This is a genomic window from Streptomyces sp. NPDC007157 (assembly GCF_040634235.1).
Taxonomy (GTDB): domain Bacteria; phylum Actinomycetota; class Actinomycetes; order Streptomycetales; family Streptomycetaceae; genus Streptomyces.
This window is the reverse complement of the sequence record NZ_JBEYFE010000013.1, coordinates 224,517-281,653: the sequence shown is the minus strand read 5'-3', so window position 1 is coordinate 281,653 and position 57,137 is coordinate 224,517. Positions and strand designations below refer to the sequence as shown.

The 57,137-nt window shown below is 70.4% G+C and carries 50 protein-coding genes and 2 pseudogenes (2 of these 52 cut by a window edge); 22 read left to right on the top strand and 30 right to left on the bottom strand.

All coding sequences use genetic code 11. The annotated features are described in order from the left end of the window. The 5 genes from ABZ642_RS24750 to ABZ642_RS24730 all read right to left on the bottom strand — a co-directional run. Positions 1-954, bottom strand: the 5' portion of a protein-coding gene (locus ABZ642_RS24750; RefSeq protein ID WP_360487960.1) for an ABC transporter permease. It extends 168 nt beyond the left edge of the window; 954 of the gene's 1,122 nt are visible here — the first part of the coding sequence; its start codon is at positions 952-954; its stop codon lies off the left edge, out of view. After that, positions 951-2,657 (bottom strand): ABC transporter ATP-binding protein, encoded by a 1,707-nt coding sequence (locus tag ABZ642_RS24745; protein ID WP_360488024.1) that lies wholly within the window; start codon positions 2,655-2,657, stop codon positions 951-953. Before ABZ642_RS24745 ends, ABZ642_RS24750 begins: the two co-directional genes overlap by 4 nt. 269 nt (positions 2,658-2,926) lie before the next feature. Beyond that, a complete protein-coding gene (locus tag ABZ642_RS24740) occupies positions 2,927-3,973 on the bottom strand; it encodes a BMP family ABC transporter substrate-binding protein (protein ID WP_360487957.1) in 1,047 nt (348 codons plus the stop codon). Positions 3,974-4,220: 247 nt separating this feature from the next. Further along, entirely contained in the window at positions 4,221-5,252 is a 1,032-nt protein-coding gene (locus ABZ642_RS24735) for a BMP family ABC transporter substrate-binding protein (protein WP_360487954.1), read from the bottom strand. A 333-nt stretch (positions 5,253-5,585) separates the two neighbouring features. After that, positions 5,586-6,803 carry a M20 family metallopeptidase gene (locus ABZ642_RS24730; RefSeq protein ID WP_360487951.1) on the bottom strand — a complete coding sequence of 406 codons (1,218 nt, stop codon included), beginning with the start codon at positions 6,801-6,803 and terminating at the stop codon, positions 5,586-5,588. Between the two features lie 261 nt (positions 6,804-7,064). On the opposite strand from ABZ642_RS24730, the gene ABZ642_RS24725 reads away from it, so the two are divergent. Beyond that, complete coding sequence (locus ABZ642_RS24725) at positions 7,065-7,718, top strand: class I SAM-dependent methyltransferase (RefSeq protein WP_360487949.1); 654 nt, start codon at positions 7,065-7,067, stop codon at positions 7,716-7,718. Positions 7,719-7,746: 28 nt separating this feature from the next. Here ABZ642_RS24725 and ABZ642_RS24720 read toward each other — a convergent pair whose 3' ends face one another. The 5 genes from ABZ642_RS24720 to ABZ642_RS24700 all read right to left on the bottom strand — a co-directional run bounded on the left by ABZ642_RS24720 (position 7,747) and on the right by ABZ642_RS24700 (position 13,879). Continuing rightward, positions 7,747-8,844 (bottom strand): glutamate--cysteine ligase, encoded by a 1,098-nt coding sequence (locus tag ABZ642_RS24720; protein ID WP_360487946.1) that lies wholly within the window; start codon positions 8,842-8,844, stop codon positions 7,747-7,749. A 215-nt stretch (positions 8,845-9,059) separates the two neighbouring features. Beyond that, positions 9,060-10,205, bottom strand: a complete 1,146-nt coding sequence (locus ABZ642_RS24715; RefSeq protein WP_360487943.1) for a hypothetical protein — start codon at positions 10,203-10,205, stop codon at positions 9,060-9,062. A 60-nt stretch (positions 10,206-10,265) separates the two neighbouring features. Next, on the bottom strand, positions 10,266-11,201 hold the full coding sequence (locus ABZ642_RS24710) for an N-acetylneuraminate synthase family protein (RefSeq protein WP_360487940.1): 936 nt from the start codon (positions 11,199-11,201) through the stop codon (positions 10,266-10,268). A gap of 15 nt (positions 11,202-11,216) precedes the next feature. Next, the gene (locus tag ABZ642_RS24705; protein ID WP_360487937.1) at positions 11,217-12,464 is read right to left on the bottom strand and encodes an N-acylneuraminate cytidylyltransferase; all 1,248 of its coding nucleotides are present in this window, start codon (positions 12,462-12,464) and stop codon (positions 11,217-11,219) included. 56 nt (positions 12,465-12,520) lie between these two features. Beyond that, a complete protein-coding gene (locus ABZ642_RS24700; protein ID WP_360487934.1) occupies positions 12,521-13,879 on the bottom strand; it encodes a DUF6716 putative glycosyltransferase in 1,359 nt (452 codons plus the stop codon). Positions 13,880-14,077: 198 nt separating this feature from the next. On the opposite strand from ABZ642_RS24700, the gene ABZ642_RS24695 reads away from it, so the two are divergent. Both ABZ642_RS24695 and ABZ642_RS24690 read left to right on the top strand, forming a co-directional pair. Then, positions 14,078-15,055, top strand: a complete 978-nt coding sequence (locus tag ABZ642_RS24695; protein WP_360487931.1) for a glycosyltransferase family 2 protein — start codon at positions 14,078-14,080, stop codon at positions 15,053-15,055. Continuing rightward, the gene (locus tag ABZ642_RS24690; RefSeq protein WP_360487928.1) at positions 15,052-16,386 is read left to right on the top strand and encodes an alpha-2,8-polysialyltransferase family protein; all 1,335 of its coding nucleotides are present in this window, start codon (positions 15,052-15,054) and stop codon (positions 16,384-16,386) included. Before ABZ642_RS24695 ends, ABZ642_RS24690 begins: the two co-directional genes overlap by 4 nt. A gap of 164 nt (positions 16,387-16,550) precedes the next feature. Here the strand turns inward: ABZ642_RS24690 and ABZ642_RS24685 are convergent, their stop codons facing one another. Beyond that, entirely contained in the window at positions 16,551-18,869 is a 2,319-nt protein-coding gene (locus ABZ642_RS24685) for a glycosyltransferase (RefSeq protein ID WP_360487925.1), read from the bottom strand. After that, positions 18,866-20,326, bottom strand: a complete 1,461-nt coding sequence (locus ABZ642_RS24680; protein WP_360487922.1) for a glycosyltransferase family 29 protein — start codon at positions 20,324-20,326, stop codon at positions 18,866-18,868. Before ABZ642_RS24680 ends, ABZ642_RS24685 begins: the two co-directional genes overlap by 4 nt. Positions 20,327-20,588: 262 nt before the next feature. Here ABZ642_RS24680 and ABZ642_RS24675 point away from each other — a divergent pair, with 262 nt between their 5' ends. After that, a complete protein-coding gene (locus ABZ642_RS24675; protein ID WP_360487919.1) occupies positions 20,589-21,719 on the top strand; it encodes an acyltransferase in 1,131 nt (376 codons plus the stop codon). A gap of 430 nt (positions 21,720-22,149) precedes the next feature. After that, a complete protein-coding gene (locus ABZ642_RS24670) occupies positions 22,150-22,557 on the top strand; it encodes a hypothetical protein (RefSeq protein WP_360487916.1) in 408 nt (135 codons plus the stop codon). Positions 22,558-22,691: 134 nt separating this feature from the next. Here ABZ642_RS24670 and ABZ642_RS24665 read toward each other — a convergent pair whose 3' ends face one another. Continuing rightward, positions 22,692-23,339: a TetR/AcrR family transcriptional regulator C-terminal domain-containing protein gene (locus ABZ642_RS24665; protein WP_360487913.1), complete on the bottom strand. Its 648-nt coding sequence runs from the start codon at positions 23,337-23,339 to the stop codon at positions 22,692-22,694. A 71-nt stretch (positions 23,340-23,410) separates the two neighbouring features. On the opposite strand from ABZ642_RS24665, the gene ABZ642_RS24660 reads away from it, so the two are divergent. Further along, positions 23,411-24,790 (top strand): FAD-dependent monooxygenase, encoded by a 1,380-nt coding sequence (locus ABZ642_RS24660; protein ID WP_360487909.1) that lies wholly within the window; start codon positions 23,411-23,413, stop codon positions 24,788-24,790. Positions 24,791-24,890: 100 nt separating this feature from the next. Here the strand turns inward: ABZ642_RS24660 and leuE are convergent, their stop codons facing one another. After that, the gene (gene leuE / locus ABZ642_RS24655) at positions 24,891-25,547 is read right to left on the bottom strand and encodes a leucine efflux protein LeuE (RefSeq protein WP_360487906.1); all 657 of its coding nucleotides are present in this window, start codon (positions 25,545-25,547) and stop codon (positions 24,891-24,893) included. Between the two features lie 68 nt (positions 25,548-25,615). Continuing rightward, positions 25,616-27,196 carry a methylmalonyl-CoA mutase family protein gene (locus ABZ642_RS24650; protein ID WP_360487903.1) on the bottom strand — a complete coding sequence of 527 codons (1,581 nt, stop codon included), beginning with the start codon at positions 27,194-27,196 and terminating at the stop codon, positions 25,616-25,618. A 97-nt stretch (positions 27,197-27,293) separates the two neighbouring features. Here ABZ642_RS24650 and ABZ642_RS24645 point away from each other — a divergent pair, with 97 nt between their 5' ends. Beyond that, positions 27,294-28,202, top strand: a complete 909-nt coding sequence (locus tag ABZ642_RS24645; RefSeq protein WP_360487900.1) for a L,D-transpeptidase family protein — start codon at positions 27,294-27,296, stop codon at positions 28,200-28,202. 218 nt (positions 28,203-28,420) lie between these two features. Here ABZ642_RS24645 and ABZ642_RS24640 read toward each other — a convergent pair whose 3' ends face one another. Then, the gene (locus ABZ642_RS24640; RefSeq protein WP_360487897.1) at positions 28,421-29,464 is read right to left on the bottom strand and encodes a hypothetical protein; all 1,044 of its coding nucleotides are present in this window, start codon (positions 29,462-29,464) and stop codon (positions 28,421-28,423) included. Further along, complete coding sequence (locus tag ABZ642_RS24635) at positions 29,464-30,129, bottom strand: RNA polymerase sigma factor (RefSeq protein WP_360487894.1); 666 nt, start codon at positions 30,127-30,129, stop codon at positions 29,464-29,466. Before ABZ642_RS24635 ends, ABZ642_RS24640 begins: the two co-directional genes overlap by 1 nt. Positions 30,130-30,858: 729 nt before the next feature. Between ABZ642_RS24635 and ABZ642_RS24630 the strand changes: the two genes are divergently transcribed. Continuing rightward, positions 30,859-33,129, top strand: coding sequence for a peptidoglycan recognition protein (locus ABZ642_RS24630; protein WP_360487892.1), 2,271 nt, complete (start codon positions 30,859-30,861; stop codon positions 33,127-33,129). 6 nt (positions 33,130-33,135) lie between these two features. Here ABZ642_RS24630 and ABZ642_RS24625 read toward each other — a convergent pair whose 3' ends face one another. From ABZ642_RS24625 to ABZ642_RS24605, 5 genes are all read right to left on the bottom strand, one after another. Continuing rightward, on the bottom strand, positions 33,136-34,608 hold the full coding sequence (locus ABZ642_RS24625) for an MFS transporter (protein ID WP_360487889.1): 1,473 nt from the start codon (positions 34,606-34,608) through the stop codon (positions 33,136-33,138). Positions 34,609-34,695: 87 nt separating this feature from the next. Beyond that, positions 34,696-35,076: a hypothetical protein gene (locus ABZ642_RS24620; protein WP_360487886.1), complete on the bottom strand. Its 381-nt coding sequence runs from the start codon at positions 35,074-35,076 to the stop codon at positions 34,696-34,698. A 156-nt stretch (positions 35,077-35,232) separates the two neighbouring features. Next, positions 35,233-35,772, bottom strand: coding sequence for a hypothetical protein (locus ABZ642_RS24615; RefSeq protein ID WP_360487883.1), 540 nt, complete (start codon positions 35,770-35,772; stop codon positions 35,233-35,235). A gap of 382 nt (positions 35,773-36,154) precedes the next feature. Then, on the bottom strand, positions 36,155-36,943 hold the full coding sequence (locus ABZ642_RS24610; RefSeq protein ID WP_360487880.1) for a DUF4328 domain-containing protein: 789 nt from the start codon (positions 36,941-36,943) through the stop codon (positions 36,155-36,157). A gap of 76 nt (positions 36,944-37,019) precedes the next feature. Beyond that, complete coding sequence (locus tag ABZ642_RS24605; RefSeq protein ID WP_360488022.1) at positions 37,020-38,648, bottom strand: glycoside hydrolase family 20 protein; 1,629 nt, start codon at positions 38,646-38,648, stop codon at positions 37,020-37,022. A 191-nt stretch (positions 38,649-38,839) separates the two neighbouring features. Between ABZ642_RS24605 and ABZ642_RS24600 the strand changes: the two genes are divergently transcribed. The 5 genes from ABZ642_RS24600 to ABZ642_RS24580 all read left to right on the top strand — a co-directional run bounded on the left by ABZ642_RS24600 (position 38,840) and on the right by ABZ642_RS24580 (position 43,022). Further along, the gene (locus ABZ642_RS24600; protein WP_360487877.1) at positions 38,840-39,412 is read left to right on the top strand and encodes a 2-oxo-4-hydroxy-4-carboxy-5-ureidoimidazoline decarboxylase; all 573 of its coding nucleotides are present in this window, start codon (positions 38,840-38,842) and stop codon (positions 39,410-39,412) included. Positions 39,413-39,600: 188 nt separating this feature from the next. Beyond that, complete coding sequence (sdhC, locus tag ABZ642_RS24595) at positions 39,601-39,981, top strand: succinate dehydrogenase, cytochrome b556 subunit (RefSeq protein ID WP_043406142.1); 381 nt, start codon at positions 39,601-39,603, stop codon at positions 39,979-39,981. Between the two features lie 5 nt (positions 39,982-39,986). After that, entirely contained in the window at positions 39,987-40,469 is a 483-nt protein-coding gene (locus ABZ642_RS24590; RefSeq protein ID WP_360487874.1) for a succinate dehydrogenase hydrophobic membrane anchor subunit, read from the top strand. Between the two features lie 19 nt (positions 40,470-40,488). Continuing rightward, positions 40,489-42,243 carry a succinate dehydrogenase flavoprotein subunit gene (sdhA, locus tag ABZ642_RS24585; RefSeq protein WP_360487871.1) on the top strand — a complete coding sequence of 585 codons (1,755 nt, stop codon included), beginning with the start codon at positions 40,489-40,491 and terminating at the stop codon, positions 42,241-42,243. Further along, a complete protein-coding gene (locus ABZ642_RS24580) occupies positions 42,243-43,022 on the top strand; it encodes a succinate dehydrogenase iron-sulfur subunit (RefSeq protein ID WP_360487868.1) in 780 nt (259 codons plus the stop codon). Before sdhA ends, ABZ642_RS24580 begins: the two co-directional genes overlap by 1 nt. Before the next feature lie 16 nt (positions 43,023-43,038). Here the strand turns inward: ABZ642_RS24580 and ABZ642_RS24575 are convergent, their stop codons facing one another. Further along, positions 43,039-43,515 carry a hypothetical protein gene (locus ABZ642_RS24575; RefSeq protein WP_360487865.1) on the bottom strand — a complete coding sequence of 159 codons (477 nt, stop codon included), beginning with the start codon at positions 43,513-43,515 and terminating at the stop codon, positions 43,039-43,041. A gap of 135 nt (positions 43,516-43,650) precedes the next feature. On the opposite strand from ABZ642_RS24575, the gene ABZ642_RS24570 reads away from it, so the two are divergent. The 4 genes from ABZ642_RS24570 to ABZ642_RS24555 all read left to right on the top strand — a co-directional run bounded on the left by ABZ642_RS24570 (position 43,651) and on the right by ABZ642_RS24555 (position 45,795). Next, positions 43,651-44,061: a VOC family protein gene (locus ABZ642_RS24570; RefSeq protein ID WP_360487862.1), complete on the top strand. Its 411-nt coding sequence runs from the start codon at positions 43,651-43,653 to the stop codon at positions 44,059-44,061. Between the two features lie 94 nt (positions 44,062-44,155). Next, positions 44,156-44,563, top strand: coding sequence for a hypothetical protein (locus tag ABZ642_RS24565; RefSeq protein ID WP_360487859.1), 408 nt, complete (start codon positions 44,156-44,158; stop codon positions 44,561-44,563). After that, on the top strand, positions 44,560-45,054 hold the full coding sequence (locus ABZ642_RS24560) for a DCC1-like thiol-disulfide oxidoreductase family protein (protein ID WP_360487857.1): 495 nt from the start codon (positions 44,560-44,562) through the stop codon (positions 45,052-45,054). The genes ABZ642_RS24565 and ABZ642_RS24560 overlap by 4 nt, the downstream gene beginning before the upstream one ends. Positions 45,055-45,063: 9 nt before the next feature. Next, the gene (locus ABZ642_RS24555) at positions 45,064-45,795 is read left to right on the top strand and encodes a TetR family transcriptional regulator (RefSeq protein ID WP_360487854.1); all 732 of its coding nucleotides are present in this window, start codon (positions 45,064-45,066) and stop codon (positions 45,793-45,795) included. Between the two features lie 21 nt (positions 45,796-45,816). Here the strand turns inward: ABZ642_RS24555 and ABZ642_RS24550 are convergent, their stop codons facing one another. Further along, a complete protein-coding gene (locus ABZ642_RS24550) occupies positions 45,817-48,225 on the bottom strand; it encodes an MMPL family transporter (protein WP_360488019.1) in 2,409 nt (802 codons plus the stop codon). A gap of 175 nt (positions 48,226-48,400) precedes the next feature. Here ABZ642_RS24550 and ABZ642_RS24545 point away from each other — a divergent pair, with 175 nt between their 5' ends. Together ABZ642_RS24545 and ABZ642_RS24540 are read left to right on the top strand one after the other, a co-directional pair. Then, positions 48,401-49,090, top strand: coding sequence for a response regulator transcription factor (locus ABZ642_RS24545; RefSeq protein WP_360487851.1), 690 nt, complete (start codon positions 48,401-48,403; stop codon positions 49,088-49,090). Then, on the top strand, positions 49,087-50,520 hold the full coding sequence (locus ABZ642_RS24540) for a HAMP domain-containing sensor histidine kinase (protein ID WP_360487848.1): 1,434 nt from the start codon (positions 49,087-49,089) through the stop codon (positions 50,518-50,520). Before ABZ642_RS24545 ends, ABZ642_RS24540 begins: the two co-directional genes overlap by 4 nt. 36 nt (positions 50,521-50,556) lie before the next feature. On the opposite strand, the gene ABZ642_RS24535 is transcribed toward ABZ642_RS24540, so the two are convergent. From ABZ642_RS24535 to ABZ642_RS24525, 3 genes are all read right to left on the bottom strand, one after another. Next, positions 50,557-50,958 (bottom strand): ATP-binding protein, encoded by a 402-nt coding sequence (locus tag ABZ642_RS24535; protein ID WP_360487845.1) that lies wholly within the window; start codon positions 50,956-50,958, stop codon positions 50,557-50,559. Between the two features lie 61 nt (positions 50,959-51,019). Then, complete coding sequence (locus ABZ642_RS24530; protein WP_360487842.1) at positions 51,020-52,576, bottom strand: ABC transporter substrate-binding protein; 1,557 nt, start codon at positions 52,574-52,576, stop codon at positions 51,020-51,022. Between the two features lie 519 nt (positions 52,577-53,095). Further along, a complete protein-coding gene (locus tag ABZ642_RS24525) occupies positions 53,096-53,545 on the bottom strand; it encodes a helix-turn-helix domain-containing protein (protein ID WP_360487839.1) in 450 nt (149 codons plus the stop codon). Positions 53,546-53,780: 235 nt separating this feature from the next. On the opposite strand from ABZ642_RS24525, the gene ABZ642_RS24520 reads away from it, so the two are divergent. Together ABZ642_RS24520 and ABZ642_RS24515 are read left to right on the top strand one after the other, a co-directional pair. Beyond that, a complete protein-coding gene (locus ABZ642_RS24520) occupies positions 53,781-54,551 on the top strand; it encodes an SDR family NAD(P)-dependent oxidoreductase (RefSeq protein ID WP_360487836.1) in 771 nt (256 codons plus the stop codon). A 62-nt stretch (positions 54,552-54,613) separates the two neighbouring features. Further along, positions 54,614-54,784: pseudogene (locus tag ABZ642_RS24515) on the top strand (FMN reductase); the annotation flags it as partial. A 54-nt stretch (positions 54,785-54,838) separates the two neighbouring features. On the opposite strand, the pseudogene ABZ642_RS24510 reads toward ABZ642_RS24515, so the two are convergent. Together ABZ642_RS24510 and ABZ642_RS24505 are read right to left on the bottom strand one after the other, a co-directional pair. Continuing rightward, positions 54,839-54,964: pseudogene (locus ABZ642_RS24510) on the bottom strand (metallophosphoesterase); the annotation flags it as partial. 82 nt (positions 54,965-55,046) lie between these two features. Beyond that, positions 55,047-55,286 (bottom strand): hypothetical protein, encoded by a 240-nt coding sequence (locus ABZ642_RS24505; protein ID WP_360487833.1) that lies wholly within the window; start codon positions 55,284-55,286, stop codon positions 55,047-55,049. Positions 55,287-55,377: 91 nt separating this feature from the next. Between ABZ642_RS24505 and ABZ642_RS24500 the strand changes: the two genes are divergently transcribed. After that, positions 55,378-56,664 (top strand): D-alanyl-D-alanine carboxypeptidase, encoded by a 1,287-nt coding sequence (locus tag ABZ642_RS24500; RefSeq protein ID WP_360487830.1) that lies wholly within the window; start codon positions 55,378-55,380, stop codon positions 56,662-56,664. On the opposite strand, the gene ABZ642_RS24495 is transcribed toward ABZ642_RS24500, so the two are convergent. Then, on the bottom strand, positions 56,612-57,137 hold the 3' portion of the coding sequence (locus ABZ642_RS24495; protein WP_360487827.1) for a YihY/virulence factor BrkB family protein. The gene runs 380 nt beyond the window's last position; the window shows 526 of its 906 coding nt (coding positions 381-906); its start codon lies beyond the right edge, outside the window; it ends in the stop codon at positions 56,612-56,614. The two genes, ABZ642_RS24500 and ABZ642_RS24495, sit on opposite strands and share 53 nt — an antisense overlap.

Sequence of the window (57,137 nt, the reverse complement as noted above, 5' to 3'; positions counted from 1 at the left end):
CACCGGGGTCGCGTAGTCGAGGGCGGGCGAGGCCTTGTCGAGGAAGGCCCAGAGCAGGGCGGCGAAGGCGACGCCACCGGGGTTGTTGCGGCCGAGCAGGGCGATGCCGATGGCGGTGAAGCCGAGGCCGGCCGGGAAGCTCAGGCTGTAGGTGTGGGTGTCGCCGAGCAGCAGCGGGAGGCCCGCGAGGCCGGAGACCGCGCCGGAGATCAGCATGGAGATCAGGACCATGCGCTTGGCGTCGACGCCGGAGGCGGCCGCGGCGGACTCGGAGGCGCCGGTGGCGCGCAGGTCGAAGCCGAAGCGGGTGCGGTTGAGGACCACCCAGTAGGCGATGCCGAGGGCGATGGCGACGAACACCATGCCGTAGATCTCGCCGACGTCCGAGCCCAGGTTGATGCCCGGGAACCAGCCGGACTTCTTCATGTCGCCGGTCGTCATGTTGTTGCCGACCTGGACGCCCCAGACGTTGGCCAGGGTGACGTAGCCGATGACGCTGGTGGCGATGGCGTTCAGCATGATCGTGGAGACGACCTCGCTGACGCCTCGGGTGACCTTGAGGACACCCGCGATGCCGGCCCAGAAGGCGCCGGTGAACATGGCGACCAGGAGCAGCATCGGGATCTGCAGGAAGGCGGGCAGGCCGATGTTGGCGCCGACCACGGCCGTCATCACGGCGGCCAGGCGGTACTGGCCGTCGACGCCGATGTTGAAGAGGTTCATGCGGAAACCGAGGGCGACCGCGATGGCCGCGATGTAGTACATCGCCGCCTGGTTGATGATCAGGACCTGGATGTCCGAGTACGGCAGCTGCTGAAGCATCAGCACGTACGGCTCGAACGGGTTGCGGTCCGAGGCGAGCAGCACGATCGACGTCAGTGCGATCGCGAGGACGAGCGCGATGACCGGGCCGGCCAGCGCGAGGAGCACCCGCTCCTTGTCGAACTTCTTCATCGGGCCTCGTCCTCCGGACCAGCGGCGCCTTCGTCGGTGGTTGCTTCGTGTTCCAGGTGGCCGGACGCGGCACCCGTCATGGCGGAGCCCAGCTCCTCCGGGGTGATGGTGGCCGGGTCGGCGTCCGCGACCAGCTTTCCGTCGAAGATCACCCGCAGGGTGTCCGACAGGCCGATCAGCTCGTCGAGGTCCGCGGAGATCAGCAGCACGGCCAGGCCCTTCCGGCGGGCCTCCCGGATGCGGTCCCAGATCTGCGCCTGGGCGCCGACGTCCACACCGCGGGTGGGGTGGGCGGCGATCAGGAACTTCGGGCTGTGGCTCATCTCGCGGCCGACGATCAGCTTCTGCTGGTTGCCGCCGGACAGGGAGGCGGCGGTGACGTCGATGCCGGGGGTGCGGACGTCGTACTCCTCGACGATCCGGCGGGTGTCGGCCTGGGCGCCCTTGATGTCCAGCCAGAAGCCCTTCGCGTTGGGCTTCTCGGTGACGTGACCGAGGATGCGGTTCTCCCAGAGCGGCGACTCCAGGAGCAGGCCCTGGCGGTGCCGGTCCTCGGGGATGTAGCCGACGCCCCGTTCGCGGCGCTTGCGGGTGGCCCAGGGGGTGATGTCCTCGCCGAGGAACTCGACGGTGCCGGAGTCGGCGTTGCGGGTGCCGATCAGCGCGTCGATCAGCTCGGTCTGGCCGTTGCCCTCGACACCGGCGATGCCCATGACCTCGCCGGCGTGGATGGTGAAGGTGACGTCGTCGAGGACGCGCTTGGCCTCGCCGGGGGTGGTGGCCTCGGTGAGCACGTCGGCACCGGCCGTGGCACCGGCGGAGCCGGGGGTCGCGGTCTCGGGCTGCGCGCCGAGCTCGCCGAGGGAGGCGCCGCCGCTGGCGTAGACGGTGAGGTTGCGGACGGTGATGACCGGCTTGTCGGTGACCGTGGACTCGGCGGTCTCCGGGGTGGGCAGCTCGCTGCCCACCATCAGCTCGGCGAGCTGACGCGGGGTGGTCTCGGAGGGGATCGCGGTCCCGACGGTCGTACCGCGGCGGATGACGGTGATGTCGTCGGCCACCGACAGCACCTCGCCGAGCTTGTGCGAGATGAAGATGACCGACAGGCCCTCGGACTTGAGCTCACGCAGGTTGTCGAAGAGTGCGTCGACCTCCTGCGGGACGAGGACGGCGGTGGGCTCGTCGAGGATCAGGGTCTTGGCGCCGCGGTAGAGGACCTTGAGGATCTCCACGCGCTGTCGGTCGGCGACACCGAGGTCCTCGACCAGGGCGTCGGGGCGGATGCCGAGGCCGTAGCGGTCGGAGATCTCGTGGATCTTCTTCCGGGCGTTGCCGCCGATGCCGTACAGCTTCTCGCTGCCGAGCACGACGTTCTCGAGGACGGTCAGGTTGTCCGCCAGCATGAAGTGCTGGTGGACCATGCCGATGCCGCGCGCGATGGCGTCGGCCGGGGACGAGAAGGTGACCTGCTCGCCGTCGATCGCGATGGTGCCCTCGTCCGGCTTCTGCATGCCGTAGAGGATCTTCATCAGGGTCGACTTGCCGGCGCCGTTCTCACCGACGAGGGCATGAACGGTGCCCTTGCGGACCGACAGGTGGATGTCGTGGTTGGCTACGACACCAGGGAATCGCTTGGTGATCCCCGCCAGCTCGACCGCGGCTGTCGTCTCTGCGGTGAGCGGAGGGCTGCTGGACGCGTCGATGGCGCACTCTCCTCGGGAAAGGGGCCGCTCTACGCGCGTAGCGCCCCTGCTTTAAATAGTGCCCGGACCTGACCGAGCTTTTTCGACTCTCGATCCGTTCCGAGCATTCTGCCGCGTGAACGAGGCGGGTCCCCGCCGTACCCCGTCGGGATCCGGGGCTACGGCAGGGGCGCGGGAGGAAGATCCTGCCCGCACCCCGTTCCGTGGCCGTAACGCTGCCATTACAGCGTCTTTTTGGCCATGCCTACGGCATGGTCATGACCGTCGGGTCAGGAGGTCTTGACCACGATCGAGCCGTCCTTGATACCGGCCTCGGCCTTCTTCAGCGCGGCCTGGATGTCGGCGTTGCTCTTGAAGGCCGGGTTGGAGTCGGACAGGCTCACGCCGCCGGTGGTCAGGCTGGCGCGGATCTCACCGGTCTCCGGCTTGCCGTCGTGGACGGACTTGGCCAGGTTGTAGACCGCGCCCGCGACGTCCTTCATGGCCGAGGTGAGGATGGAGTCCTTGTACTGGGCCAGCGCGTCCTGCTTGTACTGGTCCGAGTCGACGCCGATCGCCCACACCTTGTGCGCGGCGGCCGACTGGATGACACCCTGACCGGACAGACCGGCGGCGGCGTAGACGACGTCCGCACCGGCGTCGATCTGGCCGTCCGCGGCGGTCTTGCCCTTGTCCGGGCTGGAGAAGCCGCCCTCGGCCGCGGTCTCGGTCAGGTACTGCGACTTGACCTTGACGCCCTTCTTGGTGTCCGCGACGCCCTGCTCGAAGCCGGCCTCGAACTTGTGGATCAGCGGCACGTCCACACCGCCGACGAAGCCCACGGTGTTGGTCTTGGTGGCCTTGGCGGCGGCGACACCGGCCAGGTAGGACGCCTGCTCCTCGTGGAAGACGAGGTCGGCGACGTTGTCGGCCTTGATGGTGTTGTCGTCGATGATGCCGAAGGTGACCTTCGGGAACTTCGCCGCGACCTCCTTGACGGCCGGCGCGTAGGAGTAGCCGACGCCGACCACCGGGTTGTAGCCGGCCTTGGCCAGGGTCTCCAGGCGCTGCGCCTTGTCCGCGTCCGACTCGCCGTCCTGCGGCTCGACGGCGGCGGACTTGTAGCCGTACTGCTGGTCGGCCTTGTCCATGCCGGCGGTCGCGGCGTCGTTGAAGGACTGGTCGCCCTTGCCGCCGACGTCGTAGGCGAGAGCCAGACCGAGGTCCTTGCCCTTGCTCGCGGAGGACGAGGTGGAGGAGCTGCCACAGGCGGAGACTGTGACGGCGAGAGCTGCGGTTGCAACGCCTGCAACCGCGAAACGGGACACCCGGCGCATGGAACTTGACTCCTTTGTGCAAGCGCCCAAACCAGGCGCTGGTTCCGCGGCAGCGTAACGCGCGTAGACCAGACGGAAAACCCCCAATGTCCGGTCCGTTATCTAGCTGTGGCCACAGTCACCGTCCAAGGCTACGCACAGCAGTGCGCCCCTTGCAGGAGGCAAGGGGCGCAAGGACTGCAACGGCGGCGCTCAGCCGGCCGCGCCTTCGTACGGCGGGCTCACCCGGCCGTACATATATGTCGGATCACTTGGTGTTGACGGTGACCTTGCCGTCGATGATGTCCTGCTTGGCCTTCTCCACGGCCGCGACGACCTTGGTCTGCGCCTTGTACTTCGGGTTGGTGTCCGCGAAGCCGACCCCGCCGGTCTTCAGGGTGCCGTTGACGACACCGCTCTCCGGCTTGCCCTCGTAGACGGACTTCACCAGGTCGTACACCGCGCCACCGACGTTCTTCAGCGCGGAGCCGAGGATGTAGTCCTTGTACTTGGCGAGCGCGTCCTGCGCGTACTGGTCGGAGTCGACGCCGATCGCCCACACCTTGGCGGTGGCGGCGGCCTCGATCACGCCCTGCCCGGACAGGCCGGCCGCGTGGTAGATGACGTCGGCACCGGCGTCGATCTGCCCCTGGGCTGCCGTCTTGCCCTTGTCCGGGCTGGAGAAGCCGCCCTCGGCCGCGGTCTGGGTCAGGTACTGCGACTCGATCTTGATCTTCGGGTCGACCGACTTGGCACCCTGGTCGAACCCGGCCTCGAAGGTGTGGATCAGCGGAATGTCCACACCGCCGATGAAGCCGATGTGGTCCTTCTTGGTGGCCGAGGCGGCGGCCACACCCGCGAGGTACGACGACTGCTCGGCCGCGAAGACCATGTCGACGACGTTCTTCGCGTTGATCGTCGAGTCGTCGATCATGCCGAAGGTGATGTTCGGGTACTTGGCGGCGACCTCCTTGACGGCGGGCGCGTAGGAGTAGCCGACCCCGATGATCGGGTTGTAGCCGGACTTGGCGAGCGTGTCGAGGCGCTGCACCTTGTCGGCGTCGGACTCGCCGTCCTGCGGCTCGATGTCCCGGCCGCCGATGCCGAACTCCTTCTCGGCCTTCTGGAAGCCGGCGAAGGCGGCGTCGTTGAAGGACTGGTCGCCCTTGCCGCCGATGTCGTAGGCAAGGCCTATGCCCTTGCCGTTGTACTTGCCGGACGAGTTCGTGGCGGTGTCACCACTGTCCTGGCTGGACTTACCGCATCCCGCGGCGGCGAGGGCGATGACGGCGACGGTCACCGCGGCTTGGGAGACCCTCGTCCTGCGAGAGATTCCCCTAGAGACAAAACGCACAGCAAGCACCCCTTCGTCCCCACGGCACCGTCACCGGCCCGCTTCCCCAATCGGCCACCTGTGGTGGCGATTCCGGCGCACAGTAACGCGCGTAGAAGGGAAGGGGAACGGGGTTTCTCATTGCCGTTATCGAACCGTGCCGACCCCGGGTTACAGGGAGAGATCGCGGGTTACGCCGGGGTGACACAAGGGGACGAAGGGCAACCGATCGGGCGCCTTCGTCCCCTGGGGCCAGGTGACCGTTTCTCCAGCCTTTCGATACGACTGCCGCCGTTCCCGCTAGCGGGTCGCGTCGATGAGGGCGGCGGCCGTGAACAGCTCCACCCCGACCGTGATGGCCCGCTCGTCGGCGTCGAAGTCGCCCTGATGCAGGTCACGCACGGTCCGCTCGCCCGGCGTCCGCACCCCGAGCCGCGCCAGCGCGCCCGGCACGTGCTCCAGGTACCAGGAGAAGTCCTCGCCGCCGAGGCTCTGCTCGGTGGTCTCGATGGAGTCGGTGCCGCGCCGGGCGGTCATCGCGTCCCGCAGCAGTTCGGTGATCACCGGGTCGTTGACGACCGGCGGCACCCCGCGCACGTAGTTGATCTCGGACTTGGCCCGGTGCAGGGTCGCGACCTCGTCGATCGCCGCGTGCACCACGTCCGGCGCCTGCCGCCAGGCGGCCAGGTCCAGGCACCGCACGGTCCCGGAGAGCTCGGCGTGCTGCGGGATGACGTTGGGCGCGTGCCCGGACTCGATCCGCCCCCAGGTCACGGCGAGCCCGCTGCGGCTGTCCACGCGCCGCGCGATGAGCGCAGGCACGTCGACGGCGACCCGGGCGGCGGCGGTGACCATGTCGGTGGTCAGATGCGGCCGGGCGGTGTGCCCGCCGGGCCCGTCCAGTGCCACCTCGATACGGTCGCAGGCGCTGGTGATGGCGCCGGTCCTGAGCCCGATCCGCCCCGCGTCCACCCGCGGGTCGCAGTGCACGGCGATGATCCGCCCCACCCCGTCCAGCGCCCCGGACCCGATGGCGTCGGCGGCACCGCCGGGCAGCACCTCCTCGGCGGGCTGGAAGAGCAGCCGTACGGGCCGCGGCAGCAGCCCCCGCCCGTGCAGGTCGGCGAGGACGAGCCCGGCGCCCAGCACCACGGCGGTGTGCACGTCGTGCCCGCACGCGTGCGCCCGGTCCGGCACGGTGGACCGGTAGACGCACTCGGTCTTCATGTCCGGGATGGGCAGGGCGTCGATGTCGGCGCGCAGGGCGAGCACCGGCAGCCCGTCGGCCTCGGGCCCGATGTCACAGATGAGCCCGGTTCCCATGGAGAGCACCCGCGGCCTCAGACCGGCCTTTTCCAGCCGTTCCTTGATCGCGGCCGTGGTGCGGAACTCCTGGTTGCCTAGCTCGGGGTGCATGTGCAGGTCGCGCCGGAAGGCTACGAGTTCGGCGTGCAGCTCCTCGCTGAGCACACCGGGGAGCACATCCCCTGGGAGGTCGGCCTCGGACTCTAGGGACATCAATTGGTTCACCCTCTGAAGGGTAGGACGCCCGGGGGGTCAACTGCCCCGAGATCAACAAAAGTTCAGCCCGTTAGGGGAAGAAAATCTGACCGCGATGGCATGACCTCGGACGTGGCTGGGTAAAACCTATGTTTCCTCTTCCACGGATACCACGCCGCACGGCAATCACGCCGTTTCTGTCCACGTACCGAAACAGCACCGGGCCGGAACGGCGACTTCGCGACACGCGGGCACGCCCGCCCGGTAGCGTGCGCGACCGTGACGGACTCGGAGACGACCGACTTCATAGAAACCACCCGTACGTCCTACGACGCGATCGCCAAGGACTACTCCGCCGCCTACCCCGGGCTCCCCGACCTTCCGGTGGACATGTCCCTGATCGGCGCCTTCGCCCGGCTGGTGAAGGCGAACGGCACCGCCCCCGTGGCCGACCTGGGCAGCGGCCCCGGCCACATCACCGCCCACCTGAACGAGCTGGGGGTCCCGGCCTTCGGCATCGACCTCTCCCCCGCCATGGTCGCCCTGGCCCGCGAGGCCCACCCCGACCTGCGCTTCCACCGGGGCTCGATGACGTCCCTGGACCTGCCCGACGCGACCCTGGGCGGCATCGTCGCCCTCTACTCGATCATCCACGTCCCCGACGCCCACCTCCCGGCGACCTTCGCCGGCTTCCACCGCGTCCTGGTCCCCGGCGGCCATGTCCTGCTGGCCTTCCAGAAGGGCGAACAGCCCGGCCTCCACCTCACCGAACGCTTCGGCCACGAGATCGACCTCCACTACCACTGGCGCCCGGCGTACGCGGTGGGCGACATGCTCGCCAAGGCGGGCCTGGAGGTGGCGGCCACCCTGATCCGCGAGCCGCTGGACGGGGAGAAGCGGCCCAGGGCGTTCGTACTGGCCCGCAAGCCCTGACGTACCGGGGGTGCGGCGGCCGGAGGCATCAGACCTGAGCGACCTGAGTACGGCGCACACATTCGGTGACGACGTCCCGCAGGCTGCCGGTGTCCGCCAGCAGCCGCCGCTGCTCGTCGGCGCCGTTACCGTCCCGCAGCAGCCGCTGAACGGCCTCTTCCACCATCGCCAGGTCGCCGCTGTCGGCGAGGGCGTCCCGGGTGTGCGCCAGCAGCGCGCCCAGGACCGCCCGCGCCGACCGGGGCCGCAGGGTGACGGGGTCCAGCAGTTCCCCGCCGAGCCCCGAGCGGGCGGCGCGCCAGCCGGCCATCCGCGCCAGCCCCACGCCGCGGTCCACGGGCTCCCGCCCAGCCCGCCACTCCCGCCCCGCGGTCTCCACCAGGGCACGGGCCAGCGCGGCCACGAGCACGGCGGTCCCGGCGCGCAGGCACACGTCGGCGACCCGGATCTCCACGGTCGGATAGCGCCGGGCGAGCCGGGCGTCGAAGTAGACCATCCCCTCGTCCAGGATGACGCCGGTGGCCACCATGTCCGCGACCAGCCGGTGGTACCGCGCGGCGGACCGGAACAGCTCGGCCGGCCCGGCGGACGGCCAGCGCGCCCACACCCGGCTGCGATAACTGGCGTACCCGGAGTCCCGGCCCTGCCAGAAGGGTGAATTGGCGCTGACGGCGACGAGCACGGGCAGCCAGGGCCGCACCCGGTCCAGGACCCCGACCCCCTCCTCGTCCGACTCCACGGAAACATGCACATGACACCCGCAGACCAGTTGCTCCCGGGTGGCGATCCCGTACTGCTCGGCCATCCACTGGTAGCGCCGGTTGACGCTGACGGAGGGGCTGACCGGCAGCGGCGAGCTGGCCAGCGCGGCAACGGCGCACCCCAGCTCCCCGGCGAGCCGCGCGGCCTCCTCACGACACCGCACGATCTCTTCGCCGAGTTCCGCCATCTCCGCCTGCGGCCGGGTGGCGAACTCCAGCATCTGCCCGTAGAGCTCCTTCTCGAACACGTCCTGCCCCGGATCCGCCAGCGCGGCCCGGGCCAGCACCGCGGCCGCCGACGCCTTGGGCTCCCCCGTCTCCGGGTCCACGAGCAGAAGCTCTTCCTCCACTCCGACGGTACGCACCCGGGGCCGCCCTCCATCCGTGCCACCACCGACCGCGGCGGCCTCTGCACCCCCGACTTCCCACGACGGCCGGGGGGACACCTGCCGGACAGCGGGCGCCCCGACGCTCACCCCTCGGCGAACAGCTGACCGCCGCAGGGGGCGGCCGGGTCCCGCTGCCCGGCCGCGGTCATGCCGGCCTGGCACTGATCGAGGCGGCGTGAACGGGCCGCCGGCTACACCGGGCTCGTCACCGCCGTCAGCCGGTGCACGTCCTTCGCCGTGCCGGTGACACCGGAGAGGAACCCCTGGGCGCGCGGCGACGCGTTCTCCGTCAGCCAGGCCGGGTCGATGTCGCACACGGCCACCCGGACGCCCGTGCCGACCAGGGCCAGGGGGAGGGTGTGGACGACCGTCGAGGGGAAGCTCAGGATCGTACGGCCGATCGGGCCGCGGCGGGCGATCAGTTCGAGGGGGAGGTCCGGGCGGACTATCTCCAGTCCCGTCTCGCCCGCGAGGCGGTGGAGTTTCTCCGTGCTCTCCCTGCGGTGGGCGAAGTAGCGCCTCGCGCCGTGTGCCTTCGCCAGGGTCTGGACGGCCTCCAGATAGCGGTCGCCGTCCACGACGCCGGTCTCCACCAGGGAGGTGCCGACCATGTCCGCGCCCTTGGTGATGCGCGGCGGGCCGAAGCGGGCCCTGGTCCAGCCGAAGTCGTTGGCGGTGACCGTCACACCCGCCGGGGTCTCGGTCACCGGCATGGAGGAGAAGACCTCCACCCGGCGGCCGTCGCTGGGCGTGAGGCGGCGGCGCGCGGAGGAGGAGACGGGGGCGAAGAGCAGGTCCCGGGCGCCCGGGCGGCCGCCCTTGCGGTGCCAGCGGACCAGGCGTTCGCCGCGCGCCAGCTGGGCCACGAACTCCATCGTCGCCGTGCCGTCGTCGACGACGACCAGGTCACGGGCGCGGGTGATGGTCAGGAGCAGCTGCACGTAGCGGGAGAAGGGATCGCCCATCACGATGCGGTCGGCCCGGCGGAGCGAGCCCGCCAGGCCGCCGATCGTCTGGAAGGGGGCGGCGGTGCCGCCCCGGGCTTCCTCCCAGCGGACCCGGTAGCCCTCGTCACGGGCCAGGTCCGCCATACGGCGCAGCTGGCCCCGGGTCATGGGGTCCGTCGGGGACAGGACGACGATCGTGAGTTCCGCGCCGGGTGCCGCCGCCGATATGGCGACCGATGCGCGACGGACCTGCGAGGGCACCGTCGGCACCGGCTCCACCGCCCCGCGCAGGGCGTGGACATGCGCCCACTCCAGCACGTTCAGCAGCTGCACCGGACTCTCGACGAACGCGAGTGTGTGGGGGCCGGGGTTCCCGGCGCGGGGGCTCATCGACGTACGACCGTCCCGTCGTCGTAACACAACAGACGTATCTTCAGGATTCCAGCGGTGTCAGACCTGGACCGGCTCGCCGGCCGCCGCGGCGATCTCCGCCTCGGCGACGACACCGGTGACGCGGCGCAGCTTCTTCATCGGGCCGAGCTCGGAGTCGTAGACCTTCTTGACGCCGTCGCCCAGGGAGGCCGAGATGGTGCGGATGTCGCGGACCAGGCGGGTGAGGCCCTGCGGCTCGACGGAGGCGGCCTGGTCGGAGCCCCACATGGCGCGGTCCAGGGTGATGTGGCGCTCGACGAAGGTGGCGCCGAGGGCGACCGCGGCGAGGGTGGTCTGCAGGCCCGTCTCGTGGCCGGAGTAGCCGATCGGGACGTTCGGGTACTCCTTCTCCAGCGTGTTGATCACGCGGAGGTTGAGCTCCTCGGCCTTCGCCGGGTAGGTGGAGGTGGCGTGGCAGAGCAGGATGTTGTCCGAGCCGAGGACCTCGACCGCGTGGCGGATCTGCTTCGGGGTGGACATGCCGGTGGAGAGGATGACCGAGCGGCCGGTGGAGCGCAGCGCCTTCAGCAGCTCGTCGTCCGTCAGGGACGCGGAGGCGACCTTGTGGGCCGGGACGTCGAACTTCTCCAGGAAGGCGACGGCCTCGGTGTCCCACGGGGAGGCGAACCAGGCGATGTTCTTGCTCTTGCAGTACTCGTCGATCTGGCGGTACTCGTCCTCACCGAACTCCACGCGGTGGCGGTAGTCGATGTAGGTCATGCGACCCCAGGGGGTGTCACGCTCGATGTCCCACTGGTCGCGCGGGGTGCAGATCTCCGGGGTGCGCTTCTGGAACTTGACGGCGTCACAGCCGGCCTCGGCGGCGACGTCGATCAGCTTGAAGGCGTTCTCCAGCTCACCGTTGTGGTTGATGCCGATCTCGCCGCAGATGTAGACGGGCTTGCCGGGGCCGACCTCGCGGGAACCGAACGTGCGCAGACGGGAGTTGCTCATGACTGTGGGGTGTCCTTACTTCGGGAGGGAATCGAGAGAGGGGCCGAGGATCCAGCTGGCGATCTCTCGGATCGCGCCGTCGCCACCCGGGACGGTGGTGACCGCGCGTGCGGCGCCGCGTACGACGTCGTGGGCGCTCGCGACCGCCACGGGCCAGCCCACGAGGGCGAAGCACGGGAGGTCATTGACGTCGTTTCCGACGTAGAGCACGCGCTCGGGAGCGATGCCCTGCTCCTCGCACCACTGCTTGAGTGCGAGGTCCTTGCGGTCGATGCCGTGCAGGACCGGGATCTGTAGCTTCCGGGCCCGGGCGGCGACGACCGGGTTCTGCTCCGTGGAGAGGATCAGCATCCTGAGCCCGCTCTTTCGCAGGGCGGCGATGCCGAGTCCGTCGCCGCGGTGCACGGAGACGAACTCCTTTCCATCGGCGTCGATCAGCACCCGGTCGTCGGTCTGGGTGCCGTCGAAGTCCAGTACGACCGCGTCGATGTCGTCGGCGGTCGGCAGCGAACCGGGGCGGTCCGCGTCGAAGAGGGTGGCCAGCGCGCGGGCGCGGGCCAGGTCGTGCGGGTCGTCGATCTCCAGGACGCGGGCCGGGTCGGTGCGCACCAGCTCGGTGTTGCCGAAGAAGCGGTGCCGGTGCTCGCGGAAGCCGTCGGCGCGCATCGCGTAGGCGGCGCCGGTCTCCAGGAAGTCCTGGGGGCGGTCCTGGCGGCGGGGGCGGAAGGACTTGTCGTGGTTGACGCCGAAGCCGCCGCTCGCCGTGGCCGTGTCGGCGACGACCGGCACCGGGGCGTCCACCTCGTCGCGCCAGACGAAGCCGTGGAAGGGCGCCACGGTCAGGGCCGTGTCGGCGCCGTTCTCGACGATCGCGCCGGCCACCCCGTCGATGTCCTCGCGGATGATGAACGGGCTGGTGCACTGCACGAGCAGCACCACGTCGACCGGGGCGCCGTGCAGCGCCTCGTGGGCGTCCATGGCGTGCAGGACGGCGGCCTCGGAGGTGGCGGTGTCACCGGCGATGGCGGCGGGGCGCAGCACCACCTCGGCGCCGGCGGACCGGGCGGCCGCGGCGATCGCCTGGTCGTCGGTCGAGACGACGACGTCGGTCACCAGGCGGGAGGCACGGCACTCGCGGACGGCGCGGGCGACCAGCGGGACGCCGCCGACCGGGAGGAGGTTCTTCGCGGGCACGCCCTTGGAGCCGCCGCGCGCGGGGATCACGGCGAGTACCCGGGGTACGACCGTTTGGGGGTGGGACATCGGCTCTGTTCCTTCGGATGCGTGGAGCTGGGCTCCTTGGCGCGGGATCCGGTCGCTCACAGCTCTCCCATTCGTCGGATCACGGGGGCCACCCGCTGGACGCCGTGGCGGTAGGCGCCGCGCGCGGCCCGGCGCACGATCTGGCGGACGGGGCCCGGTGCCTTGTCGGCGGCGGGCGCGCCGGGCAGCGGTACGCCGTCGGGGCCGAGGTGGTGGCGGGCCAGGATGCCGGGCAGGTAACCGGGCGCGGTCTCGGGTGTGTAGTACGGGTTCAGGGGCGGCAGCCCGCCGGGCCGGCCGAGCAGCTTGGCGATCCGCTCACGGCCGGCGTCGAACGCGGTGGCGTACGAGCCGTCGGCGGCGACGCCCTGCCGTGACACCCACTCGGCGTCGGGCACCGGGCGGTGTCCGGCGTCGAGCTGGTCCCAGGAGGCGAGGCAGCCGGAGCCGACGAAGTGGTGGTTGCCGAACGTCTCGCGGACCCCGAGGTCGGTGAGGACCACGGTGGGGATGCGCCGGTGCAGGGCTTCCAGGGCGGCCGTCGAGCTGACGGTGACCAGGAGGTCCGTGCGGTCGAGTACCTCGCCCATGTGCCCGTACACCAGGCGGAAGTTGGCGGGCACGTCCATGCCCTGGACCAGCTTCTGGTACGGCAGTTCCTCGATGTGGGTGGTGTGCTCGCCGGGCTTGGAGCGCAGCTTGAGCAGCACCTCCCGCCCGGGGTGCTGACGGGCGTGCCGGATGAGGCGGTTGAGCAGGTACGTACGGTCCTTGCGGCTCTCGGGGACCGAGGGCTGGGCCGCGAACACCACGGTGTAGGGCTCGTGTTCACCTTCGTAGGGGTCCCCGCCGAGGAACGGCAGCGCGACCTCGGTCACCGAGGATGAGTCGGCGCCCACCCCGTCGTACACGGCCCGGAAACGGTCCGCGTCCTGACGGGAGTTGGCGAGGACCAGGTCCGCGCCGTGTCGCAGCAGCAGGCCGTCGGCGAGCTTCTCGTAGACGACGCCGACATAGCCGGTGACGACGACGGGCCGCTTCGCGCGGCCGGCGAAGACGCTGCGCAGCCCGTGCAGCATCGCCTGCACCCCGCCGCCGACGAGCGAGAGGACGAGGATGTCGTACGACTCCGTTCCCTCGGGGTCGGCCTCCGTGCCCGCGGGGCCGGCTTCCATGGCACGCAGGAACTCGACGGCCGTCACTTCGCGGAGCGAGTCCGCGTGGACGCCGACTTCCTGGAGCTGGCGGGCGGTCGGGGTGGCACGGCCGCGCAGGAGATAACCGTCGAGCCGGACGTCCGAATCGTCGCTTTCGTCGGGGATCAGGCGCTTCGCGGTGAGCGCCCCCCACTTCCACCGAGTATCGGAATCCGCCAGGACGGCCACCCGCAGGGACTTCGTTGCACTTGCTGGCACATCCAAGACGCTAGGAAGCGATTCCGAGGATCTCCCCAACCCGAATCCAACAAAGGGTTAACAACACATCGCCGAATGGCGAATCAGCCCAGGATAAGCCCTGAAAAAGCCCCGATTCATAGCTTCGACACATGTCGTTCACCTGGCGTCAAGACAACGGTCAGGACGGATGACGGGCGCCCCTCTAACGTCCCCCACGTGGTCAAGCTCTCCGTCATCGTGCCGTTCTACAACGTGCAGCAATACGCGCCCGACACCCTGAGGAGCCTGCGCTCGAACGCGCGTGAGGACTTCGAATTCATTCTCGTCGACGACTGCTCGACCGACGGGACACCAGAGATTCTCGCGCGAGCCGAGCGCGAGCTGCCAGGCGCGGTCCATGTCAGACACGAGCTGAACGGAGGGCTGGCCACCGCGCGCAACACCGGCATCGACAAAGCACGCGGCGAGTACGTCACCTTCCTGGACGGCGACGACTGGCTCGCGCCCGGCTACTACCCGGACCTGGTCACCGCGATCGAGTCGCTGGGCTGCGACTTCGTCCGTACCGACCATGTGCAGTGCACCGCGCGCGCCCGGGTCGTGCACCGGGTGCCGGTCGGCCGCCGCAACACCGTCATGAACCCGCGGGAGGCGATCCTGCCGACCGACCGGACGACCTCCGTCGACTACGCGTACGCGTGGGCGGGGGTCTACCACCGCCGGCTGGTGGACAAGGGGCTCGTCCACTTCACGGACGGCCTGCGCACGGCCGAGGACCGGCCGTGGATCTGGAAACTGCACCGGGAGGCCGAATCCTTCGCGGCGGTGAACCTGCTCGGCGTCTTCTATCGGCGTGGCGTAGCCTCGTCACTCACGCAGATCGGAGATGTCCGTCAGCTCGATTTCATTCGCGCGTTCGACCAGGTGATCGAGGAAACCGCACAGGACGCGGACGCGAAGGAACTCCTGCCGAAGGCCGTCCGTACCTACTGCGCCATCATTTCCCATCACCTGGGATCCATCGAAAGGTTCGAGCCCGCGGTGGCGAAAAAGCTGAAATCCATGAGTGCCGCCGCACTGCGGCGCATGCCGCAGGACGTGCTGGACGAGGCCCTGGACTCCATGGACCTCCAGCGCGCCACCAAGCTGCGCCGGCTGCGCCGCCGTCCCGCTCCCGCGGGGGCCGCCGCGTGACCACCCAGATCTTCCAGGCGTCCACCCTCTACGGCACGGCCACCCTCGCCGCCGCCCTGGACTCCGGCGTCTTCCGCCCGGCCGACCGGCGCATCCTGCTGGTCTGCAACAACGCGGCCACCCCGGAGACCACTCCGGGCCTGGACGTGGCACCGGGCTTCGAGCGGCTGCGCGACCGCTTCGACGACGTGATCTCGTACAACGAGACGATCTTCCCGTTCCACCCCGGCGGCTGGGCCCCGCGCCCCGAGGACCTCCCCCTGTGGGAACGCTTCCTGCGCCACGAGTGGCGGCTCGGCGACGACGACGTGGAGCTCGCCGTCGAGTCCATCCAGGTCAACCCCTCGCTGAGCCTGACCCAGATGTTCACCGGCGCCCCGGTCACGGTCTACGCCGACGGCCTGATGAGCTACGGCCCGACCCGCAACAAGATCGACCCGCTGATCGGCACCCGGGTGGACCGGGTCCTCCACCTCGACCTGGTGCCGGGCCTGAAGCCGATGCTGCTCACCGAGTTCGGTGTCCCCGGCGAGGTCGTGCCGACCCCGGCCTTCACCAAGGTGCTGGAGGAACTGGCGCCCAGCGGCGACGAGTTGCCGGTGATCGAGGAACCGGCCCTGCTGCTCGGCCAGTACCTCTCCGCGCTCGGCATCCTCTCCCCCGAGCAGGAGGAGAACCTGCACGTCCGGATGCTCAAGGGTGCCGTCGAACTCGGCCACACCAAGGTCGTGTTCAAGCCGCACCCCTCCGCCCCGGCCCGCTTCGTGCACACCCTGGAGCAGGAGGCCGAGAAGCTCGAGGTCGACCTCACCGTCCTGGACACCACGGTCCTCGCCGAGGTGCTGTACCAGAAGATGCGCCCCGCGCTGGTCGTCGGCTGCTTCTCCACCGCGCTGCTCACCGCGTCCGCGCTGTACGGCCTGCCGACCGCCCGGATCGGCACCGACACGCTCCTGGACAAGCTCACCCCGTACGAGAACAGCAACCGCGTCCCGGTCACCGTCGTCGACGCGCTGCTGCCCTCGCTCACCGACCGCAAGGCCGTCGAGGAGCAGCGCGCGCTGCTGACCGTCGGGGAGCTCACCGAGCTGCTCCGCGCGGTGGGCTTCGCGATGCAGCCGAAGATCCACCCGCAGCTGCGCCAGGAGACCGAGCGCTATCTCACCAAGCACCTCAACGACACGACCATCCGCTACTTCAAGCGCAAGCGCCTGACCTCGCTCGCGCTGCCCGGCGGGGTTCCGGCCCAGCTGGGCTTCCTGCCGCGCAACGCGACGGTGCGGCGGATGGCCCGCAAGGCACGCAACCTGCGGCGGGTCGTCCGCCGCTAGGCGTTCCGTCAAGCGCTCCAGGCGTTCCGCCAAGCGCTCCACTGGAAGCGACGTGTCATGCCGTCTGCGGCGCCGTTGTGGCTGGTCGCGCACTTCCCCGCGCCCCCAGGCGGCGGCTGCGCCGCCGATCAGGGGCGGGTCCATCCGGACCCGCCCCTTCGGTGTCACCGGCCCAGGATCTTCTTGATCGTGGCGCGGTTCTCCTCGGTGACCTTCCACAGCTGCTGCTGCCGGTCGTGCACGTCGGCGACCGTACGGCTGTGGTTGTCGAGGATGCCGATCGCGCGCTCGGTGAGGATCTCGCCGAGGTCCCGCTCGTGCACCGAGACGCCCCACTCGGGCCGCTCGATGTCGTTCAGGAAGTACGCCATCTTCGGGTGCGAGATCAGCGAGATGATCGGCGTGCCGACCCCGAACGGGATCATGCCGGCGTGCCCGCGCATGCCGATGACCAGGCGGGTCTTGGCGTAGGTCTCACGGATCTCGTCGTTGGAGAAGTCGTACATCGGGATCACCGGCAGCGAGATGCCGTGCTCGCGGCGCAGGTCGAAGGCGATCTTCTCGTCGTCCAGCGAGTGCGCGACACACTTGACCTCGGTGTGCTCGCCGATCTTGCGGACGGCCTTGGCCATCTCGGCCAGGAAGTGCCCGTAGTCGTGGCCGAAGCGCAGCCCCGCGCGGTCGTAGGCCGCGTTGAGCATGACCGTGTCCTCGCGGTACGCCGGGTCGCTCCAGCCGGCCACCAGCTGGCGCATGACCGTGGTGGGGCAGGGCTGGAAGACGACCTTGTCCTGGAGCTCCGGCGGGAGCATGCCGCGGACCTTGGCGATGGAACCGTGGTTGCGCAGGCCGAAGAAGGACGACTTCTCGACCAGCAGCCGCAGGCTCTCGTTGAACCGGTTGGCCCGGTAGGACTGGCCGTCGAAGGCGTTGAAGCCGACCGCGTAGACCATGATCGGGACGTCGATGGCGCGCAGGTGCTCGTCGGGGACGTTCCACTGCCAGGCGCTGTTGCCGTTGGGCATGGTGTCCGGGATGAACAGACCGCCGCCGCCGATGACCAGACCCCGGCGGGCGTTGACCCGCTCCAGGGCGGCCTGGTCGAAGTAGCGGTGGGCGTGCACCGAGTGCCAGCGCCGGGAGGAGGTGTCCGGGCCGAAGCCGAGCCGGACGGTCTCCGGGAGCAGCTTGTCGCCGGCGTTGCCCTGCCGGTCCATGTAGAACGCCACGTGCGCCAGCTGGTCCTCGGCGCTGCCCTGCTCCTGGGAGGGGACGGCGGCCGCGCGCTGCGCCCACAGGCGGCTGGGGCGGTGCGTGGGGTCGACGGTGAGGCCGGCGGTGGCGTACTTGAGGGCCTCGGTGTTGTCGCCGTGCACCCAGGCCATCTGGGCGAGCCGGGAGAAGGCGGTCGCGGCCCGGTTGGGGGCGGCGGACGCGAGCAGCAGCTGGGTCTTGGCCTCGTCGTAGCGGGAGACGCTCATCAGGGCGTGGCCGAGCACCTCGTGCGGCCAGGCCTCGTCCAGCGCGATGCGGACGCCGCTGAGGACGTCGACGGCGTCCTGGTAGTCACCGGCCCCGATGTGCGCGGCGGCCACCTTGCGGGCGATCTCCACGTCACCGGTGCGCTTGACGTGCGGGGTGCCGAAGTGGACGACCAGGTCGTGGTGGAGGCCGCCGGAGGAGGCGAAGTAGGCCGCGTGGAACTCGGCGTCGCTCATCTCGAACTCGCGCCAGCGGTCCTCGGCCTGCGCGTACCCGGACTCGCCGCCCTGCCAGGGCTTGTGCCGCCCGGTGAAGTGCAGGATCTTCGTCTCCTCCGGGACCGGGAGGTCGCCGGAGAGCCGCCGCTTGACGAAGTTGTACTTGGCGTCGAGGCGGACGAAGTCGCCGTCCAGGACGGCGTTCAGGATGCCCTGGTCGTGCTTGTCGAGCTCGTACTCGCCGCTGCGGCCGGTCTTGTCGATCTTCGCGCAGAACTCGTCGGACAGGTACTCCTTCTGGATCACCAGAAGACCGGAGTTCAGCTTGTGCTGCCCGTAGAAGAACTGCGGCACGGCCGCGAGGCCCTCGCGCAGCTCCAGGAGCTCGCCGAGACCACCGAGGACCACCATGTCGGTGTCCAGGGTGATGATCGTGTCGTAGTCCCGCAGCCGGAAGATGTCGAGGATGAAGTACGCCTTGCGGACCAGGTAGTTGTCCTGGTCGCCCTTGACGTACGAGTCGTAGTGCGTGTCGTTGACCCGCTGGAGCACGATGCGCGGGTGCAGGGCGCGGATCTTCGCGATGGAGGCCGGGCGCAGGTCGTCGTAGAGCACGACGAAGTCCTCGCAGACGCCCGGGTTGGACAGGGCGAGGCTGCGCAGCAAAACCAGGAAGCCGGGCAGGTAGTTCTCGTCCACGTAGGACGCGAACGCGATCCGGCGCTTCTTGGTGAGGGCGCTCGCGTCGGTGTTCGGTATCGCCGGGGTGAAGGTCGTCGTCATCGCAGGGAGATCCTCATGTCGCTCACGCTCTGGGCCCGCCGCATGACCCAATCCTTCTCGCTGGTGTATTCGTGCACCGAGGTGATGGCCAGCTTCATGGCCTCCTGCACGCGGTAGGCGCCGCTCTCGTAGAAGTCGAACCCGATCAGGTCCAGGGTCGGGCTGACGTCCAGGAAGTCCAGCAGCCAGAGCATGTTGAAGCCGGAGGTCGGGATGCCCGACCAGGCGTCGGCTCCGATCTGCCCGATGTTGCGCATCGGCCAGCGCAGCGACTCGTCGCCGAGGTACTTCTGGGCGCCGGGCACCAGCTTGTTGCGCAGCGAGTGCTTCCAGTCACCGGAGACGCCGCCGAAGATCAGCCGGGTGGTCACCGGCTTCTCCCAGTTGAAGGCGTGCTTGTGGATGCTGACGTGGATGTCGGTGCGCTCACCGGTGTGCTTCGGGTCGATCTTGTACGAGTTGAAGCGCACGACCAGGTCGTAGTCGTCGATCTCCTTGCCCATGCCGCTGGCGCCCACCCGGCCCGAGTTGGCGATCAGGCAGATCGACTTGCCGGCGATCTGGTTGCGGAACTCGCCGAGGGTGATCCACTGCACGCCGTCGAAGGTCGGGTTGCCGACCGGGCCGCGCATCCTGATCCGGCGCTGCTCGGCGTAGAGCGCGACGGCGTCGGTGAGACCGGCGTCACCGCCCTCGGCGAGGCGCAGGTCGAGGTACTGGCTGAGCAGCTCCTGCCGGTCGTTCACCGGCGCCTCGTCCTCGGCCAGCGCGAGCAGGGCGCCCACCAGGCGGGGCTCGGCGGCCTTCCAGTCGCCGATGGCCTGCAGGGCGAGGCCTTCGGCCCAGGTGGCCGTGGAGGGCTCGCGGACGTGGTCCGTGGCGGTGGGGACCTGGCGCCCCAGGAGGTCCAGGAGTTCGCGTTCGCGTTCGGCGGCGCGGCGCAGACCGGAGATCCGGTTGGCGACGCCGAAGCCGTCTTCCTTGGTGAGTTCGAGGTAGCGCTCGTAGGCCTCGACGGCCTCGCTCTCCTCGCCGAGTCCCTCCAGGATGCGGGCACGCAGCCGCCAGCCGGCGCGGGAGTTCTTACGCTGGGCGAGCACGGTGTCGCTGATCACCAGGGCGAGGTTCAGCTCGTCGTTGTAGCCGCACTCCAGGGCCTTGTTGGCGACCGCGAGCAGGGCGTCCAGCAGGTCGTTGTTGATACCGCCGGAGGGGCTCGCCGCGCCCTTGACGGCGCGCTTGAGAAGCGCCGTCGCGCCGCCGGCCGGGGCGGGCGCGGGCGTGGTGGTGCCTTCCGTGGCTACGACCACCAGCAGCTTGCGCAGCTGCTCCGCCAGCTCCGCGCGACGGCGGTCGAGGCTGCCGACCACTTTGCCGCTGTGCACAGCGCAGGCGTGCAGGCAGTCGTCCAGCTCCCCTCCGCGCGCAGGTGCCCGCCTGTTCTGGACCCTCGTCATAGCTCTCCTGATTTTGCCAAGCAAAGCTTGTGCAACTGCTGTGTGTGGTGGAGTGCCCCGCACAGGGGGGATGGATGGAGAAACTAGGAAGCCAAAACGACCATATGGTTAACGAACCCCGACGGGTAAGAGAATGGTTAGCAGGTTCACCGCACACTTTCTATGATTCCCCCAGGTGACGGTATTGGGCTTCCCACGTCCCGGGGACATGGTGAACAGATCGGATGATTAACCGCCCGGACCCGGGTAAGCGTCTCGGACCATGTCTCTCGCCACCCCCACAAAGACGCTCCCGCCTGCGAAGACTGCCGTCGCCCCGGCGTCACCCGGACGACCGCGCACCCGACTTCTGGCCCTCGACGGACTGCGGCTCGTGGCCGCGCTGATGGTCTGCCTCTACCACTACACAGGGCGCGGCGGAGTCGTCTCCGCGTCCTGGCACCAGAACCCCGCCCACGTCTTCCCGACCCTGTCCCGGGCGGCCGTCTACGGCTGTCTCGGCGTCGAGTTCTTCTTCGTCATCAGCGGCTTCGTGATCTGCATGAGCAGTTGGGGCCGCTCCCTCGGCGACTTCTTCCGCTCCCGCGTCGCCCGCCTCTACCCCGCCTACTGGGTCGCGCTGGTGCTGATCACCGGCGCTTCCCTGGTCCTGCCGGCCGTGGTGCACGCGGTCCGGTTCGACGAGTTCCTGGTCAACCTGACGATGCTGCAACAGCCGATGGGCGCGCCCCGCGTCCTCGGCGTCTGCTGGACGCTCTGGGTGGAGGTGCGCTTCTACGCGCTGTTCGCGCTGCTCGTCGTGCTGCCAGGCGTCACCTACCGCAGGGTGGTGCTGTTCTGCTCGGTGTGGACCCTGGCCGCCGTGCTCAGCACCTCGGCCGGCGGCCCCTGGACCGAGCTGGTCGTCATGCCGCAGTACGCCCCCTACTTCATCGGAGGGCTGGCCCTCTACCTCGTCCACCGCTTCGGCGGCGGGGTGCTGCCCTGGGGCATCGTGGCGCTCTCCTGGATCCTCGGGCTGCGCATGGCCACGGAGGGGCTGTGGCACGCCGGTTCGCCCCGGAACCCGTACGTGGTGATGCTCGTCGTCACGCTGGCCTACGCCGCGGTGGCGGCGGTCGCCGCGGGCTGGACGCGCTGGGCGGCCTGGCCCTGGCTGACCACGGCCGGGGCGCTGACGTACCCGTTCTACCTGGTGCACGAGCACCTGGGCTGGTTCGTGATCCGGGTGCTGCACCGGGGCTGGGGGCTGCCGCCGTGGCCCACGCTGGCGGTGACGGTGCCGGCCATGCTGGGCCTGGCCTGGCTGATCCACCGCTATGTGGAGCGGCCGTTCGGGCTCCGGCTGAAAACGGCGTTGAAGGGCGACGCCCGCACCCGGCGTCCGGTCTAGCCGACCCGGCCGGTATCGCGGAGACAGCGAATTCGGCGCCTTGCCGGCAGGCCGGCGTCCGTCGGCAGGGCGCCGTGCCGGAAAATGATTTGACTTGACGCCCTCCTTGCCTTCCTACGCCTTCTCGGCCACTCCGAATGCCTCCTTTGCCCGGCATTTCGGGACTCGGCGAACAAACAGGCCGACACTGTTCGCGGGCGTGCCCCTCTCCCGGTTCATTACCCTTTCCCCGCATTGGTCTGCAATGCGCTCCGCGGGCCGGGCACGAGGAACGAATTCGAGCTGAATTCCAATGCCTCTCTCCGTACCTGGAGGCCCTCCGTCCAATTGATGCAGGCGGCCGATAACCACGCTTGTGAGATCGACTCGTGCGCTCCTAGCGTGAGCCCGGAACAAGCCCGGCAAGATCGAACCGAACAGAGGAGAGCTCGTGAAGTCTCGTTTCCGCCTGTCGGCCGCTGCCGCTGTGGTGTCCCTGGCGGCGTTCGGCGCGGTGGGGGTCTCCACCTCGCCGGCGTCCGCCTCGACCGCCACCTGTTTCGGGTACACCGGAAACCTCAACGAATACGGCGCGGACTTCGTGGACTGGCAGTACGGGCCGGACGAATGCTTCGGCGTCGCCCCGTCCGGCACCATCTGGCACACCTGGTCGGGCGCGGGCAGCTGGAAGGAAATGCCGGGCGGCGGAAAGGCCGCGGCCACCGTCGGCTACTTCGAGTCCTCCGCCGGGAAGGCCATCAAGGTCGTGACGGCGGCCGGCAACTACTACTGCAACTACGACGACTACGCGACCAATACGTGGGGCGGCTGGTACCTGACGAACACCGACCACTGCTGAGCCAGGAAAACCCGTTCCCGGGCGGTCGCAAAACCGCCCGGGAACGGGTTTTTTCTGACTGGGACCGGTACCACGGCGCCGAGTTCCTGTCATTTTCTTTTTTCAGGGTGCCGCGGACGACACAGATTTCCCCGTCACACGCCGTACCGCGCCTCGACACCCGTGATGATGATCTCCAGGCCGGTCTCGAACTGGCTGTCGTAGTCGGTGAAGATCTCCCGGCCCGCCGCCGCCGACAGGGGGAAGTCGGCGAGCCGGCGGGCCCGTTCCTCCATGTCGTAGCCCTCTCGGCGTTCGCCGGGGAGGGGCTGGACGCCCTGCTCCTCCGTGACGAAGCCGATGGTGTAGGCGTTGACCGTCGCGCCGATCACGGCCGCCTGGGCGAGGGTGAAGCCGGCCTCTGTCATGACACGCAGGTAGGCCTCCTGTTCAGGAGCGTGGTCGATGCCCGTGAAGCGTGAGCCGCTGTAGACCTTGGCGCCGTCGCGATAGCCGAGCAGGGCCGCGCGCAGCGCGCCGCTCACCGTACGCAGCCCGTCCTGCCAGGTGCCGGAGGGGTCGAGTCGGGCGCCCGCGACCATCCGGCGGTACATCTCCGTCGCCATCTCGTCGAGCAGCGCCTGCTTGTCCTTGAAGTGCCAGTACAGAGCGGGCGCCTTGACGTCCAGCTCCTTGGCGATGGCCCGCAGGGTCAGCCCGTCCAGGCCGACCTCGTTCAGCAGGCGCAGGGCCGTGTCGGCGACCCGGCGGCGGTCGAGGGGTGCGCGTCGTTCCGTACTCACGCTTGACAGCTTAACAGCGTTAAGTGCAGCCTGGTCACCGACGGCACTTAACGACGTTAAGGAGATGTGTGATGGATGTCCTGATCGTGGGCGCGGGCCCCACCGGACTCACCCTCGGTATCGACCTCGCCCGGCGCGGGGTGGACGCGCTGGTCGTGGAGGCGGGCGAGAAGCTGTTCGCCGGCTCGCGCGGCAAGGGGATCCAGCCCCGCACCCAGGAGGTCTTCGACGACCTCGGGGTGCGCGAGGCGCTCCGCGCGGCCGGCGGCCCCTACCCGCCCCAGCTGTTCTGGAAGAACGGCGAGCGGCTGGAGACGCGGCCGATCTTCGACGAGGTGACCGCGGACGAGGGCGCGCCGTACACCGATCCGCTGATGGTCGCGCAGTGGCGGACGCAGGAGGTGCTGTACGCGCGGCTGCTGGAGCTGGGCGGCCGGGTCGGGTTCGGGCGGACCCTGACGGACCTGGAGCAGGACGCGGAGGGGGTGACCGCCCACTTCGCCGACGGTACGACCGCACGGGCGCGCTATGTGGTGGCGGCGGACGGGGGCCGGTCGGCGGTACGGCGTGCGGTGGGCGTCGGGATGACCGGCGAGTCGGTCGACCCGAACCCCTTCCTGGTGGCCGACCTGCGGGTGCGTGGCCTCGACCGCGACCACTGGCACGTCTTCGTCGGCGCCGACGGCAACGGCGTGGCACTGTGCCCGCTGGCCGGCACGGACGACTTCCAGCTGGGCGCGAAGCTGCCCGAGGGCACCGAGGCCGACCTGTCCCTGGAGGGCGTACGGCGCCTGGTGTCGACGTACAGCCACCTCGACGCGGCGGACGTCACCGAGCTGCGCTGGGCCTCCGACTTCCGCCCGCGCGCCGCCCTGGCCGACCACTTCCGGGTGGGCCGGGTCTTCCTGGCCGGAGACGCCGCCCATGTCCACTCCCCGGCCGGCGGCCAGGGCCTGAACACCAGCGTCCAGGACGCCTACAACCTGGGCTGGAAGCTGGCCGCGGTGCTGGCCGGCGACGCCCCGGACGCGCTCCTGGACACCTACGAGGAGGAGCGCCGCGCGAACGCCGCCGCCATGCTGAACCTCTCGACGGGCGTCCACCGCGGCGAGGTACGGCGCGGCGAGGCGACGGTCCAGCTGGGAATCGGCTACCGGGAGTCCTCGCTGAGCGCGGAGACCCGGGCGGACCCGGGGCCGGTGCGGGCGGGCGACCGCGCGCCCGACGGACGGAACGCGGACGGGGTGCGGATGTTCGACGCCTTCCGGGGACCGCACTGGACCCTGCTGACCCCGGAGCCGGTGGACGGCATCGGCGGTCTGCCGGCCCCGGAGGCGTACGGCCCCGGTGTGTTCCTGGTCCGCCCGGACGGCTACGTGGGCTGGGCGGGCGGGACGGCCGAGGGGCTGCGGGAGTACGCGGCGCGCACCGGGGCCTTCGGGGTCGCGTAGGGCGCGCAGGCCCGCGGTGCGTGGGCCGTCCGGTGGCTCAGGCGGGGCTCAGGTCGAGGTCTCAGGTCGGCGGCTCAGGTCGGGAGCTCAGGTCGGGGTCTCAGGCGCTCGCCAGCGTCAGCTTCAGCGCGAAGCCCAGGAACAGCGCCCCCGCCGCCGAGGTCGCCGTCGCCGCCAGACGCTTGCGGCGGCGGAAGGCGGCGGCCAGCCTGGTGCCGCTGAATATCAGGGCGGTCAGGTACAGGAAGCTGGCCAGCTGGGCGAAGGCGCCGAGTACGACGAAGGACAGCGCCGGGTAGGCGTACCCCGGGTCCACGAACTGCACGAAGAAGGCGACGAAGAACAGGATCGCCTTCGGGTTGAAGAGGCTGATCACCAGGGCGCGGCGGTAGGGCCGCTCCTGCGTGACGGCGGCCGGTGCCGGACCGCTCTCCTCGGCCGCGCGCTCCCGCCGGGTCCGCCACATCGACCGGGCCGCCCGCAGCATGCCGATCGCCAGCCAGGTCAGATAGCCGGCGCCCGCGTACTTCACGATCCCGAACAGCACGGCGTTGGCCTGGAGCAGCGAGGCGACCCCGGCCGCGGACAGCGTCATCAGCACGGTGTCCCCGCACCACACCCCGGCGGCGGCCGTGTAGCCCGCCCGTATCCCCTGCCGGGCGGCGACCGAGAGTACGTACAGCGAGTTGGGGCCGGGCAGCAGGACGATCAGGACGAGGCCTGCCAGATAGGTGGGGAGATCGATGACACCGAACATGCGAAGAAGTCTCGCACGGGGGTCTGACACCGCACCCGCCCGTGCGGGTCGGAAGGCATCCGCCGGAATCAGAAGGTGTCCACCGGGGTGTAGGTGCCCCACACCTCCCGCAGCGCGTCGCACACCTCGCCGACCGTCGCGCGGGCCCGCAGGGCCGCCTTCATCGGGTGCAGGACGTTGTCGTCGCCCTCGGCGGCCCTCTTCAGGGCGGTCAGGGCCGAGTCGACGGCCCGCCGGTCCCGTTCGGCGCGCAGGAGTGCGAGCCGTTCCGCCTGCCGGGCCTCGATGGCCGGGTCCACGCGCAGCGGCTCGTACGGTTCCTCCTCGTCGAGCCGGAAGCGGTTGACGCCGACCACCACCCGCTCCCCCGCGTCCGTCTCCCGCGCGATGCGGTAGGCGTTGCGTTCGATCTCGCCCTTCTGGAAGCCGGCCTCGATCGCCGCCACCGCGCCGCCCAGTTCCTCGACCCGGCGCATCAGACCGACGGCCGCGCCCTCCACGTCGTCGGTCATCCGCTCCACCGCGTAGGAACCGGCGAAGGGGTCCACCGTCGCCGTCACGTCGGTCTCGTGGGCCAGGACCTGCTGGGTGCGCAGGGCGAGCCGGGCGCTCCGGTCCGTCGGCAGGGCGATCGCCTCGTCGAAGGAGTTGGTGTGCAGCGACTGGGTGCCGCCGAGGACCGCGGCCAGGGCCTGGACGGCCACCCGGACCAGGTTCACCTCCGGCTGCTGGGCGGTCAGCTGGACGCCCGCCGTCTGGGTGTGGAAGCGGAGCATCAGCGACCTGGGGTTTCGGGCCCCGAACTCCTCCCGCATCACCCGCGCCCAGATCCGCCGCGCCGCACGGAACTTGGCGACTTCCTCCAGGAGCGTCGTACGGGCCACGAAGAAGAAGGACAGGCGGGGTGCGAAGTCGTCGACGTCCATGCCGGCCGCGACCGCGGTCCGCACGTACGCGATGCCGTCGGCGAGGGTGAAGGCGATCTCCTGCGCGGGGGAGGCCCCGGCCTCGGCCATGTGGTAGCCGGAGATCGAGATCGTGTTCCACTTCGGGATCTCGGTACGGCAGTACCGGAAGATGTCCGCGGTGAGCCGCAGGGACGGACCGGGCGGGTAGATGTACGTGCCCCGCGCGATGTACTCCTTGAGGACGTCGTTCTGGATCGTCCCGGTCAGCCGGTCGGCACTCACCCCCTGTTCCTCGGCCACCAGCTGGTACAGCAGCAACAGCACGGCCGCCGGGGCGTTGATCGTCATCGACGTCGACACCTGGTCCAGGGGGATACCGCCGAACAGCACCCGCATGTCGTCGACCGAGTCGATGGCCACGCCCACCTTGCCGACCTCGCCGTGCGCCAGGTGGGCGTCTGAGTCGTGGCCCATCTGGGTGGGCAGGTCGAAGGCGACGGACAGGCCGGTGGTGCCGTGCGCGATCAGCCGCCGGTAGCGGGCGTTGGACTCGGCCGCCGTACCGAAGCCGGCGTACTGGCGCATGGTCCAGGGGCGGCCGGTGTACATCGTCGGGTAGACGCCCCTGGTGAAGGGGTACGACCCCGGGTCGCCGAGTTCCTCGGCCGGGTCCCAGCCCGCGAGGGCCGACGGGCCGTAGACCGGCTCGACGGGCAGTCCGGACTCCGACTCACGGACCATGGTGGCCGACCTCCGCGGTGCGCCGGTGCGACGGTGCGTCGCACTTCCCACCATGCTCCCTTGTTCGGCGGCGGTCACGCGGGGAAGCATCATCGGCATGAAGGTCTCGGGGTACTCAGGGATCGTGGGGCGGCCCGCCGGCACGCTCGCCTCGGCCGCCGTACTCGCGGCACTCACCGCGCTCTGCGCCTGCACCGTGCAGCCGCCGGACGGCACGGACGGCACGGACGGCAAGGGGAACTCGCCCGTCCATATCGAGCTCCCGCACAGCCGGACACCCGGCGGAACAGCCGGCCCGGCACCCGGCACGGCATCGAGCCGGCCGCCCGGTGCGACCCCCGCCCCGACACCGTCCGCCGTCGAGACCACCCCGCCGCACATCGTCTTCACCCGCGGCGACACCGGTACCGGTGTGCGTGAGCTGCAGGCCCGGCTGCGCCAGGTCGCCTGGCTGTTCGACGGGCCGACCGGGACGTACGACGACCTCACCGCCGAGGCCGTCAAAGGCTTCCAGGGCAGGCGCGGGCTGCCGCAGACGGGCGAGACCGACGCCGTGACCTGGCAGCGGCTGCGGCGGATGACGCACACGCCGGGGAAGTGGGAGCTGTACCTGATGGGCGGTCAGCCGGCCGCCGCGCCCGACCCGCGGTGCCTGACCGGACGGGTGCTGTGCATCAGCAAGACCAGCCGGACGCTGCGCTGGATGATCGACGGGCGCACGGTGTCGACGATGTCGGTGCGGTTCGGAGCCCAGTACACCCCGACCCGTGAGGGCGTGTTCCACATCTACTGGAAGTCGCTCCACCATGTGTCGACGCTCTACCACTCGCCGATGCCGTACGCGATGTTCTTCAGCGGCGGCCAGGCGGTGCACTACTCGTACGACTTCGCGGCCCGGGGTTACGCGGGCGGCTCGCACGGCTGCGTCAACGTCCGGGACGAGGCGGCCGTCTCGGCTCTCTTCGCGCAGGTGCGCAACGGCGACAAGGTCGTCGTCTACTGGTGAGGAACGGGAGGTGTGTGGGGCGCGGGCGGGACCGGGGGAACGTGTCCCGCCCGCGCCGAGTGCACGAGCCACGGGTACGGGGGGAACCCCGGCTCTGTGCGACGGCCGATGACCAGTCGGCTCACTCTGTACTGCGCCGCCACCGCTGAAAACGTCACACCCTGCCGGAAAAAAGTTCAGCGGGTTTCAAAATCGCAGGTCACAGCGGTGCGTAAAGGTCAAAGCGCCCTGTATGTGGGGTCGGCCGAGGGGCCGGGCCGGTTCGGCAGCAGGGGTGCGAAGGCCGTCGGGGCGGGCGCTGCCACACCGTCCTGACGGTGGTCGTGGCCCCGGCCGTGGCCCCGGTCGTCACCGCCGCCTCGGCCGGGACGGCCGTCGTCGTCACCGCCCTGGCCGTTGCCGTTGCCGCCCGAGCCCGTGTTCTGATCGCCCTGGCCGTTGCCGTCGCCCTTGCCGTCGTCGGAGACGCCGCTCTGGCCGGCCGCGCCGGCGCCGAGGAGGACCTTGCAGAACCTGTCGACCCGTCGGGAGCCGCCCGCCATCCCCTCCAGGGCACGTCTGCGGTCGGTGCCCAGGGACTTGCCGTCCTGGATGTCACGGCAGAACCTCAGGGCACGGTGCCACCGGTTCCCGGGGGTGCCGGCCGAACCGGTGCTCCGGTCCTTCGGCCTGCCGGACGGGTCGGGCGAGGGCCGGACGGGGGCGCGGGGGGTGGCGTCCGCGGAGGGCGCGTCGGTCTCGCCGCCGAGCAGGGACTCGGTGGACGGCGAGTCCTGAGGGCGTGCGGGGGTGCCGGCCGCCGAGACGGAGGCTCCCGGCGCGGGGCGGTGGCCGTCGAACGGCGACGGCAGCACCCCGGTGCCGGCGGCCACCGCGACCCCGCCGAGCATGCCGACGGTCAGTACGGCGGCCAGGGCGAACCGCGCGGGGCGGGCCCAGCCCGGGACACGGGACGGCCGGAGACCTGCGCCGATACGGATGAGACCCGCGTCGGAGCCCCGGCCCGGCCCGTGCGGCTGCCGCGCCACGGACGTCCACGCGTCCCCGGCGGATTCGCGCGCTTTGCGGAAGGCAGCCAGCGCTCCTTCCTCACCAGGGAGTTCGGCGGTGGCCGGCGCGGTCCGCCCAGAGAGCGCGCCGAGCACGCCGGCGAGGCGTTCTGCCTGGTCACGGGCGGATTCATCGACGGCTTCCAGCGACTCACCGCGCAGCAGACGTTCCGCCGTCGCCCGGTTCAGCCACTTGTCCTGCTCGTCGGCCATCACATGTCCTTCTGCGTCCGCGAACGCGTATGCGTCACAGTGGCGGACGTCACCGCACGATCCTTCGGTTCTCGCTGGGGCGGAAGCGCGTCGAGGACGACGCCCGCCTGCTCCGGGTCGGCGCCGAGCAGTTCCGCGAGTTTCTTCAAGCCCCGGTGGGCCGCCGTACGCACCGCGCCGGCGCGTTTGCCGAGCGTCTCGGCCGCGGTCTTGGCGTCGAGCCCCATGACGACCCTGAGCACGACCGCCTCGGCCTGGTCCTGGGGCAGCCGGGCGATGAGGGAGAGGGTGGAGTCGGTGGTCAGCGCCTCGATGGCCTCGCCGGCGGTGTCCGACTCGGCGGCCCGGCCGGTCAGTTCCGTCTCGTCGCCGCCGATCGCGGGGCGGCGGCCGCGCATCCGTATGTGGTCGAGGGCGCGGTTGCGGGCGATCCGGGCGGCCCAGCCGCGGAACCGGTCCGCGTCGCCCTCGAACCGGTCGAGGTCGCGGGCTATCTGGAGCCAGGCCTCGGAGGCGACGTCCTCGGCGTCCGGATCGCCGACCAGCGTGCGGACGTATCCGAGCAGGCGAGGCTGCACCGCGCGATAGACGATGCGGAAGGCGGCTTCGTCCCCGTCCTGTGCCGCACGCACCGCGGCGGTCAACTCCGCGTCGTCCCCCAGCACCCGATCCCTCTTTGCGCCTAATCCGGCGCCGCTCTCGCGGACGTGGTCCTCGCCGTCGTGGTTCCTCAATTGATGGTTGCGGTAATCGGGACGCAGATGGTTGCGGTGGTCATGCGTCCTCCGCGGCTCCCGGCGCGAAAGGCACGTTACGACCTGAAACCGCTCGCCGTCCACGTCCGTACAAAGTGCAACTAACTCGTGACGCCCTGAGGTGTGACAGAAAACGCACTCAAGGCGCTGAAGAGGGTACGGGCCGCCGCGCGGTCCGTGCCGCGCGACGGCCGGGGCCTCTCCTGTGGGGGGTGGCGGCCCCGGCCGTTGCTTCGGTGCCTCGCGGATGCGCCAACGCCGAGTGGCCCAGGGCCTGTTGGCCGCCCCGGCGCCCGCTACGCGGGATCGGTCGCCTTATTCGAATTACCCGGAGTGTCGGGCTGTTCTGTATTGCTGGACTTGCCCTTCTTCTTTCCCTTTGTGCTGGTCTGCGGCAGTACCTGGGCGTAGTACGCGGTTACGTTCGTCTCACCGCCCGCGGCCCGCATCAACCGCTGCCAGGCCGTGTTCACATCGGCGGCCGTCGGCGGCCAGCGGCGAGTGACGTTTCGTCAAGACCGGACGCTGTGTCTAAGGGTCACCTGTACGACAGGTGGGCCAGGTGCGACAGCCGTGGTCTTCTTCTAGGGGTGGGAACGAGTGAGTTCACGCGGAAAGCGTGCGTACAGGCCGTTGAGCATGAAACGACGGGTGTGGCTGACGCTCGGCGCGGTGGTCCTGGGCGGCGGAGGTGTGGTGACGTACGCCGTCGCCAGCCCGTCCGCCGGCCACGACGCCCAGGGGCGGGCCAAGCGGCCGGTGAAGGTCTACGAACTGGCCCTGAAGGGCGCCGCGAGCGGCGAGCGGGAGCTGCCGCGTACGGACACCAAGCAGTTCTCGATGCTCGGCGTGTCCTGGACGGGGGCGACGAAGCGGCTGCACGGCACCGCCCAGGTACGCACCCGGAGTGTCGCCACCGGGGAGTGGACCGCCTGGCAGGACCTGGAGGCGGCCGACCCGCTGGAGGACCCGAAGGCCGAGCCCGACGCGCGCGGCGCGTCCGAGCCGCTGTGGGTCGGTCCCTCCGACGGCGTCCAGGTCCAGGTCGTCCACAGGGACGGCTCCACCAGCTCCGGTCTGCCCAAGGGGCTCCAGGTGAACCTGGTCGACCCCGGGGTGGCGACCAGCGCGGAGACGAAGGCCGAACCGGCCGCGTACGTGGCGGAGGGCACCCCGAGCGACAGCGCGTCGCCCGCCGGCACCGACAGCGCCTCGCCCGCCGACTCCGTCTCGCCCAGCGAGTCGGTGACGGCCTCCGACCCGGCTTCCCCGAGCGACAGCGCGTCGGCGTCACCGAGCGGCTCGGCCTCCGCGTCGGCGTCCCCCTCGGCGTCGGCTTCGCAGAGCGCGTCCGCGAGCCCGTCGGCCACCATCCCCACCGCGCCGCCGTCCACCGTCCCCGAGCCGCCGATCGTCTCGCGCGCCGGCTGGGGCGCCGACGAGTCGCTGAGCCCCGACCCGTCGGAGTACAACGCCGACGTGAAGGCCGTCTTCGTCCACCACACCGACGGGGCGAACGACTACTCCTGCTCCGACTCCGCGGCGATCGTGCGGGGCATCTACGCGTACCACACGCAGACCGAGCTCTGGAACGACATCGGCTACAACTTCCTCGTCGACAAGTGCGGCACGATCTTCGAGGGCCGCAAGGGCGGTGTCGACCGGCCGGTGCTCGGCGCGCACACCTACGGCTGGAACCGGGAGTCGACCGGTATCGCGGTGCTCGGTGACTACACCTCCACCGGCGCCACCGACGCGGCCCTCGCGTCGGTCGCCCGTATCGCGGCCTGGAAGCTCGGCCAGTACGGCGCCGACCCCGCCGGGACCGTGAAGCTCACGGCGGGCGCGACCCAGACGAACTACTTCGGCACCGGCTTCACCGCGGGTTCCGCGTACACCTTCAACCGGATCTCCGGTCACCGCGACGGCTACAACACCGAGTGCCCCGGCAACTCCCTCTACCCCCAGCTGCCGACGATCCGCGCCTGGGCGGCCGGCCCGGTGCAGGGCCTGAAGCTCACCTCGCTGTCCGGCGCGACCCTGTCCGGCTCGGCGTACTACAGCAAGGGCGCGATCACGGCGAAGTGGTCGACCACCACCCCCGGTTCGCTGATCTCGAAGTTCGAGCTGCTGGTGGACGGCAAGGTCACCGCCACCGCCTCCGGCACGGCCACCTCGGTGGGCGCCACGCTCGGCGCGGGCAGCCACACCGTCGCCGTACGGGCCGTGCACCAGTCGGGCAAGACCACGACCACGGCCGCCGTGACCGTCGTCACCGACACCACCGCGCCGACGTTCACCACCGCGCCGAAGCTCTCCCTGCGCACCGGCACCGTCAGCACCACGGCCGTCCCGGTCACCCTCGGCTGGAAGGCCACCGACAGCGCCGCGCTGAAGTCGGTGAGCCTGCTGACCCCGACGACGGCCACCTTCGGACCGACCACGACCAGTTCCAGCCGCACGGCCAAGTCCGGTACCGCGAGCACCTGGTCGATGAAGGCGTACGACTACGCGGGCAACACCCGCACCTCGTCGCCGTCCTTCACCCCGGTGATCCTGCAGGAGACCTCGGCCACCAAGTCCGGTACCTGGACGGCCCGTTCGTCCACCAGCTACCTGGGCGGCAAGTCGTACTCCAGCGGTTCCAAGGGTGCGAGCCTGACCTGGACCTTCACCGGACGGTCCGCGTCCTGGGTGGTCTCGCGGGCGTCCACCTCGGGCCAGGCGTACGTCTACGTCGACGGCACCAAGGTCGCGACCGTCGACCTGAAGTCCTCGACGACCTCCTACCGCCAGGCGATCTGGACGAAGACCTGGTCGTCCAGTGCCAAGCACACCGTGAAGATCGTCGTGGTCGGCACCAGCGGCCGTCCGACGATCACGACGGACGGCCTGGTCTACCTCAAGTAGCCGGGTTCACGTAGCCGAGTCGACCGGTTCGGGCGTCCGCTCCCGCGCAGTCAGCGGGGTGGGCGCCCGGTCCGCGTTCACGACCACTCCGGCGACCAGCGCGGCCAGCAGCAGCGCCGCCATCGCCCACCAGGTGGCGACGTTGAAGCCGTGCACCAGCGCCGTCGCCTGGAGCTGCCGCCGGTTCACGCCCGGCCCCGCGTGCGCCGTCAGATAGCGCGAGGTCACGCTCGCGGCGATGGTGTTCAGCAGCGCCGTCCCGATCGAGCCGCCCACCTGCTGGGCGGTGTTGAAGGTCGCCGAGGCCGCCCCCGAGTCGCGCGGCGCGACACTGCCCGTGGCCAGCGACACCGACGTCATCATGGCCGTACCCATGCCGAGGCCGAGCATCAGCATCGCGGGCAGGATGTGCGAGGCGTACGCGGGTTCGGTGCCCACCTGCGCGATGATCGCCAGCGCGCCGGCCGCGATGAGCAGCCCCGGGACCATCAGCACCCGCGGCGGCACCTTGTTCAGCAGCCGGGCCGCGACCTGCGTGGAGCCGGTGACCATGCCGACCGTGATGGGCAGATAGGCGACGCCCGTCCTGACCGGCGAGTACCCGAGGACGCCCTGCATGTAGTAGGTGAGGAACAGGAAGACGCCGAACATGCCGATCGTGACGAGCAGCACGGTCAGGAAGGCGCCCACCCGCTGACGGTCCTTCACCACCGACATCGGCAGCAGTGGCACCCGCGCCCGCGTCTGCCACAGCCCGAACACCCCGAGCAGGACGACCCCGGCGGCGAGCAGGGCCAGCACCAGGCCGTCGCTCCAACTCCGCGACTCCGCCTCGGAGAAGCCGTACACGAGGGAGAGCATCCCGGCCGACCCCAGCAGCGCGCCCGGTACGTCGAGGCGGGCGTCGGGGTGGCGCTCCTCCGGCGCGAGCAGGGTCAGCGCGCCGAAGAAGGCGATGAGGGCGATGGGCACGTTGACGTACAGGCACCAGCGCCAGTCCAGGTACTGGGTGAGGAAGCCGCCGGCGAGCAGCCCGACCGCGGCGCCCGCGCCGATGATCGCACCGAAGATGCCGAAGGCCTTGCCCCGGTCCTTCGGGTCGGTGAACGTCGTGGCGAGCAGGGACAGCGCGGACGGCGCGAGCAGCGCGGCGAACACACCCTGCAGGGCCCGCGCCCCGAACAGCATCCCGGAGTTGGCCGCGGCCCCGCCGAGCGCGGAGGCGGCGGCGAACCCGAGGAGTCCGATCGTGAACGTGTTCCGCCGCCCGGCCAGGTCGGCGATCCGGCCGCCGAGCAGCAGCAGTCCGCCGAAGGCGAGCGTGTAGGCGGTGATGACCCACTGCCGGTTGCCGTCGGACATGTGCAGGGCGGCTTGGGCGGAAGGGAGCGCGATATTGACGATGGTCATGTCCAGCACGACCATCAGCTGGGCCAGCGCGATGACGACCAGGGCCCACCAGCGTCGGTTGTCGGCCATGGGCCAATCGTGCTCCCGGCCAAGCCACTTGGGAACGCCCGCGTCTCTTATTACGGGGTTTTTGCCAAGTCCCCCGCCGACCCCCGCCTACCCCATGGCGTCCCGGCACAGCAGCCGCAGCGAGCCGTGGCCGCCGTAGCACCGCCGGGCCTCGTCGACAGGGTCCCAGAGCCGGCCGTCGGGGGTGCGGACCCAGTGGTCGCCGCCGGACGACCACCACTCGGCGCCGCTGTGACGGGCGATCACCTCGCCCGCGTAGCACCCGAGGCCGCGCAGCATCTCCCGTACCGCGTCGTACGGCGCGCCCTCGCGGCGTATCTCCTCGATCATCCGGTCGACCCGCCACAGACTCTGTGCGGAGTAGTCGAGCCGGACCCGCGCGCCCTCGCGCATCATGGCCACCGCGTCCGCCGCCCAGCGGGCCGGTTTCGTGGCGGCGTGCGGCCTGGTCTGCTGCTGTGCTGTCACGTAGTGAACTGTCACATAGGGAAAAGCGAGGTCAGCGACGGTTTCGTCACTCCGGTTCGAGCTGTTCCGGCAACCGGTGCAGGACCCCCGCAAGTCCGCCGCAGCTCCGTCGCACGGCACTCACAGGAACCTCTCGGGCGGGCCTGCGCGGCCGGTTCAGCCCTGCCCGCGGGCCCGGCGCGACACCACCGCGCGCAGCACCCGACGGCCCTCGGTGGAGACGTCCAGCGCGCGGCGCAGCCCGGCCGCGCCGTGACCGGCGAGCAGTTCGAGGACGGTGACCTGGCGGCGCAGTTCGGCGGCGACCAGCGGGGACATGTCCTCGGTGCCGCCCTCGCGGCGGGTGTCGACGGAGGGTGCCGGGTCCTCGGCGGGGTCGAGGAGCCGGTGGATGCGCAGCGAGGCGACGGAACAGGCGTCGGCCCACAGCCGCACCTCGTCGGGGGCGCGGTGCACGGGCGCGGCGTCGAGCATGCGGCGGGCGAGCAGCTCGGCCTCGGCCTCGCCGGTGTCGAGCGCGTCCCGGGCCTGCTCCAGGCCCGCACTCCATCCGGAGCCGTCTGCGAGGCTCGTCCACAGCGGCCGCAGCACCAGGTCGTCCCCGCCCAGCAGCGGCACGCACCGATCCAAACAAGCCAGTCCGCTGGCGGCCAGCCCGCGTTCATCGGCCTGCGCGATCAGCTCCACCAGGCTCATCCCACGACCCCAATCGGTATGTACCAAGGCGCCGACCTGTACGGAGCCCGCACTTTCCCTTACTGCGTGCAAGGGCCCGGTAGTGTCACAGCGGTACGACGCCCAGCAGATCGGGCAGCCTGAGAAAGGGTTTTCGGCCAACGGCGCCGACGGATCGGGGTCGGCGGCATCGTGGGGTTGCCGGGTGCTCGTCGGCGGGCGTGGGGTTGCCGGCTGCTCGTCGGCAGTCGTGGGGTTGCCGGCTGCTCGCCGGCAGGCGTAGATGCGGGCGGTTGACTCGATCGTGTGCTCGATCGTGTGATGGTCGGCTTCCGGGCTTGCGGCGTCCCGGGCCGAAGCACCCCAGGGGCAAGGGGGTCCGCCGGACGCGTGCGGCCGTGCGTCAGAGCGCGGCCGGGGCGGCGCCCGCCAGCGCCTTCTCGTGTTGCATCCGGGTCAGCCGTACCACGACGAGGATCGCGAGGACGGCGGCGGCGATGTCGAGGGCGTCCGAGACCAGCATCCCCAGCGCGTCGTCACGGGCCTGGGCGGCGCCCTCGGTGTCGCCGCTGCCGCCGGTCACGACACGGCCGGCCGACAGCGAGGCCAGCCAGAGCGTCCACCAGGCGTTGACCAGCGCGTGCGAACGGGTCGTCCCCCACGGGCTGCTGGCGTCCCAGATGTCGAGGGTGACCCGGCGCGGGAGCCAGAGGTTCGCGACCGGCACGAACCAGCCGCCGATCGCCCAGCCCGGCGACTTGCGGTGCCCGAACGGGTTGAAGACCTGGGCGTTGGCCCGCACCCGCTGGAACCAGCACAGGTACACCACCGCGCAGCTGACCAGCGACAGGGCCTGGGCACCGGCGGCGAGCCCGGAGAGCGCGTCGGCGCGGTCGGCCCGGCGGAACGCGGCGGCGCCGGTCTCCCCGTCGGCCAGGGCGCCCGTGGCGTCGTACTGGAACAGGTCCGCGCAGACGGCGAACAGGTCGGCGGCGACGACCGCACCGAGCAGCACGGCGGCGGCCCAGCCGAGCCCCACGGGCGAGCGCAGCCACCGCCCCGGCGCGCTGCCGAGGACCGGTACGGGCTCGGGCGTGGCACCCAGACATCTTTGGCACAGGGCGGCGCCGGGCGCGGCGGCGAAGTGGTGGCAGCGGGCGCAGATCAAGACGGTTCCCCCGGGGTAGGGCACGGGACCCTCCCCTGGTCCGCGCGCGGAAGCGGAACATACGGCCCGTCACGGCCGTACGTCCACCTCTCGGCGCAGGTCAGCCCAACTTGTCCGCCAGGGTCTTGAAGTCGGTCCAGGACATGGCCGGGGTGCCCGGGTCCCAGAGCTTCTGGATGGTGGCCCGCAGCGGCATCCGGATGCCGGCGGCGACCTGGTCCTGTGTCTGGGAGTTGGCCAGGTCGCACCAGACGGCGAAGGAGCCGCCGAGGATCTGGGGGTCGTACCGCGTGGCCACGGCACTGGTGCCGCGCAGCACGCGCGGGGTCCACTGCTGGTAGATCCGCTGCCCGGTCGGATAGACGAAGGTGTTGGGCTCCCCGAGGACGTAGTAGAGGAACTCGTCGTTGTAGTTGAGGACCTTCCGGCCCGCGCTCAGGTACTCCGCCGGCTGCCGGGCGCCGATCTCCTTGCCGGTCCAGTAGGCGACCTGGAGGTCCTCGGCGGGCTGCACGGAGGTGCCCCGGAAGAAGCCGTCGTTCCAGACCCGCAGGGTGCGGTCGTGGGCGCGGACGGTGTCGGCCCGGTCGTTGAGCCAGCCGGTGGTGAGGTCGGCGACGGTGCCCGAGGCGCCGTACGCCTGCTGGGCGTCGGCCGCCAGCTGCGGGTAGGAGGCCTGCGGGTCGGCGACGGCGAGCGCCTGGTACTCGTCGCCGCCGAGGTTCCAGTAGGAGCCCGGGAACAGGTCGGCGTACTCGTCGAGCAGGTCGTCGACGATCTTCGCCGAGTCGTCCTGGGAGATGTCGATGGCGCCCTTGGTCGCGACACCCCGCGCGTTGCGCAACTGGAGATCCGGGTGGGCGGCGAGGACGGCGCCGAGGTGACCGGGCGAGTCGATCTCGGGCACCACCTGGATGTGCCGGCCGGCGGCGAGGCCGACGATCTCCTTGACCTGTGCCTTGGTCAGGTGGTCCCGGGAGACGATCTCGGGGTGGGTGTCGGACTCGATCCGGAACCCCTGGTCGTCGGAGAAGTGCAGCCCGAGCTGGTTGAACTTCAGATCGCCGAGTTCCTTTATCCGGCTTTCGATCCAGGCCGCGGTGAACGGTTTGCGCGCGATGTCCAGCATGAACCCGCGCTGCGGCTTGGCCGGCTGGTCCTTGACGACCCCCTCCGGGGCGCTGCCGCCGCCGTGCACCTCCTGCTTGAGCGTCCGGGTGCCGTAGAAGACGCCCGCGTCACCGGGCCCGCTGATCCGCACCGACCCGCCGCGCACGGTCATCGTGTACGACTCCGGGTCCCCCTTCCCGCCGAGGTCGAGCCGCAGGTCGCCCGCCCTGACGTCCTCGTTCGCCGCCTTCTGCCCGGCGTACGACAGCCCCAGCTCACCCGCTGTCAGCCGCCCCTCGTCGGCCAGTGCCGCGTCGCTCACCACGACCCGCTCGCCCTTCCGGGGGCGCCAGCCGGGGCCTCGGGCGGCGGTGTGGGACCGCACGGCGGGGATGGTGCGCGGGGCCTGGGACAGGGGGTAGCTGCGGGTCGGGGTGGGGGTCGGGGTCACGGCCCGCTCGGCGGACGAGGCGGCCGTGCCGGTGCCGGACGGTTGCCGGGCGGCCGATCCGGCCCGGTTCCCGCCGTCGCCCGAGGTGGCGGCCCACACGCCGATGCCGGTGCCGAGCGCGACGGTCCCCACGAAGGCCGCGGCGATCACCGCCCGTCTCCGTGTCACCTGCCGTGCCGAGGGCCTGCGCTTGTGCTGGCTCACCGGTCCAACCTATGACGCATCCACCGCTCAGTCGTCATCCAACCGCTCCGAAACTCTCCCCTTCGGGTGAAATTGAGGCAACCAACCGACACACCGTGAACGTCCTCGATAACGTCGACGACACATCTCTCACAGCATCCCCTGCCACACCGCATGTGACGCGAGGACCCACGCTGCCCGCCCACCGCCCGCCCCACCTCCCCACTCCGCTGGACGCGTTCAACGCCGCCCCGGACGACGAGGTCGGCGCCCTGCTCCTGGACTGCCTGCGCAGCCTGCGCTGGTCCCGGCGACTCGCCGACCACCGCCCCTACCCGGACGTGGAGTCCCTGCTGGCGGCGGCGGACGAGGCGGCCTACGACCTGTCCCCGGCAGACCTCACCGAGGCCCTGGCGGGCGAGTGCCTGCCCGAGCTGCCCGAGGACACCTACTCGGCGGCCCACACGGCCCTGACCGCGGCCCACGCCGCCTACGAGGCCAAGTTCGGACACGTCTTCGTCATCTACCTGGGCGCCACACCCCCCGGCGAGTCCCTGGACCGCGTCCTGGAAGGCATCCGATCACGTTTGACAAACGATCCGGAGGAGGAACGGGTGCTGGCCGCGGAGGAACTGCGGCGACTGGCGAGTGAGCGGCTCGCGCACCTCCTCAGGGGCGCGGGGCAGTGCTCATCAGCGGCTCCGCCGCGGGGCGCGACCAGCCAGAAGCAACCCGCACCCGGCACATAGCCGAACACGCCGCCCCGGATGCCGCCCGGCTAACCCATACGCGTGCCACTTTGATCACACCGGTAGGCCCGGCGTAAGCCCAGCGGCAGCGCATCGCTACGATGCTGGGGGCCGGTGGACCGTACCCGGCCGGGCCCGACCGACACCAAGCCGGCGCGGCCCCAATCCCCGCTCCCGGAGGGACTTCCGTGCCGGCTGGAACGCTGTACCGCGGCCGGGAAGGAATGTGGTCCTGGGTGGCTCACCGAGTCACCGGCGTCCTCATTTTCTTCTTCCTGTTCGTTCACGTGCTGGACACCGCTCTCGTCCGTGTCTCCCCCGAGGACTACGACAAGGTCGTAGCCACGTACAAGACGCCGATCGTCGCGCTGCTGGAGTACGGCCTCGTGGCCGCCATCCTCTTCCACGCGCTCAACGGCCTGCGCGTCATCGCCGTCGACTTCTGGTCGAAGGGCCCGCGCTACCAGAAGCAGATGCTCTGGACGGTCGTCGGTGTCTGGGTCGTCCTGATGGCCGGGGCCATTTACCCCGTTCTCGGCCACGCCGCTCGTGTCCTGTTCGGGAGCTGACGCAGATGTCGACCACTGAATCCACCACAGCCGGCGTCGGCCCCGTCGAGGGCGCCCCCCTCTTCAACGTCGACAACCCGGCCCCCCTGATCGAGGCCCCGCGCCAACGCACCAAGAAGTCCCCGAAGTCCACCCGGGGCAACTTCGAGATGGCCGCCTGGCTGTTCATGCGCCTGTCCGGCGTCGTGCTGGTCGTCCTGGTCCTCGGCCACCTGCTGATCCAGCTGGTGCTCGACGGCGGCGTGTCGAAGATCGGCTTCGCGTTCGTGGCCGGCCGCTGGGCGAGCCCCTTCTGGCAGGTCTGGGACCTGCTGATGCTGTGGCTGGCGATGCTGCACGGCGCCAACGGCCTGCGCACGGTCATCAACGACTACGCGGAGCGCGCGAACACCCGGCTGTGGCTCAAGGGCCTGCTCTACACGGCCACGGTGTTCACCATCCTGCTGGGCTCGCTGGTGATCTTCACCTTCGACCCGAACATCCGCTAGGCACGGGGCTGCGAGAATCATGAAGATCCACAAGTACGACACCGTCATCGTCGGCGCCGGTGGCGCGGGCATGCGCGCGGCCATCGAGTCGACCAAGCGCAGCCGCACCGCGGTCCTGACCAAGCTCTACCCCACCCGCTCCCACACGGGCGCCGCGCAGGGCGGCATGGCCGCCGCGCTGGCCAACGTGGAGGAGGACAACTGGGAGTGGCACACCTTCGACACGATCAAGGGCGGTGACTACCTGGTCGACCAGGACGCCGCCGAGATCCTGGCGAAGGAGGCCATCGACGCCGTCCTCGACCTGGAGAAGATGGGCCTGCCGTTCAACCGGACGCCCAACGGCACGATCGACCAGCGCCGGTTCGGCGGTCACTCCCGCAACCACGGCGAGGCGCCGGTCCGCCGGTCCTGCTACGCGGCCGACCGCACCGGCCACATGATCCTCCAGACGCTGTACCAGAACTGCGTCAAGGAGGGCGTGGAGTTCTTCAACGAGTTCTACGTCCTGGACCAGCTGATCACCGAGGTCGACGGCGTCAAGAAGTCGGCCGGTGTGGTCGCGTACGAGCTGGCCACCGGTGAGATCCACGTCTTCCAGGCGAAGGCCGTCATCTACGCCTCCGGCGGCACCGGCAAGTTCTTCAAGGTGACCTCGAACGCGCACACGCTGACGGGCGACGGCCAGGCCGCCGTGTACCGCCGGGGTCTGCCGCTGGAGGACATGGAGTTCTTCCAGTTCCACCCGACCGGCATCTGGCGCATGGGCATCCTGCTGACGGAGGGCGCCCGTGGTGAGGGCGGCATCCTCCGCAACAAGGACGGCGAGCGCTTCATGGAGAAGTACGCGCCGGTCATGAAGGACCTCGCGTCCCGTGACGTCGTCTCGCGCTCCATCTACACGGAGATCCGGGAGGGCCGCGGCTGCGGTCCCGAGGGCGACCACGTCTACCTCGACCTCACCCACCTCCCGCCGGAGCAGCTGGACGCCAAGCTCCCGGACATCACCGAGTTCGCGCGCACCTACCTCGGTATCGAGCCGTACACGGACCCGATCCCGATCCAGCCCACCGCGCACTACGCGATGGGCGGCATCCCGACCAACGTCGAGGGTGAGGTGCTGATCGACAACACCACGGTCGTCCCGGGCCTGTACGCGGCCGGCGAGGTCGCCTGCGTGTCGGTGCACGGCGCCAACCGGCTGGGCACGAACTCCCTGCTGGACATCAACGTGTTCGGCCGCCGGGCGGGCATCGCGGCGGCGGAGTACAGCGACACCGCGGACTACGTGGAGCTGCCGGAGAACCCGGCCGAGTTCGTCGTCGCGCAGATCGAGCGGCTGCGCACCTCGACGGGCAACGAGCGGGTCGCCACGCTCCGCAGGGAGCTGCAGGAGACCATGGACGCCAACGTCATGGTGTTCCGCACCGAGCAGACAATCAAGACGGCCGTGGAGAAGATCGCGGAGCTCCGCGAGCGCTACCGGAACGTCTCGATCCAGGACAAGGGCAGGCGGTTCAACACCGACCTGCTGGAGGCCATCGAGCTCGGCAACCTGCTGGACCTGGCCGAGGTCATGGCGGTCTCCGCGCTGGCCCGCAAGGAGTCGCGCGGCGGTCACTACCGCGAGGACTACCCCAACCGCGACGACGTCAACTTCATGCGCCACACCATGGCGTACCGCGAGGTGGGCGACGACGGCGCCGAGTCCATCCGTCTCGATTACAAGCCGGTCGTCCAGACCCGCTACCAGCCGATGGAGCGTAAGTACTGATGGCAACCCCCGTTCTGGACAAGGCGGACGCGGCCGGCCGGCCCGAGCCCGGTTTCGCCGACTCCCCGTACATCACGGTCACCTTCCGGATCCGCCGCTTCAACCCGGAGGTCTCCGCGGACGCCGTCTGGGAAGACTTCCAGCTGGAGATCGACCCGAAGGAGCGCGTCCTCGACGGCCTCCACAAGATCAAGTGGGACGTCGACGGCACGCTGACCTTCCGCCGCTCGTGCGCGCACGGCATCTGCGGCTCGGACGCGATGCGGATCAACGGCAAGAACCGCCTCGCCTGCAAGACGCTGATCAAGGACATCAACCCCGAGAAGCCGATCACGGTCGAGCCCATCAAGGGCCTGACGGTCCTGAAGGACCTGGTCGTCGACATGGAGCCGTTCTTCCAGGCGTACCGGGACGTGATGCCGTTCCTCATCACGAACGACACCAACGAGCCGACGCGCGAGCGTCTGCAGTCCGCCGAGGACCGCGAGCGCTTCGACGACACCACGAAGTGCATCCTGTGCGCCGCGTGCACCTCGTCGTGCCCGGTCTTCTGGAACGACGGCCAGTACTTCGGCCCGGCGGCGATCGTCAACGCGCACCGCTTCATCTTCGACTCGCGTGACGAGGCGGGCGAGCAGCGCCTGGAGATCCTGAACGACCGCGACGGCGTGTGGCGCTGCCGCACGACCTTCAACTGCACGGACGCCTGCCCGCGCGGCATCGAGGTCACCAAGGCGATCCAGGAGGTGAAGCGAGCGCTCATCACGCGCCGCTTCTGATCTCCACGCCCCTGCCTCAGGGCCCGGTTTCCGCTCGGGAAACCGGGCCCTGTGGCGTGTCGGCAGGCCGGTGCCACTCCCTGGCGCCCGCCGCGCGCATCAGGGCCAGGGCCGGGTCCGGGGCTCCGGAGACCAGGGGGTGGACGAGTTCGACGTAACGGATCTGGCCGGTGAGGGATCTGCGCAGCTGCCTCAGGCTGCGGGCGCCGAAGGAGACGCCGCGCCGGCGGTCCACGACACCCGCCGCCAGGGCCAGTCCCTCGATGCCGACCTTGCACACGGTCGACGCGGTCTCACGGCAGGCGTGGATCTCGATGTCGCCCTGCCACAGGCCGAGGACCACCTGGTAGGTCACTCCGGACCCGGTGTACGTGGCCACCGCGAGATGCCGGTCCGGCTCGCCCGCGCCCGGCCCGTCCAGCCCCAGTCGCTCCGCGACCTCGGCGAAGGCGGCCCGCACCTCGCCGAAGAAGGCCTCTGTCCCCGGAGTCATTTCCGCCCCCCTCTGCGCAGCCGCCGTACCGACGGCCGCCCAGCGTAGCGAGGCGGCGGGCGCCGTCTCGGCCCAATGAGTGACCCCGCGGTCAGCCCGCACCGCAAGTGTCATCTCCGCACCTAATCTGATCGCATGTCAGATGACGAGTCGTACGAACTGCTCGGGTTCGACAACGTCCTGTTCCCCGTCGGGGATCTCGCGGACGCCGTCGGCTTCTACGAACGGGCCGGGTTCACGGTCGGGTTCCGGTTCGACGAGGGCGGGATCGCCCTGCTGAAGGTCGGGGGCGAGACGCCCGGGATCCTGCTGCGGGCCGAGGCGGGGCTGGGGCGGCGGACGCCGGTGTGGGCCGTGCCGCGGCTGTGGCTGGAGGTGCCGGACGCCCGGGTGGCGGCGCGGCGGCTGGCCGAGGCCGGGATCGGCGTGCTCGACGCGCCGTTCTCCGTCGCCACCGGATGGACCGTCGAGATCGCCGACCCCTGGGGGAACGTCCTCGGGTTCACCGACTACAGCAAGCGGCCGGAGTTGGCGCGGCGGGCGTGAACGGGGTCACCCCACCCTTGAGTTGAACACGTTCAAAAGCAGGTCTACAGTCATCCCTGTCAGCGTTTTGAACGCGTTCAAGAAGGGGTGGGGCATGGACCGCACGGTCATCGCCTACGTCATCTACCTGCTCGTCAGCATCGGACTGACCATCTGGGTGGCCCGCACGCTCAGCCACAACGGGCGGATCTTCCTCTCCGACGTACTGCACGGGAACGAGCAGCTCGCCGACGCCGTCAACCGGCTTCTGGTCGTCGGCTTCTACCTCGTCAACCTCGGCTTCGTCGCGCTGTACCTGCACACCGGCGACACCATCGACGACACCCGGGGGATCTTCGAGGCCCTGTCGGCCAAGCTCGGCGTCGTGCTGCTGGTGCTCGGCGTGATGCACCTCGGCAACGTGTACGTCCTCAACCGGATACGGCGGCGCGGGGTCATGGAGAAGGAACAGCTCCCGCCCGTTGCGCCGCAGGGCTGGACCGCGCCGGCGGCCGGGGCGTGAGCACCGTGCCGGCCACCGAAGACCGGGGCGCCACGCGCGTCCCGGTCCACGGGCTCACCGTTCTCTACGACGCCGAGTGCACCCTCTGCACCCACCTGCGCGACTGGCTCGGACGCCAGCCCCAGTTGGTGCCGCTCACCCTGGTCCCGGCGGCGTCCGACGAGGCCCGCGCCCGCTTTCCCGGACTCGACCACTCCGCCACCCTCGACGAGGTCACCGTCGTCGGCGACTCCGGGCAGGTCTACCGGTCCACGGCCGCCTGGATCGTCGTCCTGTGGGCGCTCCGGGAGTACCGGCCGCTGGCCCACAAGCTGAGCACCCCGGCCGGAGCCAGGCTGGCCCGGGGCGCGGTGCTCGCCGCCGCCCGGTGGCGGGGCGCCCAGTGGGGCGGCAAGGTCTACCGGCGCGAGGACGGGTGGACGTACGACCCCGGACTCGGGTGGATCTACGACCCTCCGGGCTGTGCCGGCGACGTCTGCGCAACTCGTTAGGCTCTGTCCGTGTCCGCGAAGAACGACGGTCCTGTCGAGGCCGATACACCGAGCAAGTCCGAGCAGACCCGCGCGCTGATCCTGGAGACGGCGATGCGGCTGTTCCGGGAGCGCGGCTACGAGAAGACCACCATGCGGGCCATCGCCACGGAGGCCGGGGTCTCCGTCGGCAACGCGTACTACTACTTCGCCGGCAAGGAACACCTGATCCAGGGCTTCTACGACCAGCTCGCCGCCGAGCACCGGGTGGCGGTCCGCGAGGTCCTGGACCGGGAGACGGACCTGGAGGCGCGGCTCGCGGGGGTGCTGAAGGTGTGGCTGGACATCGCCCGGCCGTACCACGAGTTCGCGGTCCACTTCTTCAAGAACGCCGCCGACCCCGACAGCCCGCTCAGCCCGTTCTCCCCGGAGAGCGAGCACGCGCGCGTGGAGGCGATCAGCGTGCACCGCGAGGTGCTGGCGGGGGCGAAGACCAAGGTCGCGCCGGAACTGCGGGACGTCCTGCCCGAGTTGATGTGGCTCTCGCAGATGGGCCTGGTCCTGTACTGGATCTTCGACCGGACCGAGGGCCGGGAGCGCAGCTACCGGCTCGCCGAACGAGGAGCCCGGCTGACCGCGCGAGGCGTCTCCCTCGCGCGGTTCCGGGTGCTACGGCCGCTCGTGCTGGAGGTGCACGAACTCTTCACGGACTTCCTGCCGGGGATGACCCGGGTACTGCCGGATCCGTCGGCCAGGCCCTGACGTCGCCGAGAACCCCGGGGGCTAGTTGACCGCGTCCACCTCGTCCCCGGTGAGTTCCACGTCGTACACCAGCGGCCCCTCCGCCACCACCACGTGCCGGGCGCGGGAGCCGTACGTCGGCGACGTCACCGCCAGCAGGTAGGAACCCGGCGCCGGGACCGAGAGGATGTAGGAGCCGTCCGCCAGGGACGTCACGCGGTCCAGTTGGCGGCCGCCCTTCGACATCAGGGTCACCGACGCGTCCTCCACCGGGTCACCGTCCGCGGTACGGACGAAGCCGTGGATCGCCGTGGCCGGGCCGGTCGGCTCGGCGGGCTCCGGGGCGGCCTCCTCCGACGGCTCCACCGCCAGATGCGGCAGCCGCTTCTCCAGCCAGTCCGGCAGCCACCAGTTGGACGTGCCGAGCAGATGCATCGCCGCCGGGACCAGCGCCGTACGGAGAATGAACGCGTCCAGCGCCACCGCCGCGGCCAGGCCCACGCCCGCCATCGCCGCGCCCGAGTCGCCGCTCAGGACGAAGGCCAGGAAGACACAGACCATGATCAGGGCCGCGCTGTTGATGACCCGGCTGGTCTCGGCCAGGCCGACCCGGACCGCCCGCGCGTTGTCCCTCGTGTGCACCCACTCCTCGTGCATCCGGCTCACCAGGAACACCTGGTAGTCCATCGAGAGGCCGAAGAGCAGGGACAGCATGATGACGGGGAGGAACGCGTTGATCGGGCCCTCCTTGCCGAGGCCCAGCAGGTCCAGGCCCCAGCCCCACTGGAAGACCGCGACCAGGACGCCGAAGGAGGCGGCCGCCGCGATCAGGTTCATCACCGCCGCCGTCAGCGGGACCACCAGGGAGCGGAAGGCGACCAGGAGGAGCAGGAAGCCGAGGCCGATGATCGTGGCGATGAAGAGCGGCAGGCGGTCGCCGGTGACCGAGGCGAAGTCCTTGGAGACCGCCGTCACGCCGCCCACGTGGGCCTCCGCGCCCGCCTGCGGGATCACCCGGTCGCGGAGGGTGTCGATGAGGTCGTCGGTCTCCTTGGACTGGGGGGAGGTGGTCGGGATCACCTGGATGACGGTGACGCCCCGCGCGGGCGGCAGCGCGGCGGCCCGGGCGACTCCGGAGGTCGCCTCGATGCCCTGGACCAGCTTCGCCGTGTCACCGCCCGCGCTGACCACCTGGAGCGGGCCGTTGAAGCCGGGGCCGAAGCCCTCGGCGAGCAGGTCGTAGGCCTTCCTGGTGGTCGTGGACGCGTCGTCGTTGCCCTGGTCGGTGGCGCCGAGGCGCAGGGAGAGGACCGGGACGGCGAGGACCGCCATGACGACCACGGCGAGCGCGGCGATCCGCCTCGGGCGCTTCTCCACGTTCACCGACCAGCGGGCCGCGAGGCCGCTCGCCCTCTCCGGTTCGGGCCCCTCGGCGGCCAGCCGGCGGCGCTGGCGGCGGCTGAGGACGCGTGGGCCGAGGAAGCCGAGCAGGGCCGGCAGCAGGGTGGTCGCGGCCAGGACGCTGAGCACCACCGTCAGGGAGGTGCCGATGACCACGCCGTCCAGGAAGCGGAGCCTCGTGACCAGCATGCCGGCCAGCGCGATGCAGACCGTGCCGCCCGCGAACAGCACGGCCCGGCCGGAGGTGTTGAGGGCGGTGACCGCCGACTCCTCGGGATCCATGCCGCGCAGGATGCCCCGGCGGTGCCGGGTGACGATGAACAGGGCGTAGTCGATGCCGACGCCGAGGCCGATCAGGGAGGCGAGCAGCGGGGCGATGTCGGGGATGTTCGTGGTGTGGCTGAGGAGCTGGGTGGAGAACAGGCCCATGCCCACGCCGAAGACCGCGATCGCGATCGGAAGGGTCATCGCGAAGAACGAACCGAACGCCAGGAAGAGGACGACCGCGGCCGCGATGATGCCGACCATCTCGGAGAGGCCCTGTGGCGGCTCCTGGACGCGCTGGATGGCCTGGCCGCCCAACTCGACCTGCAGACCGCCGCGTTCGGCGCCCTGGGCGGTGTCGACGACCTTCTGGACGACGTCCTTGGGGATCTCGTTCGCCCGCTGGACGAAGGTCAGCTGGGCGTAGGCGATCTTGCCGTCCTGGCTGATCTGCGCGGCTCCCCGGGCACCTTCGTAGGGGCTGGTGACCGCGCCGACGCCTTTCAGCTTCGCGATCGTGTCGAGGGCCGGCTGGATGCGGCTGCGGACCGCCGGGTCCTTGACCGAGCCGTCGGTGACCTTCCAGACCACGGTGTCCGTGTCGCCCGAGGTGTTCGGGAAGGCCTTCTGCATCAGGTCGTACGCACTCTTGGAGTCCGTGTCGGGAAGGGAGAAGACGTTCGCGTAGTCCGTGCCCGCCGTCGAGGCCGAGAAGCCCACGCCGAACAGTGCCCCCACCCACAGCAACAGGACCACCAGCCGGTGCCGATAGCACCACCGTGCCAATGCCGTCACGCTCAACAGCTCCTTGAATCAAGTCGGTTCGGTCGGTCGGTCCCCCAGGTCCTGGGCACCAGGATTGGCGGCGACGGGCTCGCCCGGACACGGGGCGCGCATGACTCTCAAGGAACTCCAAAGCTGTGCGCCCCCGGCTGTCGGTGGTCGCGCCGATACTGGGGACATGACGGCTCCAGGCAGCACCGTGCTGATCGTGGAGGACGAGCCGAGCATCGCGGACGTCCTCGCCATCGCCCTGCGCTACCACCGGTTCGAGGTGATGACGGCCGGCACGGTCCGGGACGCCCTGGCCCTGGCCGAGCGCACCCGCCCCGACGCGGCCCTGCTGGACGTGATGCTGCCGGACGGCGATGGCCGGGCCCTGGCACGTGAACTGCGGGCCCGGCAGCCGGACCTGGCGCTGGTCTTCCTGACCGCGCGGGACGCCCCCGCCGAGATAGTCGGCGCGCTCGGCTACGGCGACGACTACATCACCAAGCCGTTCAACATCGACGAGGTCGTCGCCCGGATCGGGGCGGTGCTGCGCCGCACCCGCCCGGCCGACGTCATCCAGCAGCGCCCGCCGCTGCGCTACGGCGACCTGGAACTCGACGAGACGACGTACTCGGTGCACCGGGCCGGCCGCACGGTCGAGCTGACCCCGACCGAGTACGCGCTGCTGCGCTTCCTGGTGCGCAACGGCGGCCGGATCGTCCCCAAGGAGCAACTGCTGAGGCACGTCTGGCAGTACGAGCACGTGCCGTCCGAGTCGACCGTCGTGGAGACCTACATCAGCTATCTGCGGCGCAAGCTGGACGCCCTGGGCGCGCCGGTGATCACCACCCGGCGCGGCGTCGGATACGGCCTGGCATGAACGCCGGGAAACGCCGCCACCGGCACGGCACGCACTCCCTGCGCGGCAAGCTGACCCTCGCCAACGTCGGCCTGCTCGCCGTCGGCATCGTGGCGGCGACCACGGTCAGCATCATGGGCATGCGGCTGTACCTGCTCGACCAGGTGGACTCCTCGCTGCTCAAGATGCGTACCTCGCTGGGGAGTTCGGGGCTCACCCTGCGGCAGGTCGACTCGCTGGGCACGCTCGGCGTCATCCGCGACCGGGTCGTACCGGCGGAGTCCGACCCGGCACCGGGCTCGATCTTCGCCGTGGTCGACACCGAGGGCAACGCCGTCGAGGTCTTCGACATGGCGCCGACCGAGGCCCAGCGCGGACTGGCGGCCGCCGTGCACGACCCGCGCGCCCTCGCCGCCGCCCCCGACCCGGGCGACGTCACCGTGCACGGCGCGATGTACCGGGTGACGGCGACCCGGCTCGCCGACGGCCCCTACATCCTGCTGGCCACCTCGACCGAGCTGCTGCACGAGGGGATAGCCAAGGCGCTCCGGCTCGACTTCGCCGTCGGCGCGCTGCTGCTGGCGCTGCTGGCCTGTCTGACCATGTTCAGCGTGCGCCGCCGGATGCTGCCGCTGGAGGACATGGTGGAGACGTCGTCGGCGATCGCCGAGGGCGACCTGACCCGCCGGGTGCCGTCGAGCCAGCATCCGACGGAGGAGGTCGAGCAGCTGCGGCTGGCCCTCAACTCCATGCTGCACCAGGTGGAGACGGCGTACCGGACCCGCGAGCGCAGCGCGGCCCAGCTGCGCAGGTTCGTCGCCGACGCCTCGCACGAGCTGCGGACGCCGCTCGCCGCCATCCGCGGCTATCTCCAGCTGTACGACAAGGGGATGCTGCGCGAGCCCGGGGAGCGGCGGCGGGCCTGGGACCGGATGCACGGCGAGGTGGACCGGATGGGCCGGCTCGTCGACGAACTGCTGCTGCTGGCGCGGCTCGACCAGCGGCCCGAGATCCGGCTCCGGAACGTCGACGTGAGCCGGCTGGTGCGGGACGCGGCGGAGGATCTGCGGGCCCAGCAGCCGGCGCGGCGGGTGGCGGTGAGCGCCGAGGGGGCGGTGCTGGTGCGGGCCGACGAGTCGGGGCTGCGGCAGGTACTGGGGAACCTGGTGGCCAACGTCCGTACCCATACGCCCGTCGAGGCGGCGGTACGGCTGGGGGTGGAGCGGTCGGACGGGGTGGTGCGGGTCTGTGTCGCCGACGAGGGGCCCGGGCTGGCGGAGGAGGACGCGGCGCGGATCTTCGACCGGTTCTTCCGGGTGGGGAGTGCGGAGGGGAGCGGGCTGGGGATGGCGATCGTGCAGGGGGTGGTGAACGCACATGGCGGGGAGGTGGCGGTGCGCACCTCTCCCGGAGAGGGGCTGGCCGTGACGGTGACGTTGAGGTGCGGGTGAGGTACGGGTGAGGTGGGGGACGCCGGGGCACCGGTGCTAGGAACCGGCCAGAACCAGCGCCCACACCGTCTTCCCGTGGGAGCCCCTGCTCCAGACCCCCCACGCCGCCGCGACCGTCTCCACCAGATGCAGGCCCCGGCCTGCCTCGTCGTCCTCCCGGACGATCCGGAGCCGGGGCTCCACCCGGCCCTCGTCGGAGACCTCGATCAGGCACGAGCCGTCCGCCAGTGCCGTCACCGCGACCTCGAACTCCCGCTCGCGCAGCGGGCCGTGGCGTACGACGTTGGTGGCCAGCTCGGACACCAGGAGCACGGCGTCACCGACCGCCGGGTCGTCCGGGCCGTGGCCCCAGTCGGCCAGATGGTCCCGGACCCGGTGCCGGGCCAGACCCACGGACGCCGGATGCCGGGGCAGCCGGAAGGAGTTGCGTCTCAGCACGTCTGCTCCTCACCCCACGCACACCTCCGTCACATGGTGCCGCGTCGGGTGTCCGCCCCCGTCAGATCCAGTCCAGACTCCACAGGCGGAACAGGCCCGTGCTGTCCGTGAGGTACTGGGTGCCGCCCACGTCCTCGCTGCTGACGACGTAGTCCGTGCGCTGCCAGAGCGGGATCAGCGGCACGTCGTTGGCCACGTCCGTCTGGATGGTGCGGAAGTCCGAGTCGACGCGGGCACGGTCGGCGTACCGCTGGCTGTCCTGGATGAGGTGGTCGACGGCCTTGTTGCTGTAGCCGGTGCTCATCACCGAGTCGCTGCCGACCAGGGAGGCGCCGAAGGTGTCCGGGTCGGGGTAGTCGGCGACCCAGCCGACCGCCCAGGCGTCCATCTTGCCCGCGGCCCACGACTTCTGGAAGTCGGTCCACTCGTATCCCTTGACGTCGACCTTGAACAGGCCGCCGGCCTCCAGCTGCTTCTTCAGCGCGGTGGCCTCCTCGGCTCCCGCGCCGTGGCCGATGCCGTAGCCGAAGGAGAACTCGACCGGAGTGCTGACACCGGCGTCCGTCAACAGCGCCTTCGCCTTGGCGACGTTCTGCGAGGGGTACTCGTCGAAGAAGGACGTGGTGTGGCCGGTGAGACCGGTGGGGATCAGCGAGTACAGCGGCTCCACCGTCCCGTCGTACACGGAGGCGGCCAGCTGCTCGCGGTTGACCAGCCACGCCAGCGCACGGCGGACCAGGACGTCGTGCAGGGCGGAGTTCTTACGGGTGTTGAAGTACAGGTTGCGGGTCTCGGCGCTGTCGGACTCCGTGACACGCTGGTCGGGGTCGCTCGGCGAGAGCTTGGACACCATGGCCGGCGGCAGCGTGCGGGTGGCGACGTCGATCTCCTTCGCCTTGTACGCACTGCTGAGCTTGGCCGAGTCGGCGTAGTAGTCCAGCTTGATGGGACGGCCGTGGCCGCCGAGGTCGCCCTTGTAGTCGCCGTTGGGCTGCAGGGTCGCCTGCTTGTCCTTCGTGTACGACGTCAGGCGGTACGGGCCGGTGCCGTCCACCGAGTTGTCGGTACGCAGGCTGTTCGCCGGGTACTTGTCCTTGTCGACGATCGAACCGGCGCCGGTGGCCACCTTGAACGGGAACGTCGCGTCCGGGGACGACAGATGGAAGGTCACGCTCTTGCCGGAAGCGGTGACCGACGAGAGCGTCGAGAACAGCGAGGCCGGACCGACGTCCGAGTTGATCTTCTTGACCCGGTCGAAGGAGAACTTCACGTCCTCGGCGGTCATCTCGCGACCGCTCGGGAAAGTGATCCCGTCCCGGAGGACGCAGCGGTACGTCTGCAGGCCGGTGTCCGTGAACTCACAGCTCTGGGCCGCGTCCGGGACCGGCTGGACACCACCCGGCTCGAAGCTGAGCAGCGACTGGAAGACGTTGTTGAACAACGCCCACGAACCGGCGTCGTAGGCCCCTGCCGGATCGAGCGCGGTCACGGCGTCGGTCGTGCCGACGGTGATCGTCTTGTTCTTGTTCTCCTGCGACGGCAGCAGCTGCCAGCCGCCGATCCCCACGATCGCCAGTACGAGAAGCGTCACGAGAATCCGCATGCGAACAGATCGCATGGTTGGTGCCCTCCCCAGGGCCCTCACGGGCCCGTTCCAGGCCCTACCCAGGCCCTCCACAAGTGCCACTCCCCTAAGTGGCGCGGCTCACCTAACCACAGGTGTTTCATGTGGGGGAAGAGTGATCTGACTAGATGAGGAAGAACTTACCGAGCACTTGTTTCCCCCGGATTTCACAGCCCCTCCACAGGCACCCGGAGTTCAGGCCTTCTTCGACGCCGGTTCGACGACCTTGATGCCGGAGGGCGCCCGGACGCGCGCGGGCGGACCTCAGGTGTGGGACATCACCCGAAGAGAACGTGCCCGACGCGTACGACAGGCCTCACGATCCGCCAGGACGGTGACCGCGGCCACCTCGACCACACCAGCCACCAGCACTGACAGCCGGCATCCAGCGTCCCGACACCGATCCGCGCACCGGGCGGCTCACGCCCGGCTCCGCGGCACAGTCGAGGGCGGAGCGCCGTCGACACACCGTTGGGAGCACACCGTCACTGTGGCGCGGAGATCGACTCCGCATCAGTCCGGTCGCCTGTTTTCTGTGGCACTCCTGTCGTACGTGTCCTGGTGACGTCGGATCTCGGTGTGATGTTCCGAGCTCCAGGCGGCCAGGTGTTCAACGGTGGTGAGCAGGGAGGTGCCGAGACCCGTGAGGGAGTACTCGACCCGGGGCGGCACCTCCGCGTGGGCCGTGCGGTCGACCAGCCCGCTGCGCTGGAGGCGCTTGAGGGTGAGGGTGAGCATGCGCCGGGAGATGGCGGGGATCTCGGTGTCCAGGTCCGAGTAGCGGGCGTCGCCGGCGGCCAGGGCGCCGATGACCAGCATGCTCCACTTGTCACCCACCAGGTCGAGGATCTCGCGGATGAAGTCCGCGTCCCGCTCGTCCCAGCGCGCGCACGGGCCCGAGAGGCGCAGTACGTTCACCCGCGTCCCGCCGGCGGAAACCGCCCGGCCCTCGTCGTTGCCCACGGATGACGCCCTTCCGATGTTCCTCAGGAACATAGACATGCCTTTTGTAACACTTGCCGCGTTCCTGCACAGTGGGCTCCGCACCAGGCGCAAGCGCACTGGTCGAAGCGGTCGTTCTGCGCACAGGGCGGCAACCGCCGGGTACTTCCAGCGTATTCCCGCCCCGTGGCTCCGGCATTGCTCACGCCTGCCGCACCAGCGCCGCACCCCCACAAACGGAAGGATGTGCCCAGCCATGGAAGGGCTCAAGGACAAGGTCTTCATCGTCACCGGCGGCGGATCGGGTATCGGCGCGGTCACCGTGCGGCGGCTGCTGGCCGAAGGCGCCCGGGTGACCGCGGCCGGCACCAACCCCGACAAGCTGGCGCGGACCCGCGACGAGGCGGCGGACGCCGCCGACCGGCTGCTCACGGTCCAGTTCGATCTTCGGGACGAGGAGTCCATCGCCTCCCTGGTCGCCCGGACCACCGACCACTTCGGCCGGCTCGACGGCGTCGCCAACGTCGCCGCCGCCGTCAGCGCGGACCTCTCGGCCCGCGACCAGGGCGTGGACACCATGGACCCCGAGGTGTGGGCCGAGATGATGCGGGTCAACGTCACCGGCACCGGACTCGTGATCCGCGAGAGCCTGCCCGCGCTGGTCGCCGCGGGCGGCGGCTCGATCGTCAACGTCTCCTCCCTGGCGGCATGGCAGCGCGAGGAGTGGCTGGCCGCTTACGCCTCGTCCAAGATCGCCCTGCATGCGCTCACCCGCCACACCGCGCACGTGTGGGGCACGAAGAACATCCGGGTCAACGCCGTCGCCCCCGGCGTCGTCCTCACCGAGAACGTCCGCACCGGCACACCCCTCGAGATCCGCGAGGCCCTGCTGGAGAAGACCGCGCTCCCGCGGCTCGGCGAGCCCGAGGACCTCGCCTCCATGATCGTCTTCCTGCTGTCCGCGGAGGCCAGTTGGATCACCGGTCAGATCCTGTCGGTGGACGGCGGCGCGACCATGCGCGAGTAGCACCGCCCGCCGCCGCGCACCGTCATCCCCGCCTCTCGGCGGTACCTGTTCGTCCCCTCGGCGGCGGCGTCTGGGCCCAGGACGACGCCCGCAAGTCCGCCGGTATCGCCGACGCCACGATCCTCGAGGACGCCGGACTCGCGATACCCGGCTCGGTGACCCGCTCCGCCGAGACCCACCAGGCCGACGGCACCGAAGCCGTCGCGCAGCTCAGGCAGGTGCTCAACCGACTCCCCAGCCCCGCCCCCCTCAGCCGGGGGCGGGGCTGCACAGCGTTCCTGAGCCTGGTTCCCCGTGACGAAGTAGGCGCCGTGCCGTGCCGACAGCTGGGCGGGGGCCGCGACGGGTCCGAGGGCTTCGACGCTGCCGTCGACGAGGTCGCCGACGACCGCGATCAGGTCGGGCCGGGCGGCGACGCGTCACCGGCCTCGATGGCGAGGGCCGTGAGCGTCAGGATCGGGCTGGTGACGATGATCACCCGGGCCGTGCCTCTTTCTATGACGTTCGGCGCAGTGCGCGTACTCCGCGCAACCCGATGCCCCCGATGACCGTCCCCAATACGAAGGAAACGACGGCCAGCGTCAGGTGGACCCAGAAGTACGCCGTGGGGTGGCCGTCGTCGAAGGCGAGCCCACTGCCGTCCTTGACCAAGTTCTTGATGAAAGTGATCCAGATGAACCAAGACCACACCCCGAACGCGAGCAGGAACCAGGACACCGGGCGGCTGAGCTTCATGGGTTCAGTATCGCCGTCGGCTGTCCGGTTCCGTGTCCGGGGTGGGGTCGGTGGCGGGACTTCGCCCTCCGTGCCGGGTACGTTCTCGTCCGTGTCCGCACCGAAGTCCCCAGCCGGCCGGTCTCTGCTGGTCGCCTCCGCCGCCCTGCTGTCCCTGTCGCTCACCGCGCCGGCCGCGCTCGCCGCGCCCACGCCCTCGACCAGTCCGTCGGCCACGCCCCCGGCGCGCATGTCGTCGGTCGGCGGCACCCGGCTCGGGCAGCCCGGTACCCAGGTCGATCCGGCCGCCGGGGTGCCGGTGCTGCCGAAGGACATCACGGCCCGTTCCTGGATCGTCTCCGACGCCGAGTCGGGCGAGGTGCTCGCCGCGCACAACGCGCACTGGCGGCTGCCCCCTGCGAGCACCCTGAAGATGCTGTTCGCGGACACCGTGCTGCCGCGGTTCCCGAAGTCGACCCCGCACAAGGTGGTGTCGACCGACCTCGCGGGCATGGGCGCCGGTTCCAGCCTGGTGGGGATAAAGGAGGGCCAGACCTACACGGTCCACGACCTCTGGCTCGGTGTCTTCCTTCGCTCCGGCAACGACGCCGTGCATGTGCTGTCCGCGATGAACGGCGGTGTCGAGCAGACCGTCAAGGACATGCAGGCCCACGCCGACGAGCTCCAGGCACTGGACACACATGTGGTGAGCCCGGACGGGTACGACGCGGCCGGCCAGGTGTCGTCGGCGTACGACCTGTCGCTGTTCGCCCGGTCCGGACTGCAGAAGAAGGACTTCCGGGAGTACTGCTCGACCGTGCGGGCCGCGTTCCCGGGTGACACGACGAAGAACGCCAAGGGCAAGTCGGTGCGCGAGTCCTTCGAGATCCAGAACACCAACCGGCTGCTGAGCGGCGACACCGACGTGCCGGTCTACCAGGGCATCGCGGGTGTGAAGAACGGCAACACCACCAACGCGGGCGCCACCTTCACCGGGGTCGCGGAGCGGGGCGGCAGAGTGCTGCTGGTCACCGTGATGAACCCGGAGAAGAAGGAGCACAACGAGGTCTACAAGGAGACCGCCCAGCTGTTCGACTGGGGTTTCCAGGCGGCCGGCAAGGTGACTCCGGTGGGCGAGCTGGTCCCGCCGAAGGGAGCGGTGGACTCCACCGCGCAGCCGGGGGCGACCGCCTCGGCCTCCGGGGCCGACTCCGGTTCCGGTTCCGGGAAGAACTCCGGGTCGAAGCCGGTGGCCGCCGCCTCGGCCGACGGTTCCAGCGGGGTCGGGGTCGCGCTGGGGATCGCGGGCGGGGCGCTGGTGCTGCTCGTGGGCGCGGCGTTCCTGATCAACCGCCGTTGGCCGCTGCCGGATCTGGTACGTCGGCGGCCTCGTCCGTGATCTCGGTGCCGCTCTCGGTCGCCGTCCAGGCGGCACAGAACAGGACGAGTTTCGAGGTGAAGTTGATCCACAGCAGCAGGGCGACCGGCACGCCGAACGCGCCGTACATGCTCTTCGTGGCGACGCCCTGGATGTAGCCGCTGAGCAGCAGCTTGAGGAGTTCGAAGCCGACCGCGCCGATCAGCGCCGCGACCAGCAGGCGACGGCGCGGCGGTTCGACCCCGGGCAGCAGGGTGAGGAGGTAGAGCAGCACCAGGAAGTCGGCGATCACCGCGACGACGAACGCGATGATCCGCAGCAGCAGGCTGCCCCAGCTGTGCTTGTCGATGCCGAGCTGTCCCGCCGTCCAGCCGACGGCCGCCGTGGCGATCGTGGACACGGCGAGGGTGATCATCAGCGCACCGCCGAGACCGATCAGGATGCCGGCGTCCTTGGCCTTGGCGACGATCAGGTTCTGGTCCTTGTCGGGCAGT

Coding starts and splice junctions, on each gene's coding strand:
- ABZ642_RS24740 (WP_360487957.1), bottom strand. CDS start 3,973: ATGCGCCGGGTGTCCCGTTTCGCGGTTGCAGGCGTTGCAACCGCAGCT.
- ABZ642_RS24730 (WP_360487951.1), bottom strand. CDS start 6,803: ATGTCCCTAGAGTCCGAGGCCGACCTCCCAGGGGATGTGCTCCCCGGT.
- ABZ642_RS24715 (WP_360487943.1), bottom strand. CDS start 10,205: ATGAGCCCCCGCGCCGGGAACCCCGGCCCCCACACACTCGCGTTCGTC.
- ABZ642_RS24710 (WP_360487940.1), bottom strand. CDS start 11,201: ATGAGCAACTCCCGTCTGCGCACGTTCGGTTCCCGCGAGGTCGGCCCC.
- ABZ642_RS24705 (WP_360487937.1), bottom strand. CDS start 12,464: ATGTCCCACCCCCAAACGGTCGTACCCCGGGTACTCGCCGTGATCCCC.
- ABZ642_RS24685 (WP_360487925.1), bottom strand. CDS start 18,869: ATGACGACGACCTTCACCCCGGCGATACCGAACACCGACGCGAGCGCC.
- ABZ642_RS24680 (WP_360487922.1), bottom strand. CDS start 20,326: ATGACGAGGGTCCAGAACAGGCGGGCACCTGCGCGCGGAGGGGAGCTG.
- ABZ642_RS24675 (WP_360487919.1), top strand. CDS start 20,589: ATGTCTCTCGCCACCCCCACAAAGACGCTCCCGCCTGCGAAGACTGCC.
- ABZ642_RS24660 (WP_360487909.1), top strand. CDS start 23,411: ATGGATGTCCTGATCGTGGGCGCGGGCCCCACCGGACTCACCCTCGGT.
- leuE (WP_360487906.1), bottom strand. CDS start 25,547: ATGTTCGGTGTCATCGATCTCCCCACCTATCTGGCAGGCCTCGTCCTG.
- ABZ642_RS24650 (WP_360487903.1), bottom strand. CDS start 27,196: ATGGTCCGTGAGTCGGAGTCCGGACTGCCCGTCGAGCCGGTCTACGGC.
- ABZ642_RS24645 (WP_360487900.1), top strand. CDS start 27,294: ATGAAGGTCTCGGGGTACTCAGGGATCGTGGGGCGGCCCGCCGGCACG.
- ABZ642_RS24640 (WP_360487897.1), bottom strand. CDS start 29,464: ATGGCCGACGAGCAGGACAAGTGGCTGAACCGGGCGACGGCGGAACGT.
- ABZ642_RS24630 (WP_360487892.1), top strand. CDS start 30,859: ATGAAACGACGGGTGTGGCTGACGCTCGGCGCGGTGGTCCTGGGCGGC.
- ABZ642_RS24625 (WP_360487889.1), bottom strand. CDS start 34,608: ATGGCCGACAACCGACGCTGGTGGGCCCTGGTCGTCATCGCGCTGGCC.
- ABZ642_RS24615 (WP_360487883.1), bottom strand. CDS start 35,772: ATGAGCCTGGTGGAGCTGATCGCGCAGGCCGATGAACGCGGGCTGGCC.
- ABZ642_RS24590 (WP_360487874.1), top strand. CDS start 39,987: ATGTCGACCACTGAATCCACCACAGCCGGCGTCGGCCCCGTCGAGGGC.
- sdhA (WP_360487871.1), top strand. CDS start 40,489: ATGAAGATCCACAAGTACGACACCGTCATCGTCGGCGCCGGTGGCGCG.
- ABZ642_RS24580 (WP_360487868.1), top strand. CDS start 42,243: ATGGCAACCCCCGTTCTGGACAAGGCGGACGCGGCCGGCCGGCCCGAG.
- ABZ642_RS24575 (WP_360487865.1), bottom strand. CDS start 43,515: ATGACTCCGGGGACAGAGGCCTTCTTCGGCGAGGTGCGGGCCGCCTTC.
- ABZ642_RS24570 (WP_360487862.1), top strand. CDS start 43,651: ATGTCAGATGACGAGTCGTACGAACTGCTCGGGTTCGACAACGTCCTG.
- ABZ642_RS24565 (WP_360487859.1), top strand. CDS start 44,156: ATGGACCGCACGGTCATCGCCTACGTCATCTACCTGCTCGTCAGCATC.
- ABZ642_RS24545 (WP_360487851.1), top strand. CDS start 48,401: ATGACGGCTCCAGGCAGCACCGTGCTGATCGTGGAGGACGAGCCGAGC.
- ABZ642_RS24540 (WP_360487848.1), top strand. CDS start 49,087: ATGAACGCCGGGAAACGCCGCCACCGGCACGGCACGCACTCCCTGCGC.
- ABZ642_RS24530 (WP_360487842.1), bottom strand. CDS start 52,576: ATGCGATCTGTTCGCATGCGGATTCTCGTGACGCTTCTCGTACTGGCG.
- ABZ642_RS24520 (WP_360487836.1), top strand. CDS start 53,781: ATGGAAGGGCTCAAGGACAAGGTCTTCATCGTCACCGGCGGCGGATCG.
- ABZ642_RS24505 (WP_360487833.1), bottom strand. CDS start 55,286: ATGAAGCTCAGCCGCCCGGTGTCCTGGTTCCTGCTCGCGTTCGGGGTG.